The organism is Microbispora sp. ATCC PTA-5024, assembly GCF_000511135.2.
In the GTDB taxonomy this organism is placed as follows: Bacteria; Actinomycetota; Actinomycetes; order Streptosporangiales; family Streptosporangiaceae; genus Microbispora; species Microbispora corallina.
Genome location: NZ_KI866524.1, coordinates 541,717 through 588,752, shown reverse-complemented (window position 1 = coordinate 588,752; position 47,036 = coordinate 541,717). Strand labels below are relative to the sequence as shown.

Below are 47,036 nucleotides of genomic sequence, written 5' to 3'. Positions count from 1 at the left end.
GACGGGCGGCGCCCGGGCGACGGCCGGGCTCGCCGGGCTGGCGTTCGGCCTGGCCCTGCTCGTGCGCATCGACGGCCTGCGCGACGTGCTGCCCGTGCTCGTCTTCGCGGGCGTCCTGATCGCCCTCGACCGCGTCTCCCGGACGCGCGCGGAGGCGGCGGAGGAGCCGTCCGGCCCGCCGGGGGACGGCGGCCGAGGCGCGCCCGGCCCCTCCGAGGACGGCGATCCGGGGGCGTCGGGCCCCCTGGAGGACGGCGGCACCGGGGCGGAGGCGTCCGGCGCCCCGGCGCGCGGCGGCCGGGTCTTCCCTGACGGGCGGCTGGGCCTGCCCTTACTGGCCGGCCTCGCGGCCGGGGCCGCCTGGGGGCTGGCCGGCGGCTACCTCCTCTCCCGGCCGTACCTCTCCTATCTGTCGGGCTCGCTCACGCCCCTGCTCGCCATCTGCGCCGCCGTGCTCGTGCTGACGGCCGCCGGGACGGCCCTCGCGCCCCTGGCCGCCGCCCGGATCGGGCGCATCCCGGCCGCGGCGCGCGCCCGCGCGCGGCGGCTGCCCGACTTGGCAGCGGCCCTGGTCGTGCTCGTCATGGCCGCCCTGGCCGTACGGCCCTGGGTGCAGACGGTCACCCGCGTGGCCGTCACGCCGGACGACAGGCTGACGGCGGACTTCATCAAGAAGACGCAGATCGCCGACCACCTGCCGGTCGACCCGACCCGGCTGTACTACGAGCACTCCCTCTACTGGGTGATCTGGTACGTCGGCGTCCCCGTGGTGGTGCTGGCCACGGTCGCGGCGGCCGTGCTCGCGCGCCGGCTCGCCGGCGGAAGGGACTTCGCCTGGCTGCTGCCGCTGGCGATCATCGGGTGGACGACGGTGACGACGCTCTGGCGTCCCGCGATCACGCCCGACCATCCGTGGGCGTCCCGGCGGCTCGTGCCCATCGTGATCCCGGGGCTCGTCCTGCTCGCGACCTGGGGGCTGAGCCTGCTGCGCGAGCGGCTGCGGCGGCGCGGGCGGCCCACCCGTGCGGCGGTGGCGGCGGGCGCCCTGCTGCTCGTCGTCCCCGCCGTGATCACCTCGATCGGGACCGCGTTCACGCCGGTCAACCGGGGGGAGGCGGCGGCCGTGGCCGGGCTGTGCGACGCCCTCCCGCGGAACGCGTCCGTGCTGATGGCCGAACGCGTGACGGGCGACCGGGCCACCCAGCTCGTGCGGGGCGAGTGCGGTGTGCCGGCGGCCCGCGTCGCGTACCGCACGGGGAGCGACGTGCCGCTCCCCGCCGACGTCGTGCGGCTCGTCGCCGCCGTCCGCCGGACCGGCCGCGTGCCCGTCCTGCTCGCGGCCGACCCCCGGCAGCTCACTCCTTATGGCGCGCCCGTGCGCGTGGTGAAGCTGCGCACGCGGCAGGACGAGCGGTCCCTCGCCGACCCGCCGAACGGCACCTGGTCCCTCAGCATCGACGTCTGGATGGCCGTCGCCCGTTAGGTTTCCGGCCCGTGGAAGTGAGGCCGCGATTTGGCGGGGCAGAGTACCCTAACCGGACGTGACCACGCCCGAGACCTCTGGAAGCGCCGTGACTCCCGCAGAGAATCCGTACGTGACGATCGTCCTGCCGTGTTACAACGAGCAGGACCACGTCATCGATGAGGTCGAGCGCATCTGCGCGGCCATGGACGCGAGCGGCTACACCTACGAGCTGGTGGCGGTGGACGACTGCTCCACCGACCAGACGCTCGCCCGGTTGCAGGAGGCCGCGCCGCGGTTCCCCCACATGCGGATCAGGGCGTTCCACCGCAACGGCGGCTCGGGCACCGTACGGCGGATCGGGAGCCAGGAGGCCCGCGGCGAGATCGTCGTGTGGACCGACGCCGACATGAGCTACCCCAACGAGCGGATCCCCGAGCTGGTCCAGATCCTGGAGAAGGACCAGACGGTCGACCAGGTCGTGGGCGCCCGCACCACCGAGGAGGGCTCGCACAAGTTCCTCCGGGTGCCGGCCAAGTGGTTCATCAGGAAGGTCGCCGAGCGGCTGGCCGGGCAGAAGATCCCCGACCTCAACTCGGGCCTGCGGGCCTTCCGCGCGTCGGTGGCACGGCCGTACCTGCGGCTGCTGCCTCCCGGCTTCTCCTGCGTCACGACGATCACGCTGGCGTTCATGTCGAACCAGCACGACGTCTACTACCTGCCGATCGAGTATTCGAAGCGGGCCGGGAAGTCGAAGTTCAACTTCGTCTCCGACGCCTACCGCTACATCCTGCAGGTGCTGCGGATGGTCATGTACTTCAACCCGCTCAAGGTCCTCATGCCGCCCGCGCTCTGGCTCGTCGGCATCGGCCTCGTCAAGGGCGTGTACGACGTGGTCAGGTACGGGTTCTACCTGACCAGCAACACCATTGTGACCTTCCTGTCCGGCATGCTGATCGGGGCGGTGGCGCTGCTGGCCGACCTGATCGTGCGCTCGCGGGGCGATTCGTGAGGATCGCGCTCGTCGGCCCGACGTACCCGTACAAGGGCGGCGGGGCGCAGCACACCACGGAGCTGGCGCACCGCCTGCGGGCCCGCGGGCACGACGTGGTGATCGAGTCGTGGCGGGCGCAGTACCCGTCGTTCCTCTACCCCGGGCAGCAGACGATCGACAGCCCCGAGGGCGAGCCGTACCCGGGCACCCGGCGTGACCTCGACTGGCGGCGGCCCGACGGGTGGGTCCGCTGCGGCCGGCGGCTGCGGGAGGCCGACCTCGTCGTGCTCGCCGTGCTCAGCCCGGTGCAGGTGCCCGCCTACCTCGGCATCCTGGCCGGCCTGCGCCGCCGCACCCGGGTGGTCGCGCTGTGCCACAACGTGCTGCCGCACGAGCGCAAGCCGTACGACGCCCCGCTGATGCGGGCCCTGCTCCGGCGCGTCGACGGCGTGCTCGTCCACTCCCGGGAGCAGGCCGGGCTCGCCGCCGGGCTCACCGCCGCCCCGGTGCGGGTGTCCGCCCTCGCGCCGCATCTGCCCGCGCGCCCCTCCGCCGCCTCCGCCGCCGCCGAGCCGTACGGCAGTCTGCTGTTCTTCGGCATCGTGCGCCCGTACAAGGGGCTCGACGTGCTGCTCCGGGCGCTCGCCCAGGTGCCGGACGTGGGCCTGACGGTCGCGGGGGAGTTCTGGGGCGGCCTTGAGGAGACCCGGGCGCTCGTCGCGGAGCTGGGCCTGGACGGCCGGGTGGAGCTGCGGCCGGGATACGTGGCGGCGGAGGAGGTGCCGGGGCTGTTCGCGCGGGCGGACGCCCTCGTGCTGCCGTACCGCTCGGCCACGGCCAGCCAGAACGTGTGGCTCGGCCACGAGCACGGCGTCCCGGTGATCGCGACCAGGGTGGGCGCGTTCGCCGACAACGTGGCCGACGGCGTGGACGGGCTGCTGGTGGAGCCCGGCTCGACCGGCGCGCTGGCCGACGCGATCAAACGCTTCTACGAGCCGGGGATGCCCGCGCGGCTGCGGGCCGGGGTGCGCCCGGTCGACCCCGAGCCGCACTGGGCGGCGTACCTGGACGCCCTCCTGGAGGCGTGAGACCTCCGGCGGGCGGTCCTGTCAGGCCGGATCGGGCTCGGGCACGCGGGCCGGGACGGTACGCGCCACCAGGAAGCCGACGCCCGCCCACGCGGCGTCCGCGAGCGTGAACAGCACCCGGGAGACCACCGCCACGACCAGGGCCCGAGGGGCGTCCAGCACGGGGGCGAGCGCGATGACCATCGCCCCCTCACGTACGCCGATGCCTGCCGGCACCACCACGGTGAGGATGCCGGTGGCCCAGGCCAGCGCGTACGCCCCGGCGGCCACCGCGTAGAGGGACGGGCCGCCCGGCCGCAGGCCGCCGACGAGCACCCACAGGTGCACGCCGTACACGAGCCAGCCGGCCATCGTCCAGGCCGCCGCCCTGGCCATGTCGGTCCCGCTCAGGACCCGGTCGAGCGGCTCCTTGCCGGCGATCCGGAGGGCGAGGTTGAGCCCCCAGGTCATCACCCGGGGGTGGAGGCCGACGAGGATGAGGGGGATCAGCGCGAGCAGGTACCACGCCTCCCGGGCGAGCTCCCCCGACAGCGTGGCCGCGGCCAGGGCCAGCGCGCAGCCGAGCGAGGTCACCAGGCCCAGGGCGGTGGCGCTGAACGTCCGCCGCGGAGGTGCGCCGTGGTCGCGGGCCAGCTCGATCATCGCGGCGAACGCCCAGACCGACCCGGGGATGTACTTGCCGAGCTGCCCCACGAACAGCACCCGCGCGGCCACCCGCAGCGGCAGCGGGGAGCCGAGGCCGGCGAGGATGTCGCGCCAGGCCACCAGCATGAGCCCGAGCCCGGCCAGCACCGACAGGAACGCGACCCCGAGCGACCACCACGACAGCTGGGCCAGCGCTGCCGACGTCTGCGACCAGTTGCGGCCCAGGCCGTACACCAGGAAGCCGAGGGCGAGCAGGGCGAGCAGGACCCGCAGGAGCGGGCTGGAGCGCAGGCGGCCCAGCGGCAGGCCCGGCGAGAGGCGAGGCATCGCCCAAGAGTAGGGCCTGGAAGCTACCGATCGGTAGGGTCCCCGCCGGGCCTTTGCGTCCGCATGATCGGAGACGGGGGCCCGCCCGGCGAAGGTACTGTTGGGCACCGTGGATCCGAGAGCAGGCACGGAAGCGGTGATCGACCGGTGAGCGGGGAGCGCGCCGCGCAGCTGGAGTACTCCGAGTTCCAGGCCGCGATGCTCGACGAGGAGAAGCGCCGCCGCAAGGCCGCGAAGATCATCGCCGTGCTCGCGCACTTCCTGGGGCGGCAGGACGCGCCCGCGGGCGAGGTGCTCGCAGGGCTGACGGTGGCCGACGTCGGGTGCTCGGCCGGGTTCATCGCCGACGAGCTCGCGGTCGCGGGGGCGGAGCGCACCTTCGGCCTCGACATCGACGTCCCCGGGCTCAGGAAGGCGGCCGGGCGGTTCGGCGAGCGGGTGCGCTTCGTCTGCGCGAACGGCGAGGCCCTGCCGTTCCCGGACGGCTCGGTGGACGTGCTCGTGTTCAACCACATCTACGAGCACGTGGTCGACCCCGACGCCGTGGTCCGGGACATGCGCCGGGTGCTGTCCGACGACGGCGTCCTCTACCTGGGGCTGGGCAACCGGCTCGGCGTGGTGGAGCCGCACTACAAGCTGCCGTTCCTGTCCTACCTGCCGCCCGCGGCGGCGGACCGGTACGTGCGGGCGTTCGGCCGGGCCGACAACTACTACGAGCGCTTCCGCACGCGGGCCGGGCTGCGCCGCATGCTGTCGGGGTTCCACGTCTGGGACTACACGTTCCCCGTGCTGGCCTCGCCCGAGCGCTTCGCCGGCGGCGAGCTGTTCCCTGGGACCGTGGGCCGGGCGGCCAAGGGCACCCTGGAGAAGGCTCCCCGCGCCGCGCTCCGCGCGCTGCTGCCCGTCGTCCCGACGTACCTGTGGGTCGCCAGCAAGAGCCCGCGCCGTCCGCTCGGCGGGCCGCTCCCGCAGCCACCCGAGCCGGTCAGGACCCCGTGAGGCCCGCCGTGGCGTGCGCAGGGGGACCGGCACGGCCGGAGGGGCCGGCGTGACCCGGCGCAGGGCCGTCCGGTGGCTGTTCCTGCTCGTCGCGCTCGGCTTCGGGGTCTGGGCGGTGGCCGGGCAGTGGTCCGCCGTGTCGGCGGGCTTCGCCCGGCTGTCGTGGGCCGAGCTGGGCGGCTCGCTGCTCGCGGTCCTGGCCGCGCTCTGCGCCGGCATGATGATGTGGCGGGCCCTGCTCGCCGATCTCGGGTCGCCGCTGGCGCTCCCCGACGCCGCGAAGATCTTCTTCGTGGGCCAGCTCGGCAAGTACATCCCCGGGTCGCTGTGGCCGGTGCTGGCCCAGATGGAGATGGGCCGCGACCACGGGATCCCCCGGGCGCGCAGCGCCGCCGCGTTCTTCCTGACCTACCCGGTCTACCTGGCCAGCGGGCTGCTCGTGGGCGCCGTCACGCTGCCGGTGCTGGCGGGGGAGTCGGTCGTCCGGTACGCCTGGCTGCTCCTGCTCATCCCGGTGCTCGCCGTGGCCCTCCACCCGGCCGTGGTGAACGGCGTCATCGGCTTCGGGCTGCGCAGGATCCGCAAGCCTCCGCTGGAGCGGCCGCTCACCCGCCGCGGCGTGCTCGCCGCCACCGGCTGGGCCCTCGCCGGCTGGGCCGCGTACGGCGTGCACCTCGCGCTGATCGTCCACGGGCTGGGCGGCGCCGGGCCGTCCGCCGTGGTTTTGAGCTTCGGGGCGTTCGCGCTGGCCTGGTGCCTGGGCTTCCTCGTGGTGATCGCCCCGGCGGGCGCCGGCGTCCGCGAGGTCGCCATGGTGGCCGCGCTGGCCCCGGTGCTCGACCGTCCCGCTGCCATCGCCGCGGCCCTGTGCTCCCGGTTGATCGTGTCGGTCGGCGACCTCGTCTGCGCGGGGGCGGCCGGGCTCGCCAGCCGCGGCGCGGTGACCGCACCCCGGGAGACCGCGGACCGGGGATGACCCGGGGATCGCGGCACGGCCGCGCAAGCCGCCGGACTGTCAGTCATTTCCGTGCAATCGCCGCTAAATCCGTATGACGGACAGACGTCCGGCATGTGATATCGCTCACGTTTCGGGGGACGCCCGGAATAGAGTGAAGCTGAGGGAGCCCCGGGGGAGGACGCCGCACGCCGGCGCGCGAGCCCCCTCAAGCCCCCTCGCCGGATGACCGCCGGACCACCGAGGTCGCTCGCGGGAGACCCCCGCGGGGCGGGCCTCACCGAGGGGAGCGATCTGCTTGACACCCCGAGTGCTCGTCGACGCGGCCGCCGTACCCGCCGACCGCGGCGCCCTGATCAGGTATGTCGACGGACTGGTCGCCGCCCTGCACGAGGCGGGCGCCGATCTCGCGCTGGTCTGCCAGCGGGCGGACGCCGAGCGGTACGCCAAGCTGGCCCCCACGGCCAGGATCGTCTCCGGCCCGCCGGCCATCACCAACCGGAGCAAGCGGCTGGTCTGGGAGCAGACCGGCCTCCCCGTGCTCGCCCGGCAGGTCGGCGCCGACGTCGTCCACGCCCCCTTCTACTCGATCCCCCTCGGCTCCGGCCTGCCCACCGTGGCCACAGTGCACGACCTCACCGCCTTCACCGACCCCGACCAGCACGACCCGGCCAAGGCCTCGTTCTTCCGCTCCGCCACCCGCACGGCCGTCCGCCACGCCAACCGGGTGATCGTGCCGTCCCGGGCCACCCGCGAGGAGCTCGTCCGCGTGCTCGGGGCCGACCCGGCGAGGATCGACGTCGCCCACCACGGGGTCGACCACCTGCTGTTCCACCCGCCGTCCGAGCGCGACGTCCGCCGGGTGGCCGGGCGCGTCGGCCTGCACGGCCTCGGGTACGTCGCCTATCTGGGGGTGACCGAGTCTCGAAAGAACGTGCCCAACCTGATCCGCGGCTTCGGCCAGGCCGTGGGGCACCTCGCCGCCCCTCCCGCGCTGGTGCTCGCCGGCGGCGCGGCCTGGGAGGAGGAGGTCCAGGAGGCCGTGGCCGGGCTGCCGTCGCGGGTCCGGGTCGTCCGCCCCGGCTACCTGCCGTTCGCCGACCTGCCGGGCTTCCTCGGCGGCGCGCTCCTCGTGGCCTTCCCGTCCCGCTGCGAGGGCTTCGGGCTGCCCGTGCTGGAGGCCATGGCCTGCGGCGCCCCCGTGCTGACCACGCACCGGACGTCGCTGCCCGAGGTGGGCGGGGACGCCGTGGCCTACACCGAGCCGGACGCGGACAGCATCGGGCGGACGCTGCGCGATCTCCTGGAGGCGCCGGAACGGCGCAAGGAACTGGCGGCCGCCGGGGTCGCCCGGTCGCAGGAATTCACCTGGCGCCACTCGGCGGAGGCCCATCTCGCGTCGTACCGACGCGCGGTGGAGGGCTAGGCTACCCTCGCGCTGTGAGGGAGACTTCTTTGCGTTCGCCGGACCTCGAGGCGATCCTCCTCGTGGGGGGACAGGGCACCCGGCTGCGGCCGTTGACACTGCGCACGCCGAAGCCGCTGCTGCCGACCGCGGGGGTTCCCTTCCTCGCCCATCAGCTCGCGAAGGCGCGCGCGCACGGGGTGCGGCGGGTGGTGTTCGCCACCTCCTACCGCGCGTCGATGTTCACCGAGGTCTTCGGCGACGGGTCGGCCCTCGGGCTCGAGATCGTGTACATGACCGAGGAGACCCCCCTCGGCACCGGAGGCGCCATCCGCAACGCGGCCGCGGCCCTGACCTGCCCGCCCGAGTCGCCGGTGCTCGTGCTGAACGGGGACATCCTGTCGGGCCACGACATCGCCGCCCAGGTCGGCCTGCACGTGTCCCGGGGCGCGGCCGTGACCCTCCACCTGACGGAGGTGGAGGACGCGTCGCGGTTCGGCTGCGTGCCGACCGACGCGGACGGCCGGGTCACCGCGTTCCTCGAGAAGATGGCCAACCCGGTCACCAACCGGATCAACGCCGGCTGCTACGTGTTCCAGCGCTCGGTCATCGACACGATCCCGGCGGGCCAGGTGGTGTCGGTCGAGCGGGAGACCTTCCCGTCCCTCATCGAGGCGGGCGAGCTCGTGCTGGGCTTCGCCGACTCGTCGTACTGGCTGGACGTCGGGACGCCGGCCGCGTTCGTGCAGGGCTCGGCCGACCTCGTGCTCGGCCGGCTCGACTCGCCCGCCCTGCCCGGCCCTGCGGGGGAGTTCCTCCTCATGGACGGCGCCGTGGTGTCCCCGGAGGCGAAGGTGACCGGCGGGACGGTCGTCGGCAGGCGGGCCACGGTCGAGGCCGGCGCCAGCGTGCGCGGCAGCGTGCTGGCGGACGACTGCGTGGTCGCGTCCGGCGCCACCGTGGTCGACTCCGTCGTCGGCACCGGGGCGAGGGTCTCCGCCGGCGCCGTGCTGCGGCAGGTGGTCGTCGGCGACGAGGCGCAGATCGGGCCCGGCAACGAGCTCATGTCCGGCGTGCGCGTCTGGCCCGGCGTCCGGCTCCCCGAGTGCTCGGTCCGCTTCTCCAGCGACGTGTGACCCGTCCCGCCCGCCCGGTGCGGGACGGGTCCGGCACGCGGCACACTGGGTGGGGGAGGCGACCGGGATGACCGTGATCGGCGTGGTGGGCGCGGGCGAGCGCAGGTGGCGTCCGTCCGCCCCGCTCGACCTGGCGTTGACGCTGTCGCCGCACAGGCGCGGCGGAGGCGACCCCGCCTGGCGGCGCACACCGGACGGGGCGGTCTGGCGCACCTCCCGCACCCCCGACGGCCCCGCGACCCTGCGCGTCACCGAGAACGGCGGGGAGGTGCGCGGCCAGGCCTGGGGACCCGGCGCGGGCTGGCTGCTGGAGCAGCTGCCGGCCCTCCTGGGCGCCGACGACGACGTGGACGGCTTCGCCCGCCTGCTGTCCGGCCTCGCGGGGAGCCGCTCCGACCCCGCCACGGCCCGTACGGCCGCGTTCGTGGCCGGGATCGCGGCCCGCAGCCCGGGCCTGCGCATCGGGCGGACGCTGCGGGTGTTCGAGGCGCTCGTGCCGGCCGTGCTGGAGCAGAAGGTCGTCGGCCGGGAGGCCTGGCGGGCCTGGAAGTGGCTGCTGCGGACGTACGGGGAGCCCGCGCCGGGACCGGCGCCCTCCGGGATGCTCGTGACGCCGCCGCCCGAGGTCTGGATGCGCGTCCCCTCCTGGGACTGGCACCGGGCAGGCGCGGAGGCCGTGCGGGCGAGGACGATCGTCAACGCCGCCCGCCACGCCGACAAGCTGGAGGCCACGGGTGGCGGGGTGCGGTCGGCCGAGGCCGACCGGCTCCTGCGGGCGCTCCCCGGCATCGGGGTGTGGACCTCGGCCGAGGTGCGCCAGCGGGCCCACGGCGACCCGGACGCGCCCAGCGTGGGCGACTACCACCTGCCGAGCATCGTGGGCTGGGCGCTGACCGGCCGCAAGACCGACGACGCGGGCATGCTGGAGCTCCTCGAACCGTTCCGGGGCCACCGGCACAGGGTGGTCCGGCTGATCGAGCTCACCGGCATGCGCCCGCCCGCCCGGGGGCCGCGGATGCCGGCCAGGGACTACCGGTCCTTCTGACCCGGGGGCTGGGTGCGTTCGCCGTACCCTGGTGGCCGTAGGGTGCGCCTATGACGGCAGAGCAGGCCCCGAACGGCAACAGCGCCGATCACACCACCCGTACCGGCCCGTCCCCCACGGAGGACGCCCGGCCCGCGCCCTCCTCCGGCGGCTCCCCCGGCGGTTCCTCCAGCAGTGGGACGCGGCGCGCGCTGGCCCGGGCGCGGGACGGCAAGACCCTCGACCCCGCCGAGGCGGCGATCCTGTTGCGAGCCCGCGGCGACGACCTCGACGCGCTGCTGGCGCACGCGTCGCGCGTGCGCGACGCCGGGCTGGCCGCCGCCGGGCGGCCGGGCGTCATCACCTACAGCCGCAAGGTGTTCATCCCGCTGACCCGGCTGTGCCGCGACCGGTGCGGCTACTGCACGTTCGCCACCGCGCCCCACAAGCTGCCCGCCGCGTTCCTGTCCCCCGACGAGGTGCTGGAGATCGCCCGCGAGGGCGCCGCCATGGGCTGCAAGGAGGCCCTGTTCACGCTGGGCGACCGGCCGGAGGACCGGTGGCACCAGGCCCGCGAGTGGCTCGACGCGCACGGCTACGACGACACGCTGTCGTACGTCCGGGCGATGGCGATCCGGGTGCTGGAGGAGACCGGGCTGCTCCCGCACCTCAACCCCGGGGTGATGACCTGGCGGGACCTCCAGCGGCTCAAGCCGGTCGCGCCCTCGATGGGGATGATGCTGGAGACCACCTCCGAGCGGCTGTTCACCGAGAAGGGGCAGCCGCACCACGGCTCCCCGGACAAGGACCCGGCCGTACGGCTGCGGGTGCTTGAGGACGCCGGACGGTCGAACGTGCCGTTCACCACCGGCATCCTCATCGGCATCGGCGAGACGATCGAGGACCGGGCCGAGTCGATCTTCGCGATCCGCCGGGTCGCCCGTGAGTACGGCGGGATCCAGGAGGTGATCGTCCAGAACTTCCGGGCCAAGCCCGACACCGCCATGCGCGGCATGCCGGACGCCGACCTCCAGGAGCTCGCGGCCACCATCGCCGTGGCCCGGCTCGTCCTCGGCCCGAAGGTGCGGATCCAGGCGCCGCCCAACCTCATCGGCGACGAGCACGCCCTCATGGTCCGCGCCGGCATCGACGACTGGGGCGGCGTCTCCCCGCTCACGCCCGACCACGTCAACCCGGAACGCCCCTGGCCGCAGATCGACGACCTCGCGGCCCGCACCGCCGCCACCGGCTTCGAGCTGCGGGAGCGGCTGACGATCTACCCCGAGTACGTGCTCGCCGGCGAGCCCTGGCTCGACCCCCGGCTCTCCGGGCACGTGGCCGCGCTCGCCGACCCGGAGACCGGGCTGGCCCGCGAGGGGGCGGTTCCCGAGGGCCGCCCCTGGCAGGAGCCGGACGGCGGGTTCGCCGGGCTCGCCACCAGCGGCCGGTCCGACCTGCACACGGCCGTCGACACCGAGGGCCGCAGCGCCGACCGGCGCGACGACTTCGACAGCGTGTACGGCGACTGGGACGCCCTGCGCGACCGGCTGCCCCAGCAGACCCGTACCGGCGGCGTGGACGGCGCGGTGCGGGAGGCCCTCCGGCAGGCAGAGAGCGACCCGGCCCGGCTGACCGACGACCAGGCCCTGGCCCTGCTGGGGCTCGCGGGCGACCCCACCGGCGCGGGAGCCGACGACGCCGGGCTGGACGAGCTCGCCCGCATCGCCGACGGGCTGCGCCGGGAGGCCGCGGGCGACGAGGTGACCTACGTGGTCAACCGGAACATCAACTTCACCAACGTCTGCTACACCGGCTGCCGGTTCTGCGCCTTCGCCCAGCGGCGCACCGACGCGGACGCCTACACGCTGTCGCTGTCCGAGGTCGCCGACCGGGCGCAGGAGGCGTGGGAGGCCGGGGCGACCGAGGTGTGCATGCAGGGCGGGATCCACCCCGACCTGCCGGGCACCGCGTACTTCGACATCGCCAGGGCCGTCAAGGAGCGCTGCCCGGAGATGCACGTCCACGCGTTCTCGCCGATGGAGGTCATCAACGGCGCGAGCCGGACGAACCTGTCGGTCGCCGAATGGCTGCAGGCCGCCCGCGAGGCCGGTCTCGACTCGCTGCCCGGCACGGCCGCCGAGATCCTCGACGACGACGTCCGGTGGGTGCTGACCAAGGGCAAGCTCCCCACCCGCGAGTGGGTCGAGGTGATCACCACGGCCCACCGCCTCGGCATCCCGACGACCTCGACCATGATGTACGGCCACGTCGACACCCACGAGCACTGGGTGCGGCACATCCGGCTGATCCGGTCGATCCAGGAGGAGACGGGCGGGTTCAGCGAGTTCGTGCTGCTGCCGTTCGTGCACCACAGCGCGCCGATCTACCTGGCGGGCATCGCCCGTCCCGGGCCCACGGCCCGGGAGAACCGGGCCGTCCACGCCCTCGCCCGGATCATGCTGCACGGCGCCATCCGCAACATCCAGTGCTCCTGGGTCAAGCTCCGCGACGACCTGTGCCGGGACGTCCTCCAGGGCGGCGTCAACGATCTCGGCGGCACGCTGATGGAGGAGACGATCAGCCGGATGGCCGGCTCGGAGAACGGGTCGTACAAGACCATCGGCGAGATCGCCGCGATGGTCGCCCCCACCGGCCGTCCGCTGCGCCAGCGCACCACCTCGTACGGCACGCCCAGCCCTGAGCGGCTGGCCGCGGCCGAGCGCAGCGACGGCGTCTGCCGGAGCGTGCGCAGGACGGTGCCGCTGCTCTCGTGAAGGGCCTCAGCCCCGCAGGAAGGTGACGACGGCGAGGACGCGGCGGTGGGCGTCCTCGTCCGGCGGCAGGTCGAGCTTGGCCAGGATGTTGCCGATGTGCTTGCCCACGGCGGCCTCGGACACCACCAGCGCCCGGGCGATCGCGTTGTTCGACCTGCCCTCGGCCATCAGGGCGAGGACCTCCCGCTCTCTGGGGCTGAGCCGCCGCAGCGGGTCGCGGCGGCGGCGCAGGAGCTGGCGGACGACCTCCGGGTCGACGACGGTGCCGCCGCCCGCGACCGTCGTCAGCGCGTCCACGAACTCCTCGACGTCGCCGACCCGGTCCTTGAGGAGGTAGCCCACGCCGGTGCCGTCGCCCGAGTCGAGCAGCTCGGCGGCATAGGTCTGCTCGACGTACTGGCTCAGCACCAGCACGGCGAGGCCCGGGTGGGCGGCCCGCAGCGCCACCGCGGCCCGCAGCCCCTCGTCGGAGAAGCCGGGCGGCATCCGCACGTCGGTGAGGACGACGTCGGGGACGTGCTCCTCGACCGCGGCCACCAGCGTCTCTGCGTCGCCCACCGACGCCACAACCCGGTGGCCGAACCGGGCCAGCAGCGTGGCCAGCCCCTCGCGGAGCAGTACGCCGTCCTCGGCGACGACGACGGTCAGGGAGCGGTCGGCGGGCATTCGATCTCCGCGCGCAGCAGGGTGGGGCCGCCCACCGGGCTCGACAGCGTCAGCCTGCCGTCGAGCACCGAGACGCGGTCGGCGAGGCCGGCGAGCCCGGTGCCGGCGGAGGCGTCGGCCCCGCCCACGCCGTCGTCCCCGACCTCCACCGCGAGCATCGGGCCGTCGAGCCGTCCGCGCACCCAGGCCCGCTCGGCCCGGCTGTGCTTGGCCACGTTGGCCAGGGCCTCGCTCACGACGAAGTACGCGATGGACTCCACGACGCCGGGCAGCCGGCGGGGCACGTCCACGTCGACCTCGACCGGGACCGGCGACCGGTCGGCCAGCTCCGCGACCGCGGCCGGCAGCCCCCTGTCGACGAGGATCCGCGGGTGGATGCCGCGGATGAGGTCGCGGATCTCCGCGAGCGCGAGCTTCGCCTCCTCGTGCGCCCGGGCCACGAGCGCGGCGGACTCGTCGCCGCCGGAGACCCTGGCCAGGCCGAGCGTCATGGTCAGCGCGACGAGGCGCTGCTGCGCCCCGTCGTGCAGGTCGCGCTCGATGCGGCGCCGTTCGGCCTCGAACGCCTCCACGAGGCGGCTGCGGGAGCGGGTGAGCTCGGCGAGCCGCTCGCCGGACTCGGCCCGGGTGGGCGTGAGCAGCAGCCGGGCCAGCGCGGCGTGGGCGGTGGCGAGGGCGGTGATCGGATACGCGGCCAGAACGAGCACCAGGACCCCCAGGATCGCCGCGGCGAAGGCCTCGGTGAACGTGTCGAGCGGCCAGAACTTCATCAGGACGAGCGGGCCGGCCTCCGCCACGCTGATCGGGGCGCCGATCATCACGAGCGGGACCACCAGGCCGTACGTCACGGCGATCAGCTCGATCGGACCGAGCACGACGGCCAGCAGGACCGCGTAGGCGAGGGCCCGCCAGGTGGCCTGCTCCCGTAGGCGCGTCCCCAGCCAGGCGCGGGCGCCGGGTCCGGCAGGGCGGTGCGGGCTCGGGGCCGCCTCGGCGTCCATGATCCGCAGCCGCCGCCGTTCGAGCGCGCCCAGCGGGACGGCGCCGAGCACCGGCGCCGCCAGCAGCGGGACGCCCACCAGGACGAGCGTGAGCAGGGCGGACGCGGCCAGCGAGGCGACCAGGAGCACCAGCACGACCACGCCGACGGCCGCGCCCGTCACCAGGTAGGCGAGGGCGCGCCAGGGCAGCGAGGTCGCCAGCAGGTCACGCCGGACGACGGCCTGCCAGGCGCTGTGTGGGCGCACCCCACCGACCCTACGGCCCCGCGCCGGCGGACCGAAGACGGCCCGGGCCACCTGTGGAGGTAGGGCTGGGCATACCCCCACGAGTAGCCCGCGGCTCCTGGCGGGCACCTGCCCCGGGCCGATCTGATTGGCCACATGAACGAGACAGTCCAGCACAGACCGGGACGGGACGCCGCGGAGGTCTCCGATCTCAGGGCGTTCGCGGCCGTGGCGCTGCGCCGGCAGGGGGTCGTGGGGGCGGTCGCCCCGAGCTCGCCCGCGCTGGCGCGGGCGCTCACCGCCGTGGTGCCGACGACCGCCGCCGCCGTGGTCGTCGAGCTCGGCCCCGGCACCGGCGCGATCAGCGAGGCCATCCGGCGGCGGCTCGCCCCCGGCTCCCGGCAGGTCGCGGTGGAGATCGACCCGGGCATGGTGACGCACCTGAACCGCGCCCGGCCCTGGCTCGACGTGATCGAGGGCGACGCGGCCCGGCTCGGCGCGCTGCTGGCGTCACGCGGGATCGACCGGGCCGACGCCGTGGTCAGCACGCTGCCGTGGTCGCTGTTCCCCGAGGACCGGCAGGAGGCCGTCCTCGGCGAGATCGGCCGGGTGCTGCGGCCCTCGGGGGCGTTCACGACCGTGACGTACCTGCACGCGGTGCCCCTCGCCCGGGCGCGCCGGTTCCGCGGGCGCCTGCGGGCCGCCTTCGACGAGGTGCTGACCACCGGGCCGGTCTGGCGCAACGTCCCGCCCGGTCTCGCGTACGTGTGCCGGAGGCCGGTCGGCCATGTCTGACCTGCTCGGGCATCTTCCCGTGCCCCTTCTGCTCCTGGTGGCGGGGCTGCTGATCGTCGCCGAGGCCGGGACGCTCGCCGGGGTCGTCCTGCCGGGGACCACCGTGCTCGTGGCCCTCGGCTACCTCACCCGCGTGGACGTGCTGCCGCTCGCCTGGACGATCGCCGTGGTCGTGGCGGCCGAGATCGCCGGCACGCACCTGTCGTACGCCCAGGGCCGCAGGCGCAGGGGCGCGGCCTCCATCCACCGCCTGGCGGACCGGTTCGCGCCGTCGGCGTGGGAGCGGGCCCGGCGCATGGTGGACAGGCACGGCGCCTGGGCCGTGGCGGGCGGCCAGTGGATCGGCAGCGCCCGCACACTCGTGCCCCGGCTCTCGGGCTGGGCGGGCATGCCGTACCGGACGTTCGCCCGGGTCGGCGTGCCGACGGCGGCGGCGTGGGCGGCGACCCTCGTGACGCTCAGCCGGTCGGCCCCCGACCTCGTCGACGCGGTGACCGGGCACCTCGCCGTCGCCGGCGCGGTGGCCGTGGCGCTGGTCCTCGTCGTCGTGTACGTGAGGAGCCGGGGAGGCGCGGGGGAGGACGGGCCGCCCGCCGGGCCGGGCCGCTGCGGCGCGCCGGTCTGACGCCGTCCGCCGAGATCGAGGATCTCGACAGCGAGATATAACAAGTTCTATATATTCCGGTTCGACACACTTGCGCCGTGGGCGGTGCCGGTGGGCAGAATCGTCACTCTGTGCGGCGGACGCGTGACCGTTTCGCGCCGGACCGTGACCTGCCCCCGAAGCCGTTCGCGACATGAACCGGGAAGGACCCGCACCGTGCCCTACGGTCGTCACCGCGCCGCCTCCACCGCCGAGCGGCGCCGTCGGCAGGCCAGGCGGCGCAGCATCGTCGCCGTCGTCACGGTGGTGGCGATCGTCGCCGGAGGGGTCTACCTGTTCGCCACCCGGACCGGAGGAACGTGTTCCTCCCGGGATCCGGTGCTCGTCGACGTCGCGGCGGCCGTGGACATCGCGCCGCCCGCCATGGAGGCGGCCGAGAGGTTCAACGCCACCGGCGCGGGTGTGGAGGGCCGGTGCGTGCAGGTGCAGGTGGTCGAGCAGCCCCCGGCGCCGGTGCTGCGGACCCTGATCGGCGACCGGGCCGGCGTCCTGCCCGACCGCCCGGACGGATGGATCGCCGACTCCTCGGTGTGGGTGCGGCTGGCCCGCAAGCAGGGCGCCCAGGACATCGCGGCCGACGAGACCGTGGTGGCGACCTCCCCGCTCGTGTTCGCCACCCGCAGGTCGCTCGCGCAGCGGTTCGCGGCCGGGGGGACGGCCATGAGCTGGGACATGGTCTTCCCCTCCACCGTAAGGGGACGGCTGCAGCCCACCGGCCACGAGCCCGACGTCGTGCGGATCCCCGACCCCTCGGTCTCGGGGGCGGGCATCGCGACCGTCGCCGCGGCCCGGGACATCGTCGGGACGGGCGAGAAGGCGAACAAGGACCTCACGGCGTTCGTGCGGATGGCCCAGTCGGGATCGGCGCCCGACTACCGGAGCATGCTGTCGGCCGTCGACGCGCCCGGCTTCTGGGCGCGGCCCGTCGCGATCGTCCCCGAGCAGTCGGTGTGGGAGCACAACCGCGACGTGGCCGTCGAGCCGATCACGGCCCTCCAGCCCAAGGAGGGGACGATCGAGCTCGACTACCCGTACGTCGTGACCGCGTCCGACCCGGACAGGGCCGCCGCCTCCCGGATGTTCGCGTCCTACCTGCGGACGCCGGCGGTCCAGGAGTCCGTGCGGCACGCCGGCTTCCGCACGGCGGACGGCAAGGAGCCGCCGTTCGCCGTGGGCGACGACATCCCGACGCAGGAGCCGCGGCCCCGGCCGTCCATCACGCCCGAGGTGATCGACGAGGCGCTGGAGGCCTGGAGCAGGCTCGCGCCGCCGAGCCGCATCCTCGTCCTCGCCGACGTCTCCAAGGAGACGGCCGAGCCGATCAGGGCGGGCGGCCAGACCCGCCTCGACGTCGCCGTCCAGGCCGCGAAGCTCGGCCTCCAGCTGTTCCCGAACGAGACCGACATGGGCCTGTGGGAGTTCGCCAGGGACCTGACGGACGGCAGGGACCAGCGCGAGCTGGTCAGCCTGGGCCCGATCACCAAGCCCGGCAGCGGGCAGGAGATCCGCAGGACCGCCCTCTACCGCCTGGCCGACGGGATCAAGCCGCTCACCGGCAGGAGCAGCTCCCTGTACGACTCGATCCTCGCCGGCTTCCGCTCGGTCTCCAAGGGCTACGACCCCCTGATGAGCAACTCGCTGCTCCTGCTCACGGCGGGCAGGGACGACGGCGAGGGCATCACCAGGGAGAAGCTCGTCGAGGCGCTGCGCTCGGAGTGGAACCCCGACAAGCCCGTGCAGATCATCGTGGTGGCCTTCGGCAAGGGCGCGGACCGGCAGGCGCTCGACGAGATCGTCTCGGTCACCAACGGCCAGCTGTACGTGGCCCAGGAGCCCGGGCAGATCATCGACGTGTTCCTGTCCGCGCTGGCCCGGCGGCTGTGCCACCCGACCTGCCCGCGCCCCTGACCCCGGTCCCGCCGGTCAGCGGGTGAGGAGGAAGTCGCCCGGGTCGCGGCCCGGCCGGTCCCGCGGCGGCGCGGCGGCGTGGCCGACGGCGACCGCGCCCATCGGGTCCCAGTTCGCGGGCAGGTCGAGGACCTTGCGCACCACGTCCCGGCAGAACATCGTGGACGACACCCAGGCCGAGCCGAGCCCCTCCACCGCGAGCTGGACGAGGAAGTTCTGCACGCCCGCCCCGGTGGCGACCACGAACATCTCCCGCTCGGCGGCGTTCCGACGCTCGTCGCGGTAGGTGTGCGAGCCGTCCATGACCAGGCAGGGCACGGCGAGGTACGGGGCGTTCCGCAGCACGTCCCCCCGCCTGATCCGGCGGGCGATCGACTGCTCGGAGAAGCCGTCCGAGCGCAGGTCCTGGATCCAGGCGTCCCGCATCGCGTCCAGCAGGGCCGTGCGCGTCTCCGGCGACTCCACCAGCACGAACCGCCAGGGCGTCGTGTGGTGGGGCGCGGGCGCGGCGACGGCCGCGGCCACCGCGCGCCGCACGGCCGCCGGGTCGACCGGCTCGGCGGAGAACTCCCGGATCGTGCGGCGGGCGAAGACGACGTCGGCCGCGCCGTACCGGAACATGTCCTCGTCCGCGGGGCGGACCAGGACGCGGGCGCCCGGCCCGTCCTCCTCGGTGACCAGGCCCTCCAGGCCGCGCACGAGGGCCACCGGGACGCCCGACAGCTTGCCCTTGACCAGCTCGCCCGCGGCCGCGATCTCGTCGGCGAGCGCCGTGACCGTGGCGTTCAGCGGGTTGCCGTACGCGTCGGCCCGCCCGCGCAGGTCGTCCACGACCCGCACGCCGGCCGCGCCGAGAGCCACGTCGGTGAGCCCGTGCCGCCAGGGACGGCCGAAGGTGTCGGAGACGATCACCCCGACCCGTGCCCCGAGGCGCTCGCGCAGCCCGCGGCGGATCTCCCGCGCCGAGCGGTCGGGGTCCTCGGGCAGCAGCAGGACCGTCCCCGGCTCGGTGTTGGAGGCGTCCACCCCGGCCGCGGCCATCACGAATCCGTGCCGGGTCTGCGCGATCACGGTGTCGCCGCGCCGCGCGACCACGCGGGCCGTCTCCTCCCGGATCGCCGCCGTGCGGTCGTCGCCGCGGCGCAGGCGGCCCTCGGCCTTGCTCACGATCTTCGAGGTGACGACGAGGACGTCGCCGTCCCGCAGGTCCGGCGCCGCCTCGGCGACGAGACGGGCGATGTCGTCCCCGGCCCCGACCTCGGGCAGGCCGGAGACGCCGGTGATGGTGATGTGAGGCACTGGTCTCCTCGGTGTGCGGTCTTCAGGGCGTTGGGCGGCCGGGTCAGCGGAAGGGTCAGCGGGACAGCGAGAGGGCCAGGGCGAGCGCGGCCGCGGCGATCTCCCTGGTGGCCTCGGGGGAGTCCATGAGCAGCGGCCGGGCCTCGACGGCGACGCCGTCCAGCGCCACGCCCTTGTCCTCCTCCGCCACCAGCCAGCCGTCGAGCAGGTCGGAGCCGTACAGCTCCAGCACGGCCTGGGCGCTGGTCTCGACCCCGATCGCGGTCAGGCACGCGTCGGCCATGCCGCGCACCGGGGCGCCGCCGATGATGGGGGACACGCCCACGACCGTCTTGCCCTCGAGCGCCGCCCGGATGCCGGGGATCTGCAGGATCGTGCCGATGCTGACGACCGGGTTCGACGGCGGCAGGATCACCACGTCCGCGTCCCCGACGGCCTGGAGCACGCCCGGGGCGGGCGCGGCGTCCTCGGCGCCGACCAGGAGGATCTGCTCGGCGGGGACGGACGCCCGCAGCCGCACCCACCACTCCTGGAAGTGGACGGCCCGCCTGCCCTCGGCGTCCGAGATCACCACATGGGTCTCGGTCCGGTCGTCGGACATCGGCAGCAGCCGCACGCCCGGCCGCCAGCGGTCGCACAGGGCCTCGGTCACCTGCGAGAGCGGGTAGCCGGCCGCCAGCATCTGCGTACGGATGATGTGGGTGGCGAAGTCGCGGTCGCCCAGGCCGAACCACTGCGGCTCCATGCCGTAGGCGGCCAGTTCCTCCTTGACCGTGAACGTTTCATCCGCCCGGCCCCACCCCTGGTCCTCGTTGATGCCGCCGCCGAGGGTGTACATCACGGTGTCGAGATCGGGGCAGACCCGGAGGCCGAAAAGGGTGATGTCGTCTCCGGTGTTGCCGATGACGGTGATCTCGGCGTCGGGGGCGGCGGCCTTGAGGCCTCGGAGAAAGCGGGCGCCGCCGATTCCGCCGGCGAGGGACACGATGCGCATGCGGCCAGTCTTCCACCGGGCCGGGCGCGCACCGCGAACGCCCACCCCGGAAATGCGCCGTACGCCCTGATAGCAGGGGTCCGCACCCCTTGTGGGGTTCCAGGGTCTGCCGACACTGAAGTCGGGCATGTGCAAAACTTCCCCGAGTGCCGTTTGGACCAATGGGGGTAGCTGTGCTCAAGGTCGATACGACCCGGCTACGGGAGCCGGGCGCGTGGATCATGCTCACGGTGGTGGTCACCGGCATACTCGTGGGCATCGCCCGGCTGCTCCTCGGCACGTCGACGGGCGGCGCCTCCTTCGGCATCCGCTCCGTGAACGGTCTCCACGCGCTGGCGTCCCCGGTGACGACCGCGCTCGCGGTCGGCGCGGTCGTGCTCGTGACCCGCTTCGGCGACCCGACCCCCCGGGCCCGCCTCGTCGCGCTCGGCTCGGCCGGGGCGCTGGCGCTCGGCTTCGTCTTCTCCGTGATCAGCCTGCTCGGCGTCCTCGTGGGGGACCTTCCCGCGTTCCGCGACCGGTTCGAGAACCTCGTCACCGGGATCCCCGTGACGGCCCTGGTCGCCGTCGGCGCCGTCTTCGCCCTGAACGCGGCCAACGGCCTGCAGCGGCGGCGGGAGCAGAACGAGGGGTTCTTCGGCGGGCAGGCGCACCAGCCCCAGCCGTACGCGCCGGCCCTCGCCCCCGGCTACGGCGACGGCCAGCAGTACGGCCAGGCGCAGAACCGCCCGTACGGCGAGCAGGGCTTCAACGGCCCGCCCTTCGCAGGGCCGCAGGGCCAGCCGATCCCGCAGACGGCTCAGGGCGGCCCCGGCCGTCCGGGCGGGCAGTTCGACCAGGCGCAGCCTTACGAGCAGGGCCAGCCCTACGAGCAGGGCCGCGACCACGGCGACCCGCACGGGCAGCCGGCCGGCCAGGTCCCGCAGCCGGCGCAGGCGGGCCAGGGCCCCCAGGGGTTCGCCCAGGGCGTGAACGGCCAGGACCTCGGCGCGCGGAGCCAGAACGGGCAGGTCGCCCCCACGCAGGCCGTCAACGGCCAGGCCGTCAACGGCCAGGCCGTCAACGGCCAGGGTGTGAACGGCCAGGGTGCGGGCGACCGGCCGGGCGCCCCCGGCGTCCCGGGGCAGGCGCCCTCGCCGGTCCCGTCGTTCCCCCAGCTTCCGCCCACGGGCGAGCAGCAGTACGGCCAGGACCGCCCCCAGGACCCCTACACCCAGGACCGGCCGCAGAGCTTCGGCCAGGACCAGTTCGCCCAGGACCGGCCCCAGGGCGCCTTCGGGCAGGACCGCGCGCAGGACCCGTACGGGCAGTACGGGGCGGCGCCGGCGCACGCGGACGCCTACGGCACCCAGCCCTCGTTCCCGCAGGCGGCGCCCGCCGGACAGCCGGGCCAGCAGGCCCAGGGCGGCCGTCCGCAGGGTCAGCAGCCCTCCTGGCCGTCCGACCCGGGCGGGCCGGCGCAGCAGGACTTCCAGACCGGCGCCCACTACTCGGACCCCTACGCCGGCCCCTCGTACGGCGACCGGCCCGCCGGGTCCTACGGGCAGGAGCAGCAGGCTCAGCCCGCCCCGGCCCCGCAGCCCGGCGGCTACTCCCAGCCTCCGCAGGGCCCGGTGTTCGACCAGTACGGCTACGCGGGCCAGCACCCCGAGGCGGCCGGGTACGGCCGGACCCCCGCCGGGGGCCAGGACGACCACGGCTTCCCGTCCGCCGGCGACGCCCTCGGCGGTCAGGGCTACTCCGACTCCTACGGGCTGCCCGCCGCCCCCCAGGAGCGGCCGTACGAGCAGGGCCAGTCGTACGGGGAGCAGCAGGGCACGCCGTTCGCGGGCTACTCCGGCTCCCAGTTCGCGCGGCACGCCGCCGACCCGGCCCCGGCCCCGGCCTCGCCCTCGCCCTCGTACGAGCAGCCCTCGTACGAGGCCCCGCCCGCCTACGAGGGCTCGGCCGACCCGCGGGAGCAGCAGCTCGCGCAGGCCTACCAGCAGGCGCAGAGCTACCAGAGGCCGGCCCCGCCCGACCTTCCGACCGGCCCCCAGGACTACCCGGAGTACTACGACAACCCCCTCGGCCACCCCCAGCAGCCGCCCGCGCCGTACCAGCCGGCGGCGGGCGAACTGGCGGCCGACCAGACCCTGCGCTTCGACCCGGCCGGCTACCGCGGCGACCCCCTCAGCGACCCGCTCAGGCGGGAGGAGCCGATCGACCCCACCGCGATCTACACGCCCGACCGGTCGCAGGCAAAGTATGAGGAAGGTTCCGGCACGGAACAGGCAGGCCGCGGAACCGAGAGGAACCTGCCTTGGTATGGTTCCGAACGCTGATAGGACCGAAGATCGGGGCGTACGAACCGGGGCGAGCAGGTCTTTCCCCGGGTATCGCTATGCCGCTTGACGCCGCACGCGCCACGCGCGTGTAATTACAGGCATGTTGTTACGCCTCCCGCAGGGTGGGTACGGGGGAGGCGTTCATGGGGGGCTCCATAGTGGGCGGACGAGCGACAGGGAGGTGTGCAGTGACCGATCTGGTCATGGCACAGGCGCTCGGCGAGGATCTCGGGTGGCAGGAGCGCGCGCTGTGCGCCCAGACCGACCCGGAGGCGTTCTTTCCGGAGAAGGGCGGCTCCACCAGGGAAGCCAAGAAGGTGTGCCGGTCGTGTGAAGTGCGGGCCGAGTGCCTCGAGTACGCGCTGGAACACGATGAGCGGTTCGGCATCTGGGGTGGGCTGTCGGAACGGGAAAGGCGCAGGATCAAGCGTCAGGCCGTTTGAGCCGGGGCGGGGCCACGCGGGGCGCGTGGCCCCGTCGCTTTACGTGGGTGGTGGTCGCGGTCGCGGCGTCGTCCCTGAGGCACTCCTCCCGGTGCCCCAGGGGATGGCCCGTTCCAGCCGGCGGCGCGGTGTGCCGCGGAGGTACACCGGTTCGGCTCGCGTGTGATCGGGCGAGTCCGGGGTGCCGTATCGTGGTCCGCGCTCTGCTGAACGGACCCCTCAAGGACTCGACGTGCACTCGGTCACCGCGATCGTCGTCGCGCACGACGGCGCACGCTGGCTCAAGGAGACGCTGGCGGCGGTCCTGCGCCAGACCCGGCCGCTCGACCGCGTCGTCGGCGTCGACAACGGCAGCAGGGACGGCAGCGGACGCATCCTGAGCGAGGCGTTCGGGCAGCACAACGTCCTCAGCCTGTCGCGGTCGACGGGGTTCGGGGAGGCGGTGCACGAGGCGCTGGGGCGCCTGCCGGCCGCCCAGGGCACCGAGTGGATCTGGCTGCTCCACGACGACTGCGCCCCCGACGCGGAGGCGCTCCAGGCCCTGTTGTGGGCCGCCGACCAGGACCCGAAGGCCGCAGTCCTCGGCCCCAAGCTGCGCGACTGGCTCGACCGCCGCGTGCTGCTGGAGATCGGCGTGACCGTCAGCAGGTCCGGACGCCGCGACACCGGGCTTGAGCCCAGGGAGTACGACCAGGGACAGCACGACGGGGTCCACGACGTGCTGTCGGTCTCGACCGCGGGCATGCTGATCCGCCGCGACGTCTGGGACCAGTTGTCCGGCCTCGACACCGCCCTTCCGCTGTTCCGCGACGACCTCGACCTGTGCTGGCGGGCACGGGTCGCCGGGCACCGGGTGCTGAGCGTGAGCGACGCCGTCGCCTGGCACGCCGAGGCGTCCGCTCGGCGGCGCCGCCGCATCGCGACCAGCGACGAGCACCCCCGGCGGCTCGACCGGCGCAACGCGCTGTTCGTCATCATGGCCAACCTGCCGTTCTGGGCGCTGCTCCGGTCGATCGTGCGCAACGTCACCGGCTCCTTCGTCAGGACCGTGCTGTTCCTGCTGGCCAAGCAGCCCGCCAACGCGCTCGACGAGATGGCCGCGCTCGGCTCGGTGCTCGCCCATCCCGGACGGCTGCGCCGGGCCCGCAAGGCGCGCAGGAACGGCAGGAAACAGGGCTACCCGGCGGTGCAGCGGCTGCTCACGCCGCCGGGTGCGGCGTTCCGGCGGCTGGCCGACATGGTGCAGGGCTTCCTGGCGGGCGCCGGCCCCGTCGACTCGGCCGGGCGGCACCACGCCGCGGCGAGCGACGACTCCGCCGAGGACGACGGAGACGAGCTGCTCACCGACTCCGGCGTCGTCCAGCGGCTCTTCTCCAGCCCCGGCGTGGTCCTGTGCCTCGCCCTCGCCGCCGTGACGCTGGTGGCCGAACGGTCGCTGCTGACCGGCGGTCTGCTCGGCGGCGGCGCGCTGGTCCCGGTGACGGGCGGGGCGTCCGACCTGTGGCGGCTCTACGTCGAGGACCACCACGCCGCCGGCCTCGGCTCCGACGCCTGGGCGCCGCCGTACGTCGCGGTGCTCGCGGCGCTGTCGACGGTCTTCCTGGGCAAGACCTGGCTGGCCGTGTCCGTGCTCCTGCTCGGCTGCGTGCCGCTGGCCGGGTTCTCGGCGTACGCCGCGACCAAGCGGATGATCCCCTACGTGCCGGCCCGGGTCTGGCTGGCCGCGACGTACGCGCTGCTGCCGGTCGCGACCGGCGCGGTCGCGTCCGGACGGCTGGGCACGGCCGTCGTCTTCGTCCTGCTGCCGGTCTACGCCGCGCTGGCCACCCGGATCACGGCGGGTTCGCGCCGCGCGGCCTGGGGCTTCGGCCTGCTGCTGACCGTGGGCACGGCCTTCGTCCCTCTCGTCTACGTGCTCGTGGCGATCCTGGGCGCCCTCGCCGCCGTGTCGTTCGCCGGGGTGCGCCGCGGCGTCACCAGGTCGCTCGCCATCGGCCTCGGCACGCCGATCGTCCTGCTGCTGCCGTGGCTGGCCGGGATCGTCCGCGATCCGGGGCGGATCCTGCTGGAGTCGGGCCTGCACGACACCTCGCTGGCCGACCCCCGCCTCGCCGCCCAATCCCTGCTCATGCTCAGCCCCGGCGGGCCCGGCCTGCCGCCGTTCTGGGTGACGGCCGGGCTGGTCGCGGTGGCCCTGGCCGCGCTCCTGCTGCGCCGCCACCAGATGGTGGTCGCGGTCGGCTGGGGCGTCATGCTCTTCGGCGTGCTCGTCGCCACCGTGGTGAGCAGGTTGACGGCCGGCGGCGGCCCGGCCTGGCCCGGCGTCCCGATGGCGTTCGCCGCCACCGGGCTGCTGGTGGCCGCCGCGCACCCCGCCCACCGGATCGCCGAGTTCCGCGCGGGCGGCCGGCTGCGGCGCCTGGGCGTCCTGCTGATCGTCGTGGTCGCGTTCGCCACCCCGCTGGCCGCCGCCGGCTTCTGGGTCGCCAAGGGCGCGGGCGGCCCGCTGGAACGCGGGGTGCCCGACCCCATGCCGATGCTGGCAGCGCTCGGGTCGACTCATGGCGAGGCGACGCTGCTGCTGCGCCCGGAGGACGGCCGGGTGTCGTACACGCTGCTGCGCGGGCGGGCGGCCCTGATCGGGGAGTCCGACCTGGCGTCCCCGGCGGACGCCGGCCGCGGCCTGGGCGCTGCGGTCGCCGGGCTCGCCTCCGGCGGGGGCGGCACGCACACCCAGACCCTCGCCTCGATGGGCGTGGCCTTCGTCAGCGTCCCCGGCCCGGTGGACCCGGCCCTGCGCCGTTCGCTCGACTCCGATCCGGCCCTGGTCCGGATGAGCCTGTCCGACAGCGGCGGGCTGTGGCGGATGGGCGGCCAGGTCACGGTGCCCCCGCCGCCGGCGGTCAAGGGGTCCACGCACCGGATCTGGCTGTGGGCCCAGGGCGCGCTGCTCGTCCTCATGCTGGTCCTGGCCTCGCCCGGCGCCCGTACCGGTGAGCCGGAGGAGGACTACGCGGACGTCCCGGTGGAGGCCGCGCCCCGCGGCCGCCGCCGTTCCAAGGAGGACCGGGTGCCGGCATGAGGAAGATCGTCGAGAACCGCTTCGGCCTGCTCGCGCTCGTGCTGGTGGCGATCGGCGCCCTGTACGGCGTGGCCTTCGCCACCCGGCCCGCGCCGGTCGCCCGCGCCGCGGCCACTCCTGTCAAGGCGGCCGTCGAGTCGGTCACCACGGTGTGCCCGTCCCCGAGCGGCACCCGCGTCAGCGTGATCACCCCCTCCGGCGCGCAGGGGCCCGGCTCCGCCACCCTGGGCGCGGTCGCGCCCCCCACCGGCAAGAACGGCAAGCCCGCCAAGCCGCAGGCCCCGCTCGGCGTTATCCAGCGTCCCGGCCGGCTCTGGCAGCGGGAGGTCCCGGCCGGAGGCGGGCCGCTCGCGGTCGCCGCCACCGGCTCCATGGCCGCCGGTCTCGAGGCGTCGCAGACCGCGCGTGAGAAGTCCGGGACGCAGCGCGGGCTGGCCGGAGTCCGGTGCGTCGAGCCGGGCAACGACGCCTGGTTCGTCGGTCCGGGCCCCGCCGCGGCCGAGATGACGCTCTACCTGACGAACGCCGACGCCGCCCCCGCCGACGTCACGTTCATGGTCTACTCCGGCGAGGGGCCCGTGCTCAGCGAGCGCGGCAACGGCATGATCCTCCAGCCGGGGGAGTCCCGCGTCGTCAACCTGCGCGACCTCGCGCCCTCGCCGCTGGTCATGGCCCTGGAGGTGAGCACGGGGAGCGGCCGAGTGTCCGCCGCCGTGAAGGCGGTGTACGGCAAGGGCCTCGGCGTCGACTGGATCCCCGCCGCCGCCCCGCCGGCCATCCGGGTCGTCGTCCCCGGCATCCCCGGTACCGCGGGCCCGCGCGAGCTGTACGTGACCGCGCCGGGCGAGCAGGACACGGTCGTCCAGGTGAAGGCCGTGCTCAAGGACGGCTCGTACGCGCTGAAGAACAAGGAGACGGTCGAGGTCCCGGCCGGGTCGACGGCCACGTTCGACCTGACCACCGGCGTGAGCGGCCAGGCGGCGGCCCTCGTGCTGACGGCCGACGTGCCGATCGTGGCCGGGCTGAAGATCACCGGGACCGGCTCCAGCCAGGACGTCGCGTTCACGGCCGGCGCTCCCTCGATCGACCTCGGCAGCGTGGTGGCCGACGGCCGGTCGGCCAAGAAGCAGGTCTCCCGGCTCGTGCTGTCGGCGCCCTTCACGGCCGCCACCGTCCGCGTTCAGCTGCTGCCCGCCGACGGCACGCCTCCCGCGCCGGTCGAGGTGAAGCTGCCGGCCGCCCGCACGCGGGAGCTCACCCTCACCCCGCCGCCCGGCGGAGCCGCGTTCAGCGTCGTCGTCCAGCCCCAGCCCGGCTCCGGGCCCGTGTACGGCGGCCGGGTCGTCGACGAGCCCACCCCGGACGGCGAGATGCTCACGGCGCAGCCCCTGGCCGTGGCCCGGATCTGGGCCCTGGTCCCGCCCACCGCCGACTCCCCGGGAGCCGTCCTGCCCTGACCCGCCGGGGGTCAGTGACGGTCGTCGTAGCCGGGGTCGATCGTCTCGGGGGTGAGGCCGAGGAGGCTCGCCACCTGCTCCACGACGACGTCGAAGACGAGCGTGCCGAGCTGGTCGCGGTCGCGGGCCCGGGCCTCGAGGGGGCGCCGGTACAGCACCACGGCCGCCGGGTCGTCCCCGGCCGCCGACTCGGCCCGTCCGAGCGGGATCGGCTCCGAGGCGAGCCGGGCCGGGCCGTCCATCAGCTCGCTCGCGGGAGGGACCTCCTCCACCGCGAACTCCACCGAGGCGAGCTGCGTCCCCCAGCGGGGCTTGAGCCGGTCGACGGCGTCGAGCACCAGGTCGTCGAACCGCTCTCCCCGCGACTTGGCGATCGGCACGTGCGCGGGCGCGAGGGGGCCGCGCATGCCGCGGCCGTGCCGATCACGCCGGCGCACCCGCCGCTTGGGGTCCGGCCCGCCGCCGGGCTCGCTCCGATCGCTCACGCAGCCAGCTTAGAGCGCGCGCCCGGACGGCGGTGGACCCTGCGTCCCGTGTCCGCTTTGCCGGTTATCCCAGTGCGACATCTGAGATCGCCCAATTGTGGCGACACGCTCGATAACAGCCGCCGGGTGGTGGCAATGTGAACGCGGACCGGATACGGTCCCTCCGTGAGCCCCGTCCGCAGCTGTTCCCGTACCGCCTGCAGGCAGCCTGCCGTCTTCACACTCACGTATGTCTACGCCGACTCGACCGCCGTTCTCGGCCCCCTGGCGACGTACGTCGAGCCGCACTGTTACGACCTGTGCGCGGAGCACGCGGAACGGCTCACGGCGCCCCGGGGCTGGGAGGTCGTGCGCCTTCCCTCGGAGGCCGTGTCCCCCAGCGGCGACGACCTCGAGGCGCTCGCCAACGCCGTCCGCGAGGCCGCCCGTCCCACGCCCGCCGCCGGCGAGCCCGTCGGCCAGGCGGTCGAGGTGGGCAGGCGCGGCCACCTCCGGGTGCTGAAGTCGGCCCAGCCCAACCGGGAGCGGTGAGTTCGCCCGCACCACGTTGGGACGCCCGCTGCATGGGCAATCAGGCGCTATAGGCTCAGGTGCGAAGACTTACGACTTTTTAGGGGCGTGCAGTGGCCGACCTCACCAGGATCTTCAAGGCGTACGACGTGCGGGGCGTCGTGCCGGACGAGCTCAGCGAGGAGATCGCCCAGGCCGTGGGGGCGGCCTTCGTGGAGGTGACGGGCGCGAAGTCGGTGGTGATGGCGCACGACATGCGGACCTCCTCCGGCCCGCTCTCCGCCGCCTTCGCGCGCGGGGCCACCTCCCGCGGGGCCGACGTCGTCAACGCCGGGCTCGGCTCGACCGACATGCTCTACTACGCGAGCGGCAGCCTCGACCTGCCCGGCGTGATGTTCACCGCCAGCCACAACCCGGCCAAGTACAACGGCATGAAGATGTGCCGCGCCGGGGCGGTGCCGGTGGGCACCGACACCGGCCTGCTGGAGATCCGCGACCGCGCCGCCGAGCTGCTGGAGCGCGGCCTGGACGACGGCGCCGCCGACCGGCCGGGCACGGTGAGCGAGCGCAACCTGCTGAAGGGCTACGCGGCCCACCTCAAGACGCTGGTCGACCTGTCGGGCATCCGGCCGCTCAAGGTGGTCGTCGACGCCGGCAACGGCATGGGCGGCTACACCGTCCCCGAGGTCTTCAAGGGCCTGCCCGTCGAGCTCACCGCGCTGTACTTCGAGCTGGACGGCAGCTTCCCCAACCACGAGGCCAACCCGATCGAGCCGGAGAACCTGCGCGACCTGCAGAAGGCCGTCGTCGACCGGGGCGCGGACATCGGCATCGCCTTCGACGGCGACGCCGACCGCTGCTGGGTGATCGACGAGCGGGGCGAGTCGGTCTCGCCGTCCACGATCACCGCCCTGGTCGCCGTACGGGAGCTGGCCAAGCACCCGGGCGCGGCGGTCATCCACAACCTGATTACCAGCAAGGGCGTGCCGGAGATCGTGTCCGAGCACGGCGGCGTGCCGGTCCGCACCCGCGTCGGCCACTCGTTCATCAAGGCGGAGATGGCCAAGACCGGCGCGGTCTTCGGGGGCGAGCACTCGGCCCACTACTACTTCCGCGACTTCTGGTTCGCCGACTCGGGGATGCTCGCCGCCCTGCACGTCCTCGCGGCTCTCGGCGAGCAGGACCGGCCGCTGTCGGAGGTCCTGTCGCGGTACTCGCGCTACGCCTCCTCCGGTGAGGTCAACAGCAGGGTGGACGACCAGGCCGGGGCCCTCGCCCGGGTCCGGGAGGCGTTCACGGGCCGGGAGGGTGTTACCTTCGACGAGCTGGACGGCCTGACCGTCAGCGGTCCGGACTGGTGGTTCAACCTGCGCCCCTCGAACACGGAGCCGCTGCTGCGGCTCAACGCCGAGGCGGCCGACGAGGAGAGGACGGCCGCGATCCGCGACGAGGTCCTCTCCGTCGTAAGGAGCTGACGAGTGAAGATCGACGACTGGCTGCTGGACATCCTGGCCTGCCCGGCGTGCAAGTCCCCGCTCCGCGCGGAGGCCGACGCCGACGAGCTCGCCTGCACCAACGAGGCGTGCGGCCTGGTCTACCCCGTGCGCGACGACATCCCGGTGCTCCTCGTCGACGAGGCCCGCAAGGCATGACCGCCGCCCCGGGGGCGCGGTTCGACCCGGACCGGCTCGACGACCAGGCGTACCTGGCCGAGGCCGATCCCTCCGGCATGCTGCGGACCGTGGCCTCCTCGGCCGCCCAGGTGCGCACCGCGTACCGGTCGGCCGTCGAGGCGGGCGTCGCGGCACTGGGCCGCGAGCTCCGGCCGCGGGCGATCGTCGTCGCCGGGATGGGCGCGTCCGGCGTCGCCGGCGAGATCCTCGACGCCGTCTGCGGCAACGGCGTCCCGCTGCCGATCGTCACCGTCCGCGGCTACCGCCTCCCCGGCTGGATCGGCGCCGCCGACCTGATGATCGCCGTCTCGCGCTCGGGGACGACGGAGGAGACCATCGCCGTCGCCACCGAGGCCGCCCGCCGCGGCTGCGTGGTGCTCGGCGTCGGCCGGCCGGACACCCCGCTCGCGGCGCTCGTAACCCAGGCGGGCGGCCGGTACGTGCCGGTCTCAGGGGCCGCCGGGCAGACCAGGGTCACGATGTGGGGTCTCGCGATCCCGCTGATCGTGGCGGCCGCGGGGATGGGGCTGGTCGAGGCCGGCGAGGACGTGGTCGAGGCGGTGGCCACGGTCCTGGAGGACATCGCCCACCGGTGCCGCCCGTCCAGCGAGTCGTTCATCAACCCGGGCAAGACGCTCGCGATGGAGCTGGCCGGCAGCATCCCGATGATCTGGGGCGTCTCCCCGGTCGCCGCCGCCGCGGCGTACCGGCTGAGCTGCCAGCTGAACGAGAACGCCAAGTATCCGGCCGTCTGGGGGCAGATCCCCGAGGTCACCCACAACCAGCTCGCGGTGCTCGACGGCCCGCTGGCGGGACGGGACCTGTTCGCCGACCCGTTCTCCGACGAGCCCGGCGGGGGCGCGCGGCTGCGGCTGGTCCTGCTGCGGGACGTCGAGGAGCATCCGCAGGTCACCCGGCGGCGGGTCGCCGCGGTCCGGCTCGCCGAGGACCGCGACGTACCGGTGTCGGAGATCGTCGCGGACGGCGCGCACCCGCTGGAGCGGCTGGCCACGCTCGTGGGCCTGGGCGACTACGCGACCGTCTACCTGGCGCTGGGATACGGCATCGACCCCGCCGCGGTGCCGGCCGTCACCGAACTCGCGGCCAGGATTTCCCCATAGGATCACCTTTGGCCGAGTGATGAGGAGCAGTGCGTGAGTGCGGGTGGCGGTAGCAAGGCGATCCTGGCGGCCCTGGGCGCCAACCTGGCGATCGCGGTGTCGAAGTTCGTCGCGTTCCTCTTCACCGGGTCGTCGTCGATGCTCGCCGAGTCCGTGCACTCGGTGGCCGACTCCGGCAACCAGGCCCTGCTGATGCTGGGCGGCAAGCGGGCCGCCCGGCGCAGCACGCGCAAGCACCCCTTCGGGTACGGCCGGGAGCGGTACTTCTACGCGTTCGTCGTGGCCGTGGTGCTGTTCACGATCGGCGCCCTGTTCTCCCTGTACGAGGGATGGCACAAGATCGCCGACCCGCAGCCGGTCGAGTCGCCCGTCTGGGCCTTCGCCGTCCTGGTCTTCGCGATCGTCGCGGAGGGGTTCTCCTTCCGGACGGCCATCAAGGAGTCGCGGGAGACCAAGGGCGACCACTCCTGGGTGTCGTTCATCCGCCGGGCCAAGGCCCCCGAGCTCCCCGTCGTGCTGCTGGAGGACTTCGGCGCCCTGCTCGGCCTCGTCTTCGCCCTGTTCGGCGTGACGATGGCCGTCGTCACCGGCAACGGCATGTGGGACGGCGTGGGCAGCCTCGTGATCGGCCTGCTGCTCGCGGCCATCGCCATCGTGCTCGCCGTGGAGACCAAGTCGCTGCTCATCGGCGAGAGCGCGACGCCCGAGGTGGAGGAGAGGATCTGCGCGGCGCTGGAGGACGCCCCCGAGGTGAGCCGGGTCATCCACATGCGCACGCTGCACCTCGGCCCGGAGGAGCTCCTGGTCGCCGCGAAGATCGCCGTCGACCACGACGACACGGCCGGCCAGGTGGCCCGCGGGATCGACGAGGCCGAGCGGCGCATCCGCGAGGCCGTCCCGATGGCCCGCGTGATCTACCTGGAGCCCGACCTCTACCGGGCCGACGCCGCCGCCTCCGCGGAGAGCCGTACGGGCGCCTGACCTCGGCGCAGTCCGAACAGCGGTTTACGGCCGCCCTAACACATCGCGCGCTGTGATTGAAATGTGATGCGCTGTCACTTCAGTCACAGCGGTACCCGTGGGTAACTTTACCTTTACATTCCAGAGTCAGCACCCACGGAGGTCACCCATGGTCGAGCAGGGACGCGTTCGATGGAAGCGCTTCGCGCTCTTCTTCGTCCCGGCGCTCGCCGTGGCGTCCGTGCTCGTCGGCGCCACCGCCGAGGGGGCCATCGGCGCGTCGTTCGTGGTCTCGGGCGACACCTTCAAGGTCTCCGCCGACACGCTCAAGGGCGAGGGTTTCGTCCAGTACGGCAGCCTCGTCGAGAACAAGAAGGGCCAGAAGATCCCGGTCGCGGTGTCCGGCATCCGCCACGCCACCTTGACCAACATGTGTCAGACGGTGCTGGTGAAGTCGCCGGTCGGCGCGGTGACGATCCGGATCACCGCGGGCACCGGCAAGGTCCCGGTCACGGCTGAGAACATGATCGTCGACGCCTCCCAGATCGAGGGCAACGCGACCTTCACCGACATCGAGGCCGGCCGCGACGCGAGCACGCTCGACCAGGTGCCGGGCGGCGCGGGCGCGAGCGGGATGTTCGGCCAGCAGGCCACCGCGGTGTCGATCAAGGACTTCCGTCAGGTCTCCTGGTCGGTGAACGCCGCCACCTTCAAGCTGCCCGGCCTCAAGCTCGGGGTCGAGCCCGGCGAGCACGAGTGCTTCTGATGCCGGTGCGCGTTCCGCGGCACGACGGCAGGGAAGGCGGGCGCTCGTGAGCGACGCGGCACGGTCCTGGCGGCGCACCCGGCCGTTCTGGGGCGGGCTCCTCACGCTCCTGGCCGGGCTGGAGCTCCTCAGCATCCCGTTCGCGACCCGGGCGCTGCCGCTGGTGATCCAGTCGGGCACGGTCGGCGCGACGTACCTGATCTCGCTCCTGCTGATCATCCTCGGCCTGCTGCTGTGGCTGCAGCCCGGGCAGCGGGTGTTCCTCGGCGTGGTCGCTGTGCTCGTGTCCATCGCCTCGTTCGTGTACGCCAACCTGGGCGGCTTCCTCGTCGGCATGCTCCTCGGCCTCGTCGGGGGCGCGCTGGCGGCGGCCTGGACGCCGGTGGGTGAGGGCGCCCCGGCGGCGGAGCCGGCCCCCGGCGGCTTCCCGCAGACCGGCATGACCTTCACCGACCGCCGGGTGGTCAGCGGCGAGGAGCGGCTGGACGCGCCGCCCCGCGAGCCGTCCCCGGGCGACCGGGCCGGGGAGGCCCCCCGCGTCCTCATCGGCCGCGTCCGCGAGGCCGCGCCGCAGGGCGACCACGCGGGCCGGGACGACCCGGGCGAGGGCGACGACCCCGAAGGCGGCCAGCCGGCCGCCGGCGACCCCGGCCCGCCGGGTCCCGCTCCCGCCTCACCCGGAGCACTCCCGGGCTCCGGCGGAGGAGCGGCGCGGCCCGAGTCCGGCCGTCACGGCCGGCCGGAGCCCGAGCGTGAAGATCCCGTCTCCGGCGACCCGGACCCCGGCCGGCACGGGCGCGCGGACTCGGAGCGGGGCGAACCCGAGTCGGGCCGTTACGGGCACGCCGACTCGGAGCGCGGCCAACCGGACCCCGGCCGGCACGGCGAGCGCCGCGGCCCGGGCTCCGGCGAGGTGACGCGCGCCGGGCGCGGACGCCCGGGAAGGACGGGAACGGCCGGGAGGGCGCTGGCCGTCGCCGTCCTGCCCGCCGTCCTGCCCGCCGTCCTGCTGGCCGTGGCGAACACCTGGGGGCGGCAGGCGCAGGCCGGCACGGCCGCCGAACCGCGTGACGCGGGCGCCACCGTCCTGCCGACCGCGCTTCCGACGGTGCTGCCCTCGCTGCCGTCCGTTCCGGGGATCCTCGACGGCCTCGGCGACACGCTGGCCGGGAGCCCGCCACCGGCCCTCCTCCCCGGCGCCGCGTCCCCCTCGCCCAGCCCGTCGGGCGGGACCTCCGGATCCGGGACGGGCGGGACGGGCTCCACGCCCATGGTGGCGACCGAGCCGGCCGCGGTCCGGGCGCCCTCGCTCACGATGACCGGCATGAAGTTCCACGGCGTAGTGGAGATGCCCACCGCCACGGGCTCGGTCAAGATGCTGCGGTTCACCATGGACCGGGCCGTGCTCGACCAGCCGCAGCAGACGATGGGCGGCACGACCCTCACGGGCAGGACGTTCACGTTCGAGGGCGACGTGGTGATCTACACGACCAGGATGACCGGCAAGCTCCTCGGCCTCCCGCAGGTGTTCACGGCCGACAACCCGAACGTGATCGTGCGGGCGCTCAGGCTGCTGCCGTCCCTGAACGTCCCGGTCACGATGACCGACATCGTCAGCGAGCAGCCGTACGTGAGCGCGGACTCGCTGCGCGCCGACGACCTGCACCTCGTCGTGGGGTCCTGAGCGCGTCCGGGGTCAGGGGCCGTCCGCCTCGCCGATCCGCACCAGACCCGTCTCATAGGCGTGGACCACCGCCTGTGTCCGGTCGCGCAGGCCCAGCTTCGCCAGCAGCCGGGCGACGTGGGTCTTCACCGTGTGCTCGCTCACCACGAGCGTCTCGGCGATCTCCGCGTTCGACAGCCCGCGCGCGATCAGGCGGAGCACCTCCGACTCCCGCGGCGTCAGGGACGGCGGGGGAGGAGCGGCCCGGCGCCGGGTGAACTCGGCGATCAGCCGCCGGGTCACCGTGGGGGCGAGCAGCGCCTCTCCCCGAGCCACGATCCGGACGGCTTCGGCGAGGTCCCCGGCCCGGACGTCCTTGAGGAGGAACCCGCTCGCGCCCGCGAGGAGGGCCTCGTACACGTACGCGTCGAGGTCGAAGGTCGTGATCATGAGGGCTCTGACGCCGAGCCCGGTGACGGCGCGGGCGGCCTCGATGCCGTTCACGCCCGGCATGCGGACGTCGAGGACGGCGACGTCGGGGCGCTCGGCCCGCGCGAGCCGTACGGCCTGCGCGCCGTCGGCGGCCGCGCCCACGACGGCCATGTCGGGCTGGGCGGCGAGGACGGCGGTGAAACCCCTGAGCACCACCGGCTGGTCGTCGGCCACGAGGACCTTGATGACCGTCATCCGGTGGGCAGTCCCGCCCGGACGAAGAAACCGCCGCCCGGGCCGCCGCCCGCGGTGAGCCAGCCGCCGAGGGCCGCTGCCCGTTCCCGCATCCCGATGACGCCGTGGCCGGGCCCGTCGTCGTGGTCGCCCGAGGGGGACGCGGCCGGGCCGGGACCGTCGTCGGCGACGCGCAGCACGAGCATCGTGGGCCGGTACGCGATCTCGATGGACACCCGGGCGCCCGGCGCGTGGACCCTGGCGTTGGTCAGGGCCTCCTGCACGATCCGGTACGCGGAGACGTCCACCGGCTGGGGAAGCTCCCGCGCCTCGCCGACGACGTCGAGGTCGACCTCCCCGCCGTGCGCCTCGATCAGCTCGGGCAGGCGGGCCAGCCCCGGCTGCGGCGCGGTCTCGGCGGGCACGTCGGCGCGCAGGACGCCGAGCAGCCGCCGCATCTCCGCCAGCGTGCCGCGCGCCGCCACGGCGATCTCCGCGAACTCCCGCCTCGCGTCGTCGCCGAGTCCGGGGATCGTGTACGGCGCGGTCTCGGCCTGGACGGCCACCATGGAGATGGAGTGCGCCACGATGTCGTGCATCTCCCGGGCGATCCGGGCCCGCTCGGCCATCGCGGCCTGCTCGCGCAGCGCCTCCAGGTTGTCTGCCTTGGCCTGTCGCACCTCCGTACGGCCGCGCCCGATGTCGGCGGCCATGGTCGTCCCCACCAGCAGCACGGCCGCCCCCGCCGCGGCTCCTCCGAGCTGGTACGGATCGGCGTCCGCGGCGACGACGGCGAACAGGAGGGCAGGCGGCAGGAGGCACACCAGGACGCCGGTGAACAGCCAGGCCGTCCGCCGGCCCAGGCTCCGCTGGATGGTGAAGAACGAGAGCGTGCCCGAGACGAGGACGGGCACCGGCCACAGGCCCACTGGGGGCGGGGCCGCCAGGAGGAGGGCGGCGCCCACGGCGGTGAGGCCCACGCTCAGCCAGGGGTGGCGGCGGCGCACGGCCTGGGGCGCGGTGGCCAGCAGCACGGCGGCCATGCTCTGCGGCGCGGCGCCGACGCCGTACATCCCGAGGGCGGCGAGGAAGGCCAGGCCGAGGCCGATGAGCACATCGAGCGGGGAGTCCACCGCCCGGCGGACGTCGAAGGCGGCGATCGCCGCCTCGATGCGGTCAAGGGGTGTCGTGAGGTCCACCCCGTGATTGTCGGCGTTATCGCCGCCGGGTGTCGTCACTCCTGAGAGCGACTCCGGAGCGCTGGCGGAGGAGGCGCAGGGCCTTCTCCTTCTCGAAGTCCAGGGCTCTGCGGGGAGCCGGGATGCGGCCGATCCGCACCCCCAGATCCCGTACGGCCTGGGCGACGGCGGGTTCCGACAGGGCCCGCAGCGCGAAGGCCAGCTCGGCGGGGGAGACGTCGAAGCGGCGCTCCAGCTCCATGGCCTGGCCGACGGCCTCCAGCTCGTCGGGGCCGAACCGGCGATGGGCGCCCCGGTCCCGTACGGGCGGCAGCAGGCCGAGCGCCTCCCGGTAGCGCAGCATGCGGGGGGACAGGCCGAGCAGCCTGGCCGCCTCGGTGATCCGCATGGTCCCCCCTTCCCCGCCCGCGAGGGCCGCCGACGTCCACGCTAGACACCCGAGAGGCCCCTCGGCAGCCTCTGGAGTGCGATTCTCACATTCTTGTGTGAGGTTCGCACTCTGGCGAATGCATGGGGGCGACCGGGCCGCCTAAACTCGCAGGGACGGACAACGGAGGGACACTCTCATGGACTTCAAGGTCGCCGACCTTGCCCTTGCGGACTTCGGCCGCAAGGAGATCCGCCTCGCGGAGCACGAGATGCCGGGCCTGATGGCGACCCGGAAGGAATACGCCGCCGCGCAGCCGCTCCGGGGCGCGAAGATCATGGGCTCGCTGCACATGACGATCCAGACGGCCGTGCTGATCGAGACGCTGGTCGCGCTCGGCGCCGACGTCCGGTGGGTCAGCTGCAACATCTTCTCCACCCAGGACCACGCGGCCGCGGCCGTGGTCGTCGGCCCCGACGGGACGGCCGACGACCCCAAGGGCGTGCCGGTCTTCGCCTGGAAGGGCGAGACGCTGGAGGAGTACTGGTGGTGCACCGAGCAGGCCCTCCGCTGGCCCGACGGCTCCGGCCCCAACATGATCCTCGACGACGGCGGCGACGCCACCCTGCTCGTCCACAAGGGCGCCGAGTTCGAGAAGGCCGGCGCCGTGCCGACCGCGGGTGAGGACGACCCGGAGGAGTGGGCCATCATCCTCGACACCCTCCGCCGCACGGTCGGCGAGGACAAGCACTGGACCCGGGTCGCCGAGAGCATCAAGGGCGTCACCGAGGAGACCACGACCGGTGTGCACCGCCTGTACGAGATGCACAAGAACGGCCAGCTGCTCTTCCCCGCCATCAACGTCAACGACTCGGTGACGAAGTCGAAGTTCGACAACAAGTACGGCTGCCGCCACTCCGTGATCGACGGCCTCAACCGCGCCACCGACGTCCTGATCGGCGGCAAGGTGGCCGTGGTCTGCGGGTACGGCGACGTGGGCAAGGGCTGCGCCGACGCGCTGCGCGGCCAGGGCGCCCGGGTGATCGTGACCGAGATCGACCCGATCTGCGCGCTCCAGGCGGCGATGGACGGCTTCCAGGTCACCACCCTGGAGGACGTCGTCGGCATCGCGGACATCTTCGTCACGAGCACCGGCAACTACGGCATCATCACCGCCGAGCACATGGCGCAGATGAAGCACCAGGCGATCGTGTCCAACATCGGCCACTTCGACAACGAGATCGACATGGCCGGCCTGGGCCGCATCCCCGGCATCGTGAAGAACACCATCAAGCCCCAGGTCGACGAGTGGGTCTTCCCCGACGGGCACTCGATCATCGTGCTCGCCGAGGGCCGCCTGATGAACCTGGGCTGCGCCACCGGCCACCCGTCGTTCGTCATGTCGAACTCGTTCACCAACCAGGTGATCGCCCAGATCGAGCTGTTCACCAAGACCGACGAGTACCCGATCGGCGTCTACGTGCTGCCCAAGCACCTGGACGAGAAGGTCGCCCGCCTGCACCTGGACGCGCTCGGCGTCAAGCTGACCACGCTGTCCAAGAAGCAGGCCGAGTACATCGGCGTGGACGTCGAGGGCCCGTACAAGCCGGACCACTACCGCTACTGACCGGCCCCTCCTCGATCCCGTGGGACGTCCGCACGCCGGGCGTCCCACGAGACCACGCGCACGGAAGAGGGAGAGGTGCCGGGGTGGTCGTCTCCGACATGGTCGAGGCCGGGGAGCGGCGGATCGAGTGGGCGGCCCGGGCGATGCCGGTCCTGGAGGCCATCGGGGCCGGGTTCGCCCAGGACAGGCCGCTCGACGGGCTGCGGATCGCGGCCTGCCTGCACGTGACCGCCGAGACCGCCGTCCTCATGGGCGCGCTGCGGGCCGGCGGCGCGGAGATCGCGCTGGCCGCCTCCAACCCGCTGTCCACGCAGGACGACGTGGCCGCCGCCCTCGCGTCGTACGGGATCGGGGTGCACGCCCGCGCCGGGGTGGACAAGGACGCCTACTACCGGCACATCCACCAGGCGCTCGACATCGGCCCGCACATCGTGCTCGACGACGGCTGCGACCTGGTCAACATCCTGCACACCGAACGGGTCGAGCTGCTCGGCGACGTGGCCGGCGGCTGTGAGGAGACCACGACCGGGATCATCCGCCTGCGTCAGATGGCCTCGGAGGACGCGCTGCGCTTCCCGATGGTCGCGGTGAACGACACCCGGACGAAGCGGATGTTCGACAACCGGTACGGCACGGGCCAGTCGACCCTCGACGGCATCATGCGGGCCACGAACGTCCTGCTCGCCGGCCGCACGGTCGTCGTCGCGGGCTTCGGCTTCTGCGGCCGCGGCGTGGCCGAGCGGGCCAAGGGCCTCGGCGCCCGCGTGATCGTCACCGAGATCGACCCGGTCAAGGCGCTCGACGCGTCGCTGCAGGGGTACGACGTGCGGCCCATGGCCGCGGCCGCCGAGATCGGCGACGTGTTCATCACGGTCACCGGCAACCGGGACGTCGTCCGCGCCGAGCACCTGGCCGTCATGAAGGACGGCGCGATCCTCGCCAACGCCGGCCACTTCGACGTGGAGATCGACGTCCGGGCGCTGGAGGAGATGGCCCGCGAGGCGCACTTCGGCATCCGGCCCAACACCAACGAGTACGTCCTGCAGGACGGCCGGCGCCTCCTGCTGCTGGCCGAGGGCCGGCTGGTGAACCTCACCGCGGCGGAGGGCCACCCGGCGGCCGTCATGGACATGTCGTTCTCGGCCCAGGCGCTCGCCGTGACGTGGCTGGCGGCGGAGTCGGCGAACCTCACACCGGGCGTGTACGACGTGCCGGCGGACATCGACGCCGAGGTGGCCCGTCTCAAGCTCGCCGCCACCGGGATCGACATCGACGCCCTCACCGCCGAGCAGGAGGACTACCTGCACTCCTGGCGTCTCGGCTCCTGACGGGTCAGGGCCGAGACGTGGCAGAGCACGCGATCACATGGTGATCACTTCAGTACGAGGCGCAGGAGCAGGTTCTTGACGTCCGTGGCCTCGAATCGTTCCCTGGCCGGGGACGGGTCGGAGCAGAGCAGCACCGGAGCGTCGGCGGGGTCGGCGGGAAGCACCCCGTGAGAGCCGCGTACCGCGCGGGCGCCCTCGTCGAGGCCGACGGCGCTCATGACGTAGCGCATGCCGAGCTTCTTGCGCAGCAGCGCCACCGCCGCCCTGCGCTTGGCGGCGCCGGGGTCCGCCGGGTCGAAGAAGAGCTCGGCGGGGTCGTAGCCGGGTTTGCGGTGGATCTCGACGAGGCGGGCGAAGTCGGGCGCGCGGGCGTCGTCGAGCCAGTAGTAGTAGGTGAACCAGGCGTCGGGCTCGGCGAGCAGGACCAGTTCGCCGGAGCGGGGGTGGTCCAGGCCGTTCGCTCTCTTTCCACCGTCGTCGAGCACCTCGGCGACGCCGGGCAGGGCGGCGCAGAGCTTCGCCACGGCCGGCACGTCGGCGGGGTCGGAGACGTAGACGTGCGCCACCTGGTGGTCGGCGACGGCGAAGGCGCGCGAGGTCCACGGGTCGAGGTACTCCATGCCCGCCTGGGTGTAGACCCGGAGGAACCCTTCGGCGCGGAGCACGCGGTTGACGTCGACGGGGCGGGAGACATCGGTGATGCCGTACTCCGAGAGGGCGACCACCGTCCGTCCCTGCCCCGCGGCGGCGTCCAGCAGCGGCGCCAGCACGGTGTCCAGCTCCGCGGCCGCCGCGGCGGACCGCGGGTCGGACGGCCCATATCGCTGCAGGTCGTAGTCGAGATGGGGGATGTAGGCCAGCGTCAGGTCGGGGTCGTGCGCCGCCATGACGTGCTGGGTCGCGCGGCAGATCCAGGCCGACGAGGCGATGCCCGCTCCCGGGCCCCAGTAGGTGAAGAGAGGGAAGACACCCAGCGCCCGGGTCAGCTCGTCGTGCAGCTCCGGCGGGGCGGTGTAACAGTCGGGCTCCTTGCGCCCGTCGGCGTGGTAGATCGGCCGGGGCGTGACCGTCCAGTCGACGTCGGCGCCCATCGCGTACCACCAGCAGACGTTCGCCACCGTGAGGCCGGGCCGCTCGCGGCGGGCGGCCTGCCACACCTTCTCTCCCCCGACGAGCGCGTTGTGCTGACGCCACAGCAGGACCTCGCCGAGGTCGCGGAAGTACCAGCCGTTGCCGACGATGCCGTGTTCGGCCGGGGGAACGCCGGTGAGGAACGTCGACTGCACGGAACAGGTGACGGCGGGCAGGACGGTCCCGAGTTCCGCCTGGAAGCCGTCCGCGGCGACGGCCCGCAGCCGCGGCATGTGCGCCAGCAGCCTCGGGGTCAGCCCCACCACGTCCAGGACCAGCAACGATGTCATGTGCTCACTCCCAGCTCCCGCAGTTCGGTACGGGCGAAGTCGAGCTCGTCGGCGATGCCCGCGGCGAGCTGCTCGGGGGTCTGCGGGCGCAGCGCGGGTGGCAGGACGCCCCAGGTGTAGGTCTCCACGTCGAAGTGGTCGCACACCGGCCGCGGCCCGCCGACGAGGTGCGTGAGCGCCTCACGCATCACCGGGATGGTCGTGGCCAGCGGCGGTGCCGGTGAGACGTGGAGAGGCACGTGGTAGTGGACCCGCCAGGGTCCGGGAAGCCGCCGCGCGAAGGCCTCGTCGAGGTCGTCCGCGGCGTCGCCCGCGGCGTTGCGCGTCTGATGCAGGAAGCGCGGCTCCGCGTACGCGCGCAGGGGGTCCGGGTCCGCGGTCTCCAGTGCCGCGGAGAGCTGGACCTTCACGATGGGAAGGCCGGCTCGCTCCAGCGCCTTCAGCGCGTCGGCGGGCCTCTCCCAGGCGCAGGCCAGGTGGGCGAGGTCCAGGCAGACGCCGAGCCGGTCGCCGTCGACGCCGGCCAGCCGTTCGACGGCCTGTCCGGTGCTCTCCACGACGCAGCCCGGTTCGGGTTCGAACCCCACCCGTACGACCCGCCCGGTGGACGACTCGATGGCGGCCAGGCCGTCGGCCAGCCGGCTGAGCCTTCGCGCGACGAGGTCGGCCATGCCGGTGTCCCAGGGGTCCCGCCAGGCGAGCGGCAGCGTCGAGACGGACCCGCGGGCCGCGTCGTCCGGCAGCAGGTCGGCGAGGACGTGGGCCAGGTCGAGGGTGTAGGAGAGGCGATCCTTCGTCGTCCAGTCGGGGTGGTAGACGGCGTGCTTGACGACAGGGTCCTGGAAGGAGCGGTAGGGGAAGCCGTTGAGCGTGACCACCTCCAGGCACCGTGCGGACAGCTCCCGGCGGAGCCGGGCACGGAGCGCGGGGTCGGCGGCGAGGGCGGCGGCGACGGGCGCGGCCAGCCAGAGCCCGAGTCCCAGGACGTCCGTGCCGAGGCGGGCGCGGATCGGGACCGCGTACGTGTCCAGTTGGGCGATGATGCCGTCGAGGTCTTCGGCCGCGTGCACGTTGGTGCAGTAGCTGAGGTGCAGCGGCTCCCCTCCCGGATGGCGCAGCCGCATCAGCTGCCGCCGCGCTTGATGGAGCTGCCGGCGAACGTGGGCTCGGTCGAGCCGATGGCGGTCAGGTCGAGGCGTCCGGATTGGCGGTAGAACTCCACGGGGTTGCGCCACAGCACCCGGTCGACGTCGTCGTCGGTGAATCCGGCCGCCAGCATCGCCCTGCCGGTCTCCAGGGTGAGGAGCGGGTCGGAGATCCCCCAGTCGGCGGCGGAGTTGACCAGCATCCGGTCCAGGCCGTGACGGCGGAGGATCTCCACCATGCGCGGCGGTGACATCTTCGTCTCCGGATAGACCGAGAATCCCATCCAGCATCCGGAGTCGCGCACGATGTCGGCGGTGACCTCGTTGAGGTGGTCGACGGCGACCCGCTCGGGCGCGATTCCGGAGGCGGCGACGACCTCCAGGGTGCGCCGGGTGCCGTGGGCCTTGTCGCGGTGGGGGGTGTGCACGAGCGCCGGCAGGTCGTACTCGAGGGCCAGCGCGAGCTGCCGTTCGAAGGCGTCGTCCTCATCGGGGGTCATCGAGTCGTAGCCGATCTCGCCGACCGCGACGACCCGGTCCTTGTCCAGGTAACGCGGGAGCAGGTCCAGCACCGGCCGGCAGCGGGGGTCGTTCGCCTCCTTGGGGTTCAGCGCGATGGTGGCGTGGTGGACGACGCCGAATTGGGCGGCCCGGTACGGCTCCCAGCCGATCAGGGAGTCGAAGTAGTCGGTGAACGAGCCGGGGTTGGTGCGCGGCTGGCCCAGCCAGAAGGCGGGCTCCACGACGGCCCGGACTCCGGCGGCGGCCATCCGCGCGTAGTCGTCCGTGGTGCGCGACGTCATGTGGATGTGCGGGTCGAAGATGCGCATCAAGCCTCCTCGCGGGTCAGACGGTCGAGCAGGGCGGCGGCATCGGCGGGCATGGGACGCCCCGCCGCCGCGCGCTCGTCGGAGAAGGCGGCCAGCATGGCCGCCAGCTCAGGGTCGGCCCGCTCGCCCAGGCCGTTCACCGCGGCCAGCGGGACGCCCGTGAACACGCACTTGAGCACCGCCTGCCGCCAGGCGGCCTGGTCGAGGTGGCGGGCGTACGGGCCGAGGGCGGCCGCCAGCAGGCGCGCGTCGTTCGTGCGGATCGCGTCGTGCAGGAGCGGCAGCCCCGCTGTGCCGACGGCGAGCATCGGCAGGGCCTTGAGCACGGCCCGCTTCTCGTCGGCGTCGCCGTAGCGGTACAGCTCGCCGGTCTCGGCCGGCACCCGGTCCGCCGGCAGCGCGGCCAGCAGCAGGGCCCGGGCGGCCTCGTCCGCCGTCCATCCGGGGACGCCGGGCAGCGGCGCCCGTCCGACGCGCCGCCCGGCGGCGGCGAAGGACCGGCGGATCGTCTCGGGCCGCTCGGCCGCCGCCGTGAGCGCGGCGTCCACCCATTCGTCCCGCGACGTGTCCCGCAGCGCGGCTCGCAGCCGCTCCAATGGCGTCACCTCGTGCTCCCCTCGGCATCGCGACTGGACGCCTTCTCGGCTTCGCGCAGGAACTCGATCGAACGCGCGGCCACGGCGGGCGCGGCGTGGCTGTGCCGGGGCAGCTCGACCGCGACCAGGCCCCGGTAGCCGGCGTCGGCGAGCGCGCGCAGCACCGGCGGGAAGTCGATCTCCCCTTCGCCGAACTCCAGGTGCTCGTGCACACCCCGCCGCATGTCGTCGATCTGAACGTTGACCAGGTGGCCGGCGACGGCCGCGACGCACTCGGGCACCGGAGCGGGCTCGTTGCAGCGGCAGTGCCCGATGTCCAGGGTGATGCCGAAGCCGTCCGGCGCGCCGAGCGCCTCGTGCAGCGTCCGCCAGCCCGCGATCGTCTCGACGAGCATCCCCGGCTCCGGTTCGAACCCCAGCGGCACACCGGCGCGCCGAGCGGCGTCGACGACCTGCGCGCAGCCGTCGACCAGCCGGTTCCAGGCGGTGGCCCGGTCGATCCGGTCCGGGCGTACGCCGGACCAGAACGACATCGCCTCGGCGCCCAGATCGGCGGCGATCGCGACGGCCCGGCACAGGAAGTCCACCCGCACGTCCCGGTCGTCGTCGAGCAGCGTCGGGGCGTGCTTGCGCCGCGGATCGAGCAGGTAACGCGCACCTGTCTCGACGACCACCGCCAGATCGAGGGTGCGCAGCCTGTCGGCGATCTCCGCCACCCGCGGTCCCAGCCCGTCGGCGTACGGATCGAGGTGGGAGTGGTCGAGCGTCAGGGCCACTCCGGAGTAGCCGAGGTCGGCGATGACGCCGAGGGCGTCCGGCAACCGGTGATTGGCGAAGCCGTTGGTGCCGTAGCCGAACCTCATGTCGCGGAGATCTTTCTGACCAGGCGCCGGGCCAGCGGGACCGCCGCGGCGAGGGCGAGGGCGACGCGGGGGGCGCCGCCGCGTGCGGCGAGGGCTCCTTGGAGGGCCGGCAGGCCGACGATGCCCGCGTTGACCGCGTCACGGACGCGCGCCGCCGAGGGGTCGGCGACGGCGCGCGCCTGGGGGAGCCCGAACTGGGCGGCGTACCAGCCGGCGAGGGCCGGCTGCGCCGCACCGGCACCGCCGCGGACGGTGGCGGCGGCGAGCGCGACGGTGCCTGCCAGGGTCGCCGCCGGCAGGCGCGGGTCGGTGCCCGACACCTCTCCGTGCGACAGCGCGGTGAGCAGGTACGTGTGGGCGGCGATCGTGAAGGCGGAAGGCAGCGCGGCGACGGCGGAGGAACCGGGAGTGGCGCCCAGCAGCACGTCGAGGCCGCGGCACAGCGCCATCGTCAGCGGGCCGGCGGGCGTGGACTTGGCCGCCAGGTCGTACGCCCAGATGGCGGCGGCCAGAGGGGCGGCGACCGTCAGGGCACGCCGGCCTCCCGTGAGCCCGGCCACGGCGAGGCCGGCGACGGTGAGCGCCGCCGCCGTGCCGAGGGCCTGGTTCGCGGACACCCGCCCCGAGGGGATGGGACGCTCGGGGCGCTCCACCGCGTCGAGATGCCGATCGGCCCAGTCGTTGGCGGCCATCCCCGCCCAGTACAGGCAGATCGAGGAGCAGGCCAGACCGGCGGTGCGCCGGCCGAGCGCCCCTCCGGCGGCCGCGCCGGCGACGACGTCGCCGGGCACGGACAGCGCCGCTGGTGCCCGGACCAGGTCGAACAGGTCGCGCGGAGCCGTCATCGCCGCGTGTTCCGCACGTCGAACGCGGCGACCGCGTCGCGCAACGCCTGCCACTGGTCGGCCAGTGCGTGCGGCACCTGTCCAAGCGGGTCCTTGAAGAAGAAGGCCAGCTCGGTGAGCGGGCCCGTACGCCCGGCCCCGTGAGCGGCCGCGGTCAGCCGCGCCAGGTCCAGGACCAGCGGCGCGGCCAGGGCGGAGTCGCAGCCGTGCCAGGTGAACTCCATGCGCATGCGCGTGCCGAGGAAGCCTTCGAAGGTGATCAGGTCCCAGGCGGTCTTGAAGTCGTCGAGGTCCTCGACGAAGTCGATCCGGGTGTCACCCTGCGGGGTGTACCCGAGCGTCTCGTGCAGCACGCGCTGTTTGCTGGCGGACTTGGCCGCGTTGGCCGCCGGATCGGCCAGGTTGGCTCCGTCGCCGCCGCCAAGCAGGTTGGTGCCGGACCAGGTGCGCACCTTCAGGTTGCGCAGGGCGAACATCGGAGCGAGCACCGACTTGACCAGGGTCTCGCCGGTCTTGCCGTCGTGGCCGCCGTACGGCAGTCCCTGCCCGCGGGCCAGGGCGTCGAGGGCGGGGAGGCGGGCGCCGGTGGAGGGCGTGAAGTCGACGTACGGGCAGCCGGCGCTCAGGGCGGCGTAGGCGGCCAGGGCACTGGGCGGCAGGACGGGGTCCGGGCCGTCCAGCGCGGCCCGCAACGCGTCGAGGTCGGCGTGGGCGGGGTGTGGTCGCGGCGCCGGTTCGGTGGTCGAGACGTTGATCACGATGACCCGATCCAGGTGGTGGCGCCGGCGGAAACCGTCCAGGTCGGCGCCGACGGCCTCGGCGATCTCGGCTTGGGTGTCGCGGACCGGCAGCGGCCGCACGTCCTGCTCGATCTCGAGCAGGGCGTCCTGCACGGCCGCGGCGAGCCGGGCCGGGACGATTCCCGCCTCGGCCAGCGCGGCGGCCTTCTTCCCCAGGGGGATCGAGGAGATGTCGTGGCCGCCGAAAACCAGCTCGTCGATGCCGGGCAGGGCGTCGCTGTGCAGCTCGGGCGACTCCAGGACGCATCCGGTCGGCTCGGCCAGGCCCGCCCGCACCGCCAGCGCCCCGATCATGCTGGTGACCGCGACCGATCCTCGTGCTCCGATCAGCCATACTCCCGTACTCATCTGGTCTCCTCTCACGGTCGTCCGCCGGAACGGCGGGGTGTTCATGGCGGGTGAGATCTCGCGGGCGGCGGCCACGTGCGGCACTGTGCGGCCACGGTGCGGCCACGGTGCGGCACAGTGCGGAGTGGGCCGCCGCCCGGCGTGATGCGCTAT

At 74.1% G+C, this 47,036-nt stretch carries 40 protein-coding genes and 1 pseudogene; 25 read left to right on the top strand and 16 right to left on the bottom strand.

Features of this window, described 5'->3' with window-relative positions; translation table 11 throughout:
- The 3 genes and pseudogenes from MPTA5024_RS23300 to MPTA5024_RS23290 all read left to right on the top strand — a co-directional run.
- Positions 1-1,483: pseudogene (locus MPTA5024_RS23300) on the top strand (hypothetical protein); the annotation flags it as partial.
- 58 nt (positions 1,484-1,541) lie between these two features.
- A complete protein-coding gene (locus tag MPTA5024_RS23295) occupies positions 1,542-2,474 on the top strand; it encodes a glycosyltransferase family 2 protein (protein ID WP_051458548.1) in 933 nt (310 codons plus the stop codon).
- Positions 2,471-3,544 carry a glycosyltransferase family 4 protein gene (locus MPTA5024_RS23290; protein WP_036327990.1) on the top strand — a complete coding sequence of 358 codons (1,074 nt, stop codon included), beginning with the start codon at positions 2,471-2,473 and terminating at the stop codon, positions 3,542-3,544. The genes MPTA5024_RS23295 and MPTA5024_RS23290 overlap by 4 nt, the downstream gene beginning before the upstream one ends.
- A 21-nt stretch (positions 3,545-3,565) precedes the next feature.
- Here the strand turns inward: MPTA5024_RS23290 and MPTA5024_RS23285 are convergent, their stop codons facing one another.
- Positions 3,566-4,516: a lysylphosphatidylglycerol synthase domain-containing protein gene (locus tag MPTA5024_RS23285; protein WP_036327988.1), complete on the bottom strand. Its 951-nt coding sequence runs from the start codon at positions 4,514-4,516 to the stop codon at positions 3,566-3,568.
- A 147-nt stretch (positions 4,517-4,663) separates the two neighbouring features.
- Here MPTA5024_RS23285 and MPTA5024_RS23280 point away from each other — a divergent pair, with 147 nt between their 5' ends.
- From MPTA5024_RS23280 to MPTA5024_RS23255, 6 genes are all read left to right on the top strand, one after another.
- Entirely contained in the window at positions 4,664-5,515 is an 852-nt protein-coding gene (locus tag MPTA5024_RS23280; protein WP_036327986.1) for a class I SAM-dependent methyltransferase, read from the top strand.
- Between the two features lie 49 nt (positions 5,516-5,564).
- Positions 5,565-6,491, top strand: coding sequence for a lysylphosphatidylglycerol synthase domain-containing protein (locus tag MPTA5024_RS23275; RefSeq protein WP_036329196.1), 927 nt, complete (start codon positions 5,565-5,567; stop codon positions 6,489-6,491).
- Between the two features lie 277 nt (positions 6,492-6,768).
- The gene (locus tag MPTA5024_RS23270; RefSeq protein WP_036327984.1) at positions 6,769-7,896 is read left to right on the top strand and encodes a glycosyltransferase family 4 protein; all 1,128 of its coding nucleotides are present in this window, start codon (positions 6,769-6,771) and stop codon (positions 7,894-7,896) included.
- A gap of 14 nt (positions 7,897-7,910) precedes the next feature.
- Entirely contained in the window at positions 7,911-9,011 is a 1,101-nt protein-coding gene (locus tag MPTA5024_RS23265; protein WP_036327982.1) for a sugar phosphate nucleotidyltransferase, read from the top strand.
- Positions 9,012-9,078: 67 nt separating this feature from the next.
- The gene (locus MPTA5024_RS23260) at positions 9,079-10,056 is read left to right on the top strand and encodes a DNA-3-methyladenine glycosylase family protein (RefSeq protein ID WP_051458547.1); all 978 of its coding nucleotides are present in this window, start codon (positions 9,079-9,081) and stop codon (positions 10,054-10,056) included.
- Positions 10,057-10,106: 50 nt separating this feature from the next.
- Positions 10,107-12,809 (top strand): bifunctional FO biosynthesis protein CofGH, encoded by a 2,703-nt coding sequence (locus MPTA5024_RS23255; protein WP_084369931.1) that lies wholly within the window; start codon positions 10,107-10,109, stop codon positions 12,807-12,809.
- Positions 12,810-12,815: 6 nt separating this feature from the next.
- Here the strand turns inward: MPTA5024_RS23255 and MPTA5024_RS23250 are convergent, their stop codons facing one another.
- Both MPTA5024_RS23250 and MPTA5024_RS23245 read right to left on the bottom strand, forming a co-directional pair.
- Positions 12,816-13,475: a response regulator transcription factor gene (locus tag MPTA5024_RS23250; protein WP_036327979.1), complete on the bottom strand. Its 660-nt coding sequence runs from the start codon at positions 13,473-13,475 to the stop codon at positions 12,816-12,818.
- The gene (locus tag MPTA5024_RS23245; protein WP_036327976.1) at positions 13,454-14,722 is read right to left on the bottom strand and encodes a sensor histidine kinase; all 1,269 of its coding nucleotides are present in this window, start codon (positions 14,720-14,722) and stop codon (positions 13,454-13,456) included. Before MPTA5024_RS23245 ends, MPTA5024_RS23250 begins: the two co-directional genes overlap by 22 nt.
- A 135-nt stretch (positions 14,723-14,857) precedes the next feature.
- Here MPTA5024_RS23245 and MPTA5024_RS23240 point away from each other — a divergent pair, with 135 nt between their 5' ends.
- The 3 genes from MPTA5024_RS23240 (at position 14,858) to MPTA5024_RS23230 (ending at position 18,068) form a co-directional block, all read left to right on the top strand.
- Positions 14,858-15,496 (top strand): class I SAM-dependent methyltransferase, encoded by a 639-nt coding sequence (locus tag MPTA5024_RS23240; protein WP_084369930.1) that lies wholly within the window; start codon positions 14,858-14,860, stop codon positions 15,494-15,496.
- On the top strand, positions 15,489-16,121 hold the full coding sequence (locus MPTA5024_RS23235) for a DedA family protein (RefSeq protein WP_051458546.1): 633 nt from the start codon (positions 15,489-15,491) through the stop codon (positions 16,119-16,121). The genes MPTA5024_RS23240 and MPTA5024_RS23235 overlap by 8 nt, the downstream gene beginning before the upstream one ends.
- A gap of 195 nt (positions 16,122-16,316) precedes the next feature.
- Complete coding sequence (locus tag MPTA5024_RS23230; RefSeq protein ID WP_036327973.1) at positions 16,317-18,068, top strand: substrate-binding and VWA domain-containing protein; 1,752 nt, start codon at positions 16,317-16,319, stop codon at positions 18,066-18,068.
- Positions 18,069-18,083: 15 nt separating this feature from the next.
- Here the strand turns inward: MPTA5024_RS23230 and MPTA5024_RS23225 are convergent, their stop codons facing one another.
- On the bottom strand, positions 18,084-19,367 hold the full coding sequence (locus MPTA5024_RS23225; protein WP_036327971.1) for a coenzyme F420-0:L-glutamate ligase: 1,284 nt from the start codon (positions 19,365-19,367) through the stop codon (positions 18,084-18,086).
- Positions 19,368-19,422: 55 nt separating this feature from the next.
- The gene (cofD, locus tag MPTA5024_RS23220) at positions 19,423-20,361 is read right to left on the bottom strand and encodes a 2-phospho-L-lactate transferase (protein WP_036327969.1); all 939 of its coding nucleotides are present in this window, start codon (positions 20,359-20,361) and stop codon (positions 19,423-19,425) included.
- Positions 20,362-20,534: 173 nt separating this feature from the next.
- Here cofD and MPTA5024_RS23215 point away from each other — a divergent pair, with 173 nt between their 5' ends.
- From MPTA5024_RS23215 to MPTA5024_RS23200, 4 genes are all read left to right on the top strand, one after another.
- On the top strand, positions 20,535-22,685 hold the full coding sequence (locus tag MPTA5024_RS23215; protein WP_036327967.1) for a hypothetical protein: 2,151 nt from the start codon (positions 20,535-20,537) through the stop codon (positions 22,683-22,685).
- 206 nt (positions 22,686-22,891) lie between these two features.
- Complete coding sequence (locus tag MPTA5024_RS23210; RefSeq protein ID WP_198167393.1) at positions 22,892-23,131, top strand: WhiB family transcriptional regulator; 240 nt, start codon at positions 22,892-22,894, stop codon at positions 23,129-23,131.
- A 232-nt stretch (positions 23,132-23,363) separates the two neighbouring features.
- The gene (locus MPTA5024_RS23205) at positions 23,364-26,213 is read left to right on the top strand and encodes a glycosyltransferase family 2 protein (protein ID WP_051458545.1); all 2,850 of its coding nucleotides are present in this window, start codon (positions 23,364-23,366) and stop codon (positions 26,211-26,213) included.
- A complete protein-coding gene (locus tag MPTA5024_RS23200; RefSeq protein ID WP_036327964.1) occupies positions 26,210-27,670 on the top strand; it encodes a DUF5719 family protein in 1,461 nt (486 codons plus the stop codon). Before MPTA5024_RS23205 ends, MPTA5024_RS23200 begins: the two co-directional genes overlap by 4 nt.
- An 11-nt stretch (positions 27,671-27,681) precedes the next feature.
- Here the strand turns inward: MPTA5024_RS23200 and MPTA5024_RS23195 are convergent, their stop codons facing one another.
- Complete coding sequence (locus MPTA5024_RS23195; RefSeq protein WP_372444994.1) at positions 27,682-28,155, bottom strand: metallopeptidase family protein; 474 nt, start codon at positions 28,153-28,155, stop codon at positions 27,682-27,684.
- Between the two features lie 165 nt (positions 28,156-28,320).
- Here MPTA5024_RS23195 and MPTA5024_RS23190 point away from each other — a divergent pair, with 165 nt between their 5' ends.
- The 7 genes from MPTA5024_RS23190 to MPTA5024_RS23165 all read left to right on the top strand — a co-directional run bounded on the left by MPTA5024_RS23190 (position 28,321) and on the right by MPTA5024_RS23165 (position 34,869).
- On the top strand, positions 28,321-28,686 hold the full coding sequence (locus MPTA5024_RS23190) for a DUF3499 domain-containing protein (protein WP_036327959.1): 366 nt from the start codon (positions 28,321-28,323) through the stop codon (positions 28,684-28,686).
- Between the two features lie 92 nt (positions 28,687-28,778).
- A complete protein-coding gene (locus MPTA5024_RS23185) occupies positions 28,779-30,140 on the top strand; it encodes a phosphomannomutase/phosphoglucomutase (RefSeq protein ID WP_036327957.1) in 1,362 nt (453 codons plus the stop codon).
- A gap of 3 nt (positions 30,141-30,143) precedes the next feature.
- Complete coding sequence (locus tag MPTA5024_RS39905; protein ID WP_084369929.1) at positions 30,144-30,317, top strand: Trm112 family protein; 174 nt, start codon at positions 30,144-30,146, stop codon at positions 30,315-30,317.
- Entirely contained in the window at positions 30,314-31,459 is a 1,146-nt protein-coding gene (locus tag MPTA5024_RS23180) for an SIS domain-containing protein (RefSeq protein WP_036327955.1), read from the top strand. Before MPTA5024_RS39905 ends, MPTA5024_RS23180 begins: the two co-directional genes overlap by 4 nt.
- Positions 31,460-31,492: 33 nt before the next feature.
- Positions 31,493-32,440 (top strand): cation diffusion facilitator family transporter, encoded by a 948-nt coding sequence (locus MPTA5024_RS23175; protein ID WP_036327952.1) that lies wholly within the window; start codon positions 31,493-31,495, stop codon positions 32,438-32,440.
- 148 nt (positions 32,441-32,588) lie between these two features.
- On the top strand, positions 32,589-33,185 hold the full coding sequence (locus MPTA5024_RS23170) for a DUF6230 family protein (protein WP_036327950.1): 597 nt from the start codon (positions 32,589-32,591) through the stop codon (positions 33,183-33,185).
- Between the two features lie 46 nt (positions 33,186-33,231).
- Entirely contained in the window at positions 33,232-34,869 is a 1,638-nt protein-coding gene (locus tag MPTA5024_RS23165) for a DUF6114 domain-containing protein (RefSeq protein WP_051458544.1), read from the top strand.
- Positions 34,870-34,881: 12 nt separating this feature from the next.
- On the opposite strand, the gene MPTA5024_RS23160 is transcribed toward MPTA5024_RS23165, so the two are convergent.
- The 3 genes from MPTA5024_RS23160 to MPTA5024_RS23150 are packed head-to-tail and all read right to left on the bottom strand — an operon-like array spanning position 34,882 to position 37,101.
- Complete coding sequence (locus MPTA5024_RS23160) at positions 34,882-35,535, bottom strand: response regulator (RefSeq protein WP_036327948.1); 654 nt, start codon at positions 35,533-35,535, stop codon at positions 34,882-34,884.
- Positions 35,532-36,713, bottom strand: coding sequence for a sensor histidine kinase (locus MPTA5024_RS23155; protein WP_051458543.1), 1,182 nt, complete (start codon positions 36,711-36,713; stop codon positions 35,532-35,534). The genes MPTA5024_RS23160 and MPTA5024_RS23155 overlap by 4 nt, the downstream gene beginning before the upstream one ends.
- Before the next feature lie 16 nt (positions 36,714-36,729).
- A complete protein-coding gene (locus MPTA5024_RS23150) occupies positions 36,730-37,101 on the bottom strand; it encodes a MerR family DNA-binding transcriptional regulator (protein ID WP_036327946.1) in 372 nt (123 codons plus the stop codon).
- 178 nt (positions 37,102-37,279) lie between these two features.
- Here MPTA5024_RS23150 and ahcY point away from each other — a divergent pair, with 178 nt between their 5' ends.
- Positions 37,280-38,707, top strand: coding sequence for an adenosylhomocysteinase (gene ahcY / locus MPTA5024_RS23145; protein ID WP_036327944.1), 1,428 nt, complete (start codon positions 37,280-37,282; stop codon positions 38,705-38,707).
- Between the two features lie 98 nt (positions 38,708-38,805).
- The gene (locus MPTA5024_RS23140) at positions 38,806-40,035 is read left to right on the top strand and encodes an adenosylhomocysteinase (RefSeq protein WP_051458666.1); all 1,230 of its coding nucleotides are present in this window, start codon (positions 38,806-38,808) and stop codon (positions 40,033-40,035) included.
- A 44-nt stretch (positions 40,036-40,079) separates the two neighbouring features.
- On the opposite strand, the gene MPTA5024_RS23135 is transcribed toward MPTA5024_RS23140, so the two are convergent.
- Genes MPTA5024_RS23135 through MPTA5024_RS23105 form a run of 7 tightly spaced genes read right to left on the bottom strand, consistent with a single transcriptional unit; the run spans position 40,080 to position 46,883 of the window.
- Positions 40,080-41,456 carry an alkaline phosphatase family protein gene (locus tag MPTA5024_RS23135; protein WP_036327940.1) on the bottom strand — a complete coding sequence of 459 codons (1,377 nt, stop codon included), beginning with the start codon at positions 41,454-41,456 and terminating at the stop codon, positions 40,080-40,082.
- On the bottom strand, positions 41,453-42,580 hold the full coding sequence (gene eboE, locus MPTA5024_RS23130) for a metabolite traffic protein EboE (protein WP_036327937.1): 1,128 nt from the start codon (positions 42,578-42,580) through the stop codon (positions 41,453-41,455). Before eboE ends, MPTA5024_RS23135 begins: the two co-directional genes overlap by 4 nt.
- A complete protein-coding gene (locus MPTA5024_RS23125; protein WP_036327935.1) occupies positions 42,580-43,431 on the bottom strand; it encodes a TatD family hydrolase in 852 nt (283 codons plus the stop codon). The genes eboE and MPTA5024_RS23125 overlap by 1 nt, the downstream gene beginning before the upstream one ends.
- Entirely contained in the window at positions 43,431-44,036 is a 606-nt protein-coding gene (locus MPTA5024_RS23120; RefSeq protein ID WP_036327932.1) for an EboA domain-containing protein, read from the bottom strand. Before MPTA5024_RS23120 ends, MPTA5024_RS23125 begins: the two co-directional genes overlap by 1 nt.
- Positions 44,033-44,890 (bottom strand): sugar phosphate isomerase/epimerase family protein, encoded by an 858-nt coding sequence (locus MPTA5024_RS23115; RefSeq protein ID WP_036327929.1) that lies wholly within the window; start codon positions 44,888-44,890, stop codon positions 44,033-44,035. The genes MPTA5024_RS23120 and MPTA5024_RS23115 overlap by 4 nt, the downstream gene beginning before the upstream one ends.
- Entirely contained in the window at positions 44,887-45,735 is an 849-nt protein-coding gene (locus MPTA5024_RS23110) for an SCO3242 family prenyltransferase (RefSeq protein ID WP_036327927.1), read from the bottom strand. Before MPTA5024_RS23110 ends, MPTA5024_RS23115 begins: the two co-directional genes overlap by 4 nt.
- Complete coding sequence (locus MPTA5024_RS23105) at positions 45,732-46,883, bottom strand: inositol-3-phosphate synthase (protein WP_036327926.1); 1,152 nt, start codon at positions 46,881-46,883, stop codon at positions 45,732-45,734. Before MPTA5024_RS23105 ends, MPTA5024_RS23110 begins: the two co-directional genes overlap by 4 nt.
- Between the last annotated feature and the right edge of the window lie 153 nt (positions 46,884-47,036).

What these genes read in the sequence shown, in the direction of transcription:
- MPTA5024_RS23235 (WP_051458546.1), top strand. Translation starts at nt 15,489, where the DNA reads ATGTCTGACCTGCTCGGGCATCTTCCCGTGCCCCTTCTGCTCCTGGTG.
- MPTA5024_RS23115 (WP_036327929.1), bottom strand. Translation starts at nt 44,890, where the DNA reads ATGAGGTTCGGCTACGGCACCAACGGCTTCGCCAATCACCGGTTGCCG.
- MPTA5024_RS23110 (WP_036327927.1), bottom strand. Translation starts at nt 45,735, where the DNA reads ATGACGGCTCCGCGCGACCTGTTCGACCTGGTCCGGGCACCAGCGGCG.
- MPTA5024_RS23135 (WP_036327940.1), bottom strand. Translation starts at nt 41,456, where the DNA reads ATGACATCGTTGCTGGTCCTGGACGTGGTGGGGCTGACCCCGAGGCTG.
- MPTA5024_RS23250 (WP_036327979.1), bottom strand. Translation starts at nt 13,475, where the DNA reads ATGCCCGCCGACCGCTCCCTGACCGTCGTCGTCGCCGAGGACGGCGTA.
- MPTA5024_RS23285 (WP_036327988.1), bottom strand. Translation starts at nt 4,516, where the DNA reads ATGCCTCGCCTCTCGCCGGGCCTGCCGCTGGGCCGCCTGCGCTCCAGC.
- MPTA5024_RS23260 (WP_051458547.1), top strand. Translation starts at nt 9,079, where the DNA reads ATGACCGTGATCGGCGTGGTGGGCGCGGGCGAGCGCAGGTGGCGTCCG.
- MPTA5024_RS23150 (WP_036327946.1), bottom strand. Translation starts at nt 37,101, where the DNA reads ATGCGGATCACCGAGGCGGCCAGGCTGCTCGGCCTGTCCCCCCGCATG.
- MPTA5024_RS23180 (WP_036327955.1), top strand. Translation starts at nt 30,314, where the DNA reads ATGACCGCCGCCCCGGGGGCGCGGTTCGACCCGGACCGGCTCGACGAC.
- MPTA5024_RS23255 (WP_084369931.1), top strand. Translation starts at nt 10,107, where the DNA reads ATGACGGCAGAGCAGGCCCCGAACGGCAACAGCGCCGATCACACCACC.
- cofD (WP_036327969.1), bottom strand. Translation starts at nt 20,361, where the DNA reads ATGCGCATCGTGTCCCTCGCCGGCGGAATCGGCGGCGCCCGCTTTCTC.
- MPTA5024_RS23160 (WP_036327948.1), bottom strand. Translation starts at nt 35,535, where the DNA reads ATGACGGTCATCAAGGTCCTCGTGGCCGACGACCAGCCGGTGGTGCTC.
- ahcY (WP_036327944.1), top strand. Translation starts at nt 37,280, where the DNA reads ATGGACTTCAAGGTCGCCGACCTTGCCCTTGCGGACTTCGGCCGCAAG.
- eboE (WP_036327937.1), bottom strand. Translation starts at nt 42,580, where the DNA reads ATGCGGCTGCGCCATCCGGGAGGGGAGCCGCTGCACCTCAGCTACTGC.
- MPTA5024_RS23210 (WP_198167393.1), top strand. Translation starts at nt 22,892, where the DNA reads ATGGCACAGGCGCTCGGCGAGGATCTCGGGTGGCAGGAGCGCGCGCTG.
- MPTA5024_RS23140 (WP_051458666.1), top strand. Translation starts at nt 38,806, where the DNA reads ATGGTCGAGGCCGGGGAGCGGCGGATCGAGTGGGCGGCCCGGGCGATG.
- MPTA5024_RS23240 (WP_084369930.1), top strand. Translation starts at nt 14,858, where the DNA reads ATGAACGAGACAGTCCAGCACAGACCGGGACGGGACGCCGCGGAGGTC.
- MPTA5024_RS23170 (WP_036327950.1), top strand. Translation starts at nt 32,589, where the DNA reads ATGGTCGAGCAGGGACGCGTTCGATGGAAGCGCTTCGCGCTCTTCTTC.
- MPTA5024_RS23125 (WP_036327935.1), bottom strand. Translation starts at nt 43,431, where the DNA reads ATGCGCATCTTCGACCCGCACATCCACATGACGTCGCGCACCACGGAC.
- MPTA5024_RS23105 (WP_036327926.1), bottom strand. Translation starts at nt 46,883, where the DNA reads ATGAGTACGGGAGTATGGCTGATCGGAGCACGAGGATCGGTCGCGGTC.
- MPTA5024_RS23200 (WP_036327964.1), top strand. Translation starts at nt 26,210, where the DNA reads ATGAGGAAGATCGTCGAGAACCGCTTCGGCCTGCTCGCGCTCGTGCTG.